This is a genomic window from Prosthecobacter sp. (assembly GCF_020439865.1).
In the GTDB taxonomy this organism is placed as follows: Bacteria; Verrucomicrobiota; Verrucomicrobiia; order Verrucomicrobiales; family Verrucomicrobiaceae; genus Prosthecobacter.
The window spans coordinates 57,672-115,342 of sequence record NZ_JAGRPF010000103.1; the positions used below are offsets into that span (position 1 = coordinate 57,672).

The window sequence follows — 57,671 nt, forward strand, 5'->3', positions numbered from 1 at the left end:
TTTACCCGCATCTTTTCCGTGACGGCGACAGCGTCCTGCAGCTCGACAAGGACAGTGACGTGCAGAAAGCGCTGGCCAGCAGTTTCGGTGTGCCGCCCACCGTCAGCATGATCGACGGCCTCTCGTTGGAAGCCATCCGCACCGTCGATGAAGCGCTCGTTGCTTTCCAACAACTCGTCCTCCGTGGGGATCTCTACAGTGCCAGCAACCGTCTCCTCGAAGCCTTCGGTGTCGGCGAATATCTCCCAAGAGTCCGCCGTCTTCCCATGAGCGAAAAGGTCAAGGTGCTCGATTTCGTGCGCGACTCCAACCAGCTCCTCTCCTTCCTCGAAATGCGCGACTTCGGCGAGGCTGAAAAAGTTGTCGTCCGGCTCCGGACCGCCGCGAAGGACTTTGATTATGCCAAGCCGCAGGCCGCCATCGAAACGGCGCGAACGATCAGTGAAATGCGACTGCAGGCCGCACGTGCCGCCGCCGTCAAAGGTGATCAGGTCGCCTACGCCTCGGAGATCAAGGCAGCTGCGGAGATCTGGCCCACCAATCCCAAGCTGCGCGAGCTTTCCAACATGGTCGGTCAGAATTCCGACGTCCAGGCACAGGCGCTCATGGACTTCGACCGCCTCGTCAGCCAGCGCAACTACCGCCAGATCTACAACGACAAAGCACGCTTTCTCGCCGCGTCGATCAACGATCCTGCGCGTCAGGTGCAGCTGAGCAAAGTGCTCAACGACATGGGCGAGGTCGAGATGGTCATCCACGGCGCCACCGAAACCGCCCGCAGCAGTCCTGCCCAGGCCTGGGAGATGGTGGAAAAGAAAGCGCTGCAGTTCCCCGACGATCCCGAGCTCACCCGTCTGCGCGCCGATCTCGGTGTGAAGGCCAGCGACTTCGTCAGCGCCATCGAGCATGGCCGCCAGCACGAGGAGAAGAGGCAGATCGGTTCCGCGCTGTCTTGGTATCTGAAAGCACGCCGCATGCATCCGCCGAGCGAATTCGCCCGCGACGGCGTGAAGCGTCTTGTCGAAGTCGTGAAAAACGGAGACCAACCGCCGGAAGCTGCTCCGGGCTCTGTTGAGACGACTTCGGCAGTGAACAACTGAGCCACTTCGTGCTTCGCACGAATTTTCTCCGAGGAGGGTGATTTGCATCGCCCTTCTCATGCGCCACATTCGGGAGTCCTCACCCTTTACCGCTCCACGCATGAGAACGTTGCTCGCACTCCTCGCCCTAGCCTCAGCGCAGGCTCAGACACCCGCCCTGCAGCTCGATCTCGGCGGAGGCGTCCAGATGGAAATGATCCTCGTTCAGCCCGGCAGCTTCACCCAAGGATCTCCCGCCGGTGAATCCGGACGCGAACCCGATGAAGGACCGCAGCGCCGCGTCACCATCACAAAGCCGTTTTACATGGCGAAGTTTCCTGTCACACGGGCCCAGTTCGCGCGCTTCGCTGAAAGCACCCGCTTCCGCACCGAGGCGGAGGTGGGACAGTCGGGCGGTTTCGGTGTTGTCGACGGCCGGCTCGTACAACAAAAGCAGTTCAACTGGCGCAATCCCGGTTTCGAGCAGGCCGACGATCATCCCGTCGTCATCGTTTCCGCCATCGATGCCGCGGCATTCTGCAAATGGCTCAGCACCAAGTCCGGCCGCCTCTGCGAACTGCCCACCGAAGCACAGTGGGAGTTCGTTTGCCGCGCCGGCACTTCCCTAGCGCGTTACGCTGAGCCGGTCGATGATGTCGCCTGGCATCGGGGCAACGGCTTGTCTCAAACACATCCCGTCGGTGAAAAGAAAGCAAACGCCTGGGGCTTCCACGACTTCTACGGTCCTGTCTGGCAGTGGTGCCGTGACTGGTATGCCCCCTACCCGTCCGGTGCCGCCACGGATCCGCTGCAGACCAATCCCAACCTCTCGGACAAACCCCGCCAGGTGCTTCGCGGCGGTTCCGTGCTCAGCGATGTCTCGCACTCCCGCTCCGCCGAACGCTATCGCAACGACGCCCGCAGCCGCAACGCCGACAACGGATTCCGCATCATCTGCTCCGTTGCGCAGCGGCCCGTGGCTTCGCCTCCGCAGGTGAAGCCACAGCCTGCGCCTCCGCCTCTGCCTACGAACTCGCACGTCGAGTTTCATCCTCCGGAGACCCATGGCGGCGGCAGTTTCTTCAGCTGGCTGTTCCGGCTCGCCATTCCGTTGTTCATTGGATTCATGATCCTGCGCAGGGTGCTGTCCTCCTTCGTCAGTTCCCAACCCAAGGCTCCGGTCTCGCACGGAATGACAGGCACGCAGGCGGCTGCGATGCTCTCATCCACCCCCCCGCCTCTGGCGCATCGTTTTGCCTTCAACATGACGAACGACGGTTTCTACATCACCGGGCCCGCCGAAGCTGTCGGTTCGATGCTTCGCTACGAATGCATGGTGGCGGGACGAACGATCGCCGATGAAATCGCGTTCACGCCCGGCCCGCAGGGCCAGTTCATCTTCACCGGCCAAAAGCCCACGAGCCTGCGTGTGCAGACCACCGGCGGCGCAGCGGGTACAGAGAGCACCGTGATCTCCCACGGATCGGATGATGACGACGACTTCCATCGTCGCAGTTTCAGCTCTTCGAGCAGTTCTTCGCGTTATCCGTCCGCCTACTGAGCATGGACGGTCCCGTATGGATCATCACTGGTGAAAAACAGCCGCCCTGGCTGCTTCAACGCACTCAACGCGTCTTTCCACAGGGTCAGGTGGCTTCGTTGAATTCGATGTGCGCCGGTTGGTGGATCACATCCGGCTCCTGGAAGCCAAGGGAAGGCGGATTCATCCCGGAGATTGACGAACCGCTCGTTCTCATCGGAGCGACGCTCGAATCAAATCGCCCACTCCAAGATTGGAGTGATGTTTTGCAGATCAACGGCGGGCTGTTCCGCGATGAAGACACACTCCCCACGATACACAGTCTGTGGCTGAACGAGCACGCCGCGCGCAATCTTGAGGCCGCATCACTCAACAACATCGTCGAAACGGCATTGCAGCGCGGATGGCGTGTGATCCGTCATTCGTGTCTGGATGTCGGATTCGACACCCGCCCGCGTCTGCTGCAGGTCATCACCAGCCTGCAACGCGGTGGCGCTGAACGGCTGGTGCTGGATCTTCACCAGGAACTCCCGCGACATCGTCTCAGTTCGCGTCTGCTGACACTCGGATCGCCGACGCGAGGACCGTTCCCCGCCCCTGCCGATGTCATTCAACTGCGACTGCCACCCGATCCATCCGTACGCGCCACAGAGATCACGCGCGTGGCACGCCATGTCGGTGCGGACGCGGTGCATGCACATCTCGTCGATGGCGAGACGCTTTCACAACTGAACCCAGCGCTGCCACTGATGGTGACGTTTCACAACCAGCAGCAAAGCTGGCCGGAAGCCATCGAACGGCTGCACGAAGCGCCAGCTGCACTGCTGATCGGCTGTTCAAAGGTGGTGACACAAGAAATCGAGCGCTGCTTTCCACAGCATTGGACACGGACGATTTGGAACGGAATCAACATTCCGAAACGCATCCGAAATCACGAACAAGAAACCGGAGCCTTGACGCTCGTCGCCATTGCGAATCCGCGTCCGCAGAAACGTCTGCCCCTGCTGATCGACGTTCTCGCTCAATTGCCCGGTGCAAAGCTCAAGATCGCCGGCGAGCCCTCAAGCATCCATCCGGATGCGCAGGAGGAAGTGCGCCTTTGTCATGAGAAAGTTGCCGCGCACGGTCTTCAAGAACGCGTGGAATGGCTCGGAGCCGTCAAAGACGTCACCGCGTTGCTTGCCCAGGCCGATGTGTTTGTTTCGACAAGCGCTCATGAAGGATTGAGCCTCGCGCAACTCGAAGCATTGGCGGCAGGCGTTCCCGTGATTGCCACGGATGTCGGAGGCGCATCTGAAATCGCTGCACGTCATCCAGGAGTGATGACTCTGGTGTCCGTGGACGCGAAACCATCCGAGTTTGCCGCCGCCATCCGCAAAATGGCCGGCAAACGCAACGACAGCACGCTGGCGACGGATTTCACCACTCGCGTGATGACCGAGCGCCACGCATGGCTGCTGCAATCGCTTCTTTGCCGTCCCACGAAGCCAAAGAGCGGCCTGCTTTTGGTGACGAACAACTTTTCCACCGGCGGCGCCCAAAGCAGCGCCCGACGCCTCCTCATCAAACTCCATGAGACGGGGGAAAAAGTGCGCGCCGTCGTTCTTCAGGAGAGCCCGCACGATCCCACTCCAGGCAGAACCGCTTTGATCGAAGCCGGTGTAACGGTCATGGCATTGGAACCCGGTGAGGCCATGCGTGCGTTGCGTTCGCTGCTCGAAAGCATCGCCCACGATCCGCCGGAAACCGTGCTGTTCTGGAATGTGATTCCTGAATACAAACTTCTGCTCGCCGATGCTCTGCATAACACACGCATCTTTGATGTGAGCCCGGGAGAAATGCTGTTCGCTTCTCTCGAACGCTATTTCACCAGTCCAAGACCTGGATTGCCGCTCATGGACGCCCGATCGTATGGACAGCGTCTCGCAGGAGTGATCGTGAAGCACGAGAGTGAGGTCGAAATCGCGGAACAGGTGTTTCAGCTCCCCGTGAGCCTGATTCCTAACGGGGTAATCCCACGTGAACCGAAGCCGGAAGCTGCCGAGGCGAAATGGGTGATCGGCACCGCTGCGCGAATTCATCCACACAAACGGTTGGAGGATTTGATCGCCGCTTTTCGACTCGTGAATGCAAAGCAACCGAAGGCACGCTTGCGCATTGCCGGAGCACCCGACGCGGATCAGGATGATTACGCAAAATCGCTGATGCAAAGCACGAACGGTCTTCCGGTCGAGTGGTGCGGTGAAACCAGTAACCTCACAGCATTTCACGACAGCCTCAGCGTGTTTGCGATGATCTCAGAACCTGCAGGGTGCCCAAACGCTTCCCTCGAAGCGATGGCATCGAGCCTTCCGGTGATCGCAACCGATGTGGGCGGAACACGGCAGCAGATCGAGGATGGCGTAGCCGGATTCCTGACAGCTCCACGTGACGTGGAAGCAATGGCAGCAGCGTTGATGAGGCTGCTGAATGACGACCATCTGCGCTCTCGCATGCGCGCGGCGTCACTTGAGAGCGTAAAGAAGCATTTCAGCCTCGATTTGATGGCGACGTCTTATCGAAGCGTGTGCCTGGGCCGCTGAAGTCAGCGATACTTCGACAGGCCTTCGAGATACTGCTGCGCGAGCTCGGTTTGAGGCTTCGTGAAGAACTGCGCGGCCGATGACGACTCCTGAACCTTGCCTGCGGCGAGAAAGACCACCCAGTCGGCGACCTTGCGGGCAAAGCTGATTTCGTGCGTGGCGAGAATGATGCTCTGGCCGGCTTCGGCGAGCTCGCGAATGACGTCGAGCACCTCGCCGGTCATGACGGGGTCAAGAGCAGAAGTGGGCTCGTCGAGCAGGAGCAAGCGAGGCTTCGGCGCGAGTGCGCGAGCGATGGCAGCACGCTGCTGCTGGCCGCCCGAAAGCTGACTGGGGCGTTTGTGCTCGTGGCTCTCCAAACCGAGGCGATGAAGAAGCTCAAGAGCGCGCTGCGCGGCCTCCGACTCGGACATTCCGTGAACTTCCTTCAGCGGTAGCGTGATGTTTTGCAGAGCGGTCAGATGAGGAAAGAGGTTGTATCCCTGAAACACAAAACCGTTTCCACGCCGCTCCGTCAGAGCACCGTCTTCATCGTGAGGCAGCGTGCGAGCATCGATGCTCACATGACCTTCATCCGGCACGAGCAGACAGCCGAGCACACGCAGCAATGTGGACTTTCCACCGCCCGAAGGTCCCAGCAGTGCGATCACCCGCGCGGAGTCTCCCGTGGCAAAGGAGGCGCCATCCAGCGCCGCATGCGCCCCGTAGCGCTTTGTCACGGCATGCGTTTCAAGTTTCATACGCGAACCTCCCTTCGAGACGACGTGCGAGATGCGAAAGCGGCAGCGTAACCACGAGATACGCCAGCGCGAGCGGCACGTAGCCCTCCAGCGCCGTGTAGCTGGCGGAGTTCATGATCTTGACCTTCTGCACGAGTTCTTCGATGCCGATGACCGAAAGCAATGACGAATCTTTGAGCAACGAAACCAACTGGCCGGTGGTTCCAGGCAATGCACGACGAAGCGCCTGAGGAATGATGACGAAGCGATAGGTCTGCTGCCTGTCGAATCCGACGGCACGCGCGGCCTCAAGCTGCGATGCTCCGATGCTTTCCACCGCACCTCGAAAAATCTCCGCGAGATACGCGGCGTGAAACGCGCCGAGCAGCAGCAGGCCAACCAGCAGCGGCATGTCGATACGAAGGGCGTTGGCGACGATGTAGTAGCCGACGAGCAACTGAACCAGCAGCGGTGAACCACGAACGATCTCGACGACCGCGCCGCTGAACATCCGCACCGGTTCCCAACGTGCGCGTCTGCCCAGCATGAGCACAAAGCCGAAGAGCACACTCATAAGCATGGCGGCGAGCGAAATGCCCAGCGTGGTGAGCCAGCCGATTCCGAACTGCTGGCGATATTTCCATACGCCGGACCAGTTCCAGCGGTAGTGCACGGACGCAAACAGCGCATACGCCGCCGCCGAAACGAGCACCAGAAGCATCAGCGCGTAAAACGCACGACGGAGCGTGGACGGAGTGCTGGCGGATGCGACTGACAAAATCTGGCGATGATTTACGCCCGAAAGCAGCTCTTTGCCCGGATGTTTTTCATTCTCACGATCCCGCCATCAACTTTGCCGGCACGGACCGTGTCTGCAGAAACAACACCACACCTCGCGCGATGCCTTCAGCAAGAAGGTCACGGTAGTCAGCCTTTTTCAAACGGGCGGCTTCGTTGAGATTGGTGAGGAAGCCACACTCAACGAGGACGGCGGGACATGAAGCCCGGGCCACGACCGCGTAATCCCGGGCCTTGGTCCCGCGATTCCCGGCATGCGCGACGGTGCAGACCGTGCGCTGAACCGCCTCCGCGAAGTCGGCACTGTCTACGAGGTTATGGTCCGAGTCGGCTCCTTCGACCACCCGTTGCCGCGCCGACAACGGTCTGGATTCGGCAAAGTAGGTCTCGATGCCCTCGGCCTCGCTTCCCTCGCCCTCGGTATTGAGATGGACACTGACAAAAGCGGACGCCTGATGCTTCCCGGCAAGGGCGGCCCGCTCATCAAGCGAGAGGAAACTGTCTCCACTCCGCGTCATGATCACCCGCAGGCCGGCAGCTTCGAGCTCCCTCTTCACACCACGGGCTATGTCGAGACTGAGGTTTTTTTCGATCACTCCGTTGGCCACCGCTCCGCCATCATGCCCGCCATGCCCTGCATCGACGACGACCAGCGGGGCCGTCTCGTCCCAGAACAGCTCGTTGGGCATCGGGAGATCCGACTGCTGCCGTTCCAGCCAGACGAGGGAATAGGCGCTGCCCCCCAAGGCCGAAAAAGCGACCAAGGTTTGCAGGCCCAGGAGGATGAAATGCTGAAATTTCAAAAATATATTCGGTTATATAAAATATTTGTTTGAATTAACAATCAAATTTTCTACAATAGCCATATGAAGACGCCATGCCCTGCCTCCCTTGTGCTGAGTTCTCTCATCTTTTATTGGGGGATCGCCATGACGCTGCCGCTCTCGGCTCAGGTTTCCTACACCTACACGGCTCCGCCACCACCCGGCTACCCGGCGTCAGGAGCTCCGAAGCAATCCTCCTCCAAAGCCACCCGCCAGTCCGCCGCCGCAGTCCAGGCTCCGGCAACTTACCCCGGCTACCCATCCACCTATCCTCCTCCTCCCGGCTACACTTACCCGCCGCCACCTCCTGGCTATGGCACCTCCACGCGAGCTCCCACCACGAAGCCGTCCACCACCGGCAAATCCAGCTCAAAGACCACTTCTTCAAAAAAGTCCACCGCCGGACCGCCTCCGCCGCCCAAAGTCTACGGCCCCACGGGCGACCTGAGCAGCCAGGTGTCCAAACTGCGTGAGAGCGACAAGGTGCAAAACCTGCGCCTGGGCGAACTCGAACGCGACGTCAGCAGCATCAAGCGCGGAGGCAAGAGCGGCGTCCGCTACGACGGCGGAACCGACATCGCAGCCCGCACCACGTATGTCGCCCGTCCTGGCGACACCCTTTGGCGCATCGCATCCACGCATCGAGTGAGCGTGGGCGAGATTCAGCAGTTGAACCGCATGACGGAGGAAGAAGTCCACGTCGGCCAGACGCTGCTGATCCCTTCCCCACATCGCCTCAGTTCTTCGACCACGCAGGTGAGCTATTCACCGTCCACGCCCGGAGGCAGCTCCGCTCCCGTGAGTTCCTCCAGCTATTACACGATCAAGAAAGGTGACAGCCTCAAGGCGATCGCCATCAAGCACAAGATGACCACCGCCGCCCTCGCCAGCGCCAACGGCATCAAGGACGCGAACAAAATCTTCGTGGGCCAAAAACTGAAAATACCCGGTCGCAGCGGCAGCAACGTTGCTTCCTCCAAGCCTCAGTCACCTCCTTCGGAGTCGTCCGACACCGTTCCCCTGCCCAATTATGGCGTGCCAGCCACCACGCCGCCACCGCCTGCCTCCGGTATGGCTCCGGCACCGGCCGCTCCTCAAGCTACCGCCCCCGTCGCACCCAAAGCCCCAAGCACGGCAGATTCTCACCGCGGAATTCTGGCCTATCGTGTGGACCTTTCTGACAACATCGAAAGCATCGCATCCCAGTTCAGCACCACACCGGACCGCATTCGCGAAATGAACCGCCTCAGTCCGGACACGCCTCTCAAGCCGGGAGACGAAATCATGGTGCCTGCGATGGGAGCCGTGTCGGTGAGCAGCCGGTAATTTCTGCCGACTTACTCCTTCACAAAATCCCGCATCTCATAGAGCTTCGGGTCACGCAGAGGTTCTTTGCGGGCGGCTTTGGCACGCTTCAGCATCTGGGAGAAGAGCGCATCTCCTGCCTCGCCTTCATCCATTCCGCCAAACTGCTCCTCCAGTTTCTCCGGATCTTCACCCGCTTCGAGGCGGCGCACCATCTCGCGCAGTTCCGGCGGTGTCTTGTCGCCCATCATGTCTGTCATCTTGCGCATGAAGTGACCAAGTTGACGCGGGTCGGGATTCTCCTCGTCCATCCCGCCCATCTCGCGCTCCATGTCCGCCATGAAGCTTTCCATCTTCGATTCATCGATGCCTGCAAAGGGATCGTCCGCTGTTTCCTCCTTGGCTTTGCCGATCACTGCGAAAGGCGACACGCGGCGTTCCATTCTCAATCCATCACCGTCAGGACAAACCGGCACCTTGTCGCGATAAGCCAGCGTGCGGGCGAGGAAAGAGTACAGCTTGTTGTTGTCGGGGCAGTAGAACTCGTAGATCGGCATGGCGGGTCGGGAAAAACTTCTTCCACATCATAAACAGGCGCCCCTTTCGCTCAAGGCGTCGAATTTGCATAAGGTGCCGAAAAACATCGCTTGGCAGAATGGCGATTCATCGGCACTCCATGCGCAGTGCCAGCCCTCTTCACGCCCCCAGACCACTTTCGCGAACTCACCCGCGCAGAAATCTTCCCAGATCCCACCCGCCCGCTCGAGATCGACCTTGGCTGCGGCGACGGCACCTTCCTCACCGGCATGGCCGCCCATTTTCCGGAACGCGACTTCCTGGGCGTGGAGCGCATGCTGGGCCGGGTCAGCAAAACCGCGCGCAAGATCGAACGCCAGCAGCTTCCAAACGCCCGCATCATGCGGCTCGAAAGCGCCTACACCGTCGGCTGGCTGCTGCCGTCTGCCAGTGTGTCACGCCTGCATCTGCTCTGCCCCGACCCATGGCCCAAGAAGGGCCACGCCACCCGACGCCTCGTGAATCAAAACGAGTTCCTCGACGGTCTCGTCCGTATTCTCATTCCAGGCGGCGAGTTCCTGCTCAAAACCGACGACCGGCCCTATTTCGAAGACGCCCTCGCCAGTTTCGCCACGCGCGAACATCAGTTCAAACGGGTCGACTGGCCTGACGACGCCTTCTTCTATCCCTCCACCGATTTCGAGCAGGACTGGCTGCGCATGGGGCGCTCGATTCATCGTGCGAGATGGCAGCTCGTCGAACGTTAGATCACCGCCATGCGCCTTTGTTTTCTCCTGCTCTTCTCTGTCCTCAGTCTTGGCTTCGCTGACGAAACACGCACACGCATCGCCCTCGCCGGAGATTCCACGGTCACCGACAAGGCCGGCTGGGGCGCGGCGTTTGCGAAGCTGCTCGGGCCCAACGCCGAATGCCTCAACTTCGCAGGTGGCGGTCAGAGCTCGAAGAGTTTTCGCGATACCGGCAACTGGAAGAAGGTCATCGACTCCAAGCCCGCCTTCGTCCTCATCCAGTTCGGTCACAACGACATGCCCGGCAAAGGCCCAAAACGCGAAACCGATCCGGCCACGACCTATCCTGAAAACTTGGGCCGCTTCATCGACGAAGCGCGGGCCGTCGGTGCGCAGCCCATCCTCGTCACTTCGCTCACACGACGCACTTTTATTGACGGCAAGATTCGCGGCGAACTGAAACCGTGGGCGGATGCCGCCACCAAGGTGGCTGCGGAGAAGAAAGTTCCGCTCATCGATCTGTTCACCCGAAGCGTCGATCTGCACAACAAAATGGGCCCCACCGAGTCTGACAAATTCAATCCGCCCGGCAAGGATGCCAAAACCACCGATCATACGCATCTCAACGCGCACGGTGCGGAGATCATCGCCGGCATCATCGCCGAAGAACTGCGCAAGGTGGCGCCAGACTGCGCGAAGCTGCTGAAGTGATCACTTCTGGATCAGCTTCGCCTTGTTCTCCTTCCACGCGGGATTCGGCGTCGCCTCCCACACGCGGAAGTTTCGCACGCGGCTCTGCACGCCGGCCACGAACATGATGCTGCACTTCGACGACGTGATGAGCGGATGGCTGCCGGTGAGCGTCCTGCCATCGACCGTCACGCACATTTCATTACCGAGGATCTCGAAGAGCACGGTGTGCCATTCGTCGAGCTTGAGCGGTGTCTTCACTTCGACCAACGGAACGGCCTTGTCGGGGCCGCCGTGATCGTTGTCGTCTTTTTGAATACGAAAGCCGCCCTGGTTCAACATCACGCTGCACACGTAGTCCTTCGTGTCGGTGGTGCGCACGCTCACGGAGCGGTATTTTCGACCTTCGAGCGGCACGTCGTCCATGCGCACCTCGCACTGGATCACCACGTTCGTGAAATCGAATCCGTAGCTCGCCGTGGCGGGATGATTCACCGCAGGATTCTCGCGACCGATGAAGCTGCCGTCCTTCACCTCCCAGCGTCCGCCGCGTTCGACTGCATTGTGACGCCAGCCTTTGAAGCCGCTGGCAAAGCCGTTGCTCTTGCCGTCGAACTTTGGCAGCGCTTCGGCGAACTGCTGATCCACGAGCAGCTTGCCACGCGTCGTCATGAGCGTGGGCATTTCCTCCGCGTGTGCGAACGTGGCGGCAAGCAGCAGGGCGATGAGAGTTTTCATGGAATCAATGAGCGAGGGCCTTGGTGAGAGTTTCGGCGACGGCGTTCACGATGAAAACCATGCCTTCCTTCTTCCAATGAAACATGTCACCCGCGGCGAGCGGCAGGTGCTGCATCATGAGGCCGCCGAGATCGTTGATGGCCACGCCTTCCTCCTTCATCACCTTCAGGGCCATCGCGTTGTGCGCGTCGATCGTCGGCTGGATCTCGGGATTGAGCTTCTCCGGCTCGCCTTTGACCGTGACAGGGGTGATCGTAGCCCAGATCAGCTTCGCTTTGGGGGCTCCCTTCTTGATGCCCTGCACAAACGCATGCGTCAGCGGCTCGAACTGTCCCTCGGGAATGCGTCCCTTCTGCCAGCCATGCAGGCCGAGATTGAAATGCACGACGGCGTAGTCGTGCTGTTTGAGGATGTCCTCGACGATGGCCGGCAGTCGTTTGTCTCCTTGGCTGATGGGCGTGATCCACGCATCGATGTTCGCCTTGCCTTCGAGCGCCTTGCGCACGGGTTCTAGGTAGCCGCTCGCGATCGAATCACCGATCAGCAACACTCGTGGAAGCGACGCATCCTTCACCACCGCCTCCCGCAGGCTCCAGCTTCCAACCTTGGGCGGCAGGCGCTTGTCCGTCTCGATCTGCTCCGGGATTTTGACCTGCGCATGCAGGCTGATGGCGAATAGGAATGTGGCGAGGGCTGGAAAGCGTTTCATGGGCAAAGGCAAACGGGGTGGACTGGCATGGTGTTGCAGCTTGGCGCTGGCCGCAAAGGAGTCTATGATCGAGGGTGAAGTTTATGCCGGGAATCGCAGGCCAGTTGCTGGAATTGAGGCGTCTCGTGGGGACGCTGGCGCTGGCATTGGTGTTGCAGGCCCAGGCGCAGACCACTGATAAGCCATGGGCGGAACGCGAGACGAAGCTCGCGAACGAATACCTCTCCCTTCTCGTGCAGCAGCCGGAATACGGCCGCGTGCTGGATCTGCTCTGGGATCTGTATGACAAACACGACGCGACGAAGCTGCTGGTCGAAAACGTGTCGCAGCAGGCGGAGAAATCGAAGTTCGAAGCGGTCAAGATCGTGGAGGCGCACCTGATCCGGAAGAGCGGAGATTTGAAGCGGGCGGCGCAGTTGTATGACGAACTGCTCAAGACCGATTCGAAGAATCTCACACTGCTGCAGTCCCGCGCTGCAGTGGCGCGCGAACTGTCCGATCCGGCCACCGCATTCACACTGATCAAAAAAGCCGCAGAACTCGTTCCGGCAGACGATCCACAGGGACCGCAGATGTGGATCGAACTTGGTGGCATGGCGCTGGCAGGCGGGAAGAATGCCGAAGCGGCGGATGCCTACGAACGTGCGGCGAAGCTGAAACCGCAGGACATCGAACTCGCACGACAGGTGGCACAGCTGCTCCTGCAAGCGGGTTTCCCCGATCGCGCCGCAGGTTTCTTTGCCAAACTCGCGGATCAAACAGATCCGCAGCGCAAACTCGACGCGCTCTACGATCTGGCCCGCATCTACGAGCACGCCGACCAGTTCGCCAAAGCCGACAAGGCGCTGACCGACGGGCTGGCGCTGCTCCATTTCCGCGACGGACGTTACCTCGACTTCTTCCGCCGCCGCGTGCGGCTGCATGAGCGTTTTGGGACGCTGGATGATCTGGAAAAGGCGCTGGTCACGGCGGCAAAGAACACGCCGCCTTCCGAGCAGGCGCTGCTGGATGCCGCGCGGTATTTCGAGCTCACGGTGGAGCCGGACGAGCAGTTGAAGTGGCTGCGCGCACTGGTGCAGGCCGTGCCACAGGTAGAAGATTATCGCTGGGAGCTGGTCCGCACGCTGCTCGATCACGAAGGGGCGGCCGAGGCGGCGAAGCTGCTCGATGAACGGCTCAAAAACGACGGCAGCGATCTGCCGGCCATCGTGATGCTGCGCTGCGAGGCCGACCTGCGCAACGGTGATGCGAAGAGCGCCACGGCACGGCTGCTGAAAATGCTCGAGGTACAGGACTCGACCGACGTGGAAAAACAGACACTGGTCTTTGCCCAGACGCGGACGCTCGATGCCGTGGTCGAAAAGATCCTGCGCGCCCGCGTGCAGCGGGATCCGCAAAAGGCGGAAGCCGTGTTTGATCTGGCCGCATTCTTCCGCGGACGACGCGATGTGGCCTCTGAGGACAAGCTGCTGCGTGAATTCACCAGCGGTGCCGCCAACGAAGAAGAGCGGCAGAAGCGGCTGAGCGATGCATCGAGCTTCCTCGCGGCAAGCAACAACCTCGACAGCGCGATCATTATGGCGCGCGAGGCCGTGTCCAAACCGGGCGCCGGTCGCGAGCAATGGCTGCAACTGGCGGAACTGCTCGCCGAACAGGGTGAGAACGAAGAAGCGGCTGAATGGGTGGAAAAAGCCTGGCATGCGAGCACGACGGACGAGGATCGCGTGGATGTGGACGAACGCCTTCTTTCCATTTTGATGGGTGACACGAAGGTGGTGCTCAAATCACCACCCGGTGGCGGTGATTTCGTGCTGCCTGATGCGTTCACCGGCACAGGTTTCGCCAGCGATGACACCGACGGCGTCAAACGCGAGAAACTGCCGGACCGTGTGCTTGAGTTTGCCCAGAAGACCATCTCCGAAGCGAAGCTGGCAGATGCCAGATCAAAAGACGCCGAAGCCGCCCGCTTTCGCGGGTTTTGGTGGGCGGTGCGCACCAGCCGGTTTGAGGATGCCTACGATCTGCTGAACCGGCTGGAGTTTGATCCCGTGACACATCTGGATGTTCCGGTGTCTCTGGTGGTGGAGCAGTTGAAGCTGGATCTCGCGCAGGAGGACGAAAACGTCGCCCTGATGGAGCGGCAGCTCAGGCGTCTCTCAGGTCTGGACGCCTCAGGCCGCATCCGCTACACGCTGCGGCTGGCGGAACTGCTGATGGAGTCGGAGCGGCGGGCGGATTCGGAGACGAGCAGCCCCGGATGGAAGAGCGACACACCGTTTCCTCCGCCAGGCGTCGAGGCCTCGAAGCTGCTGGAAAATGCGTATCGCGAGTTTCCCGAGTCTGGCCAGCTTCTCTCGGCACTGTCCCAGATCTACTTCCTGCAGCGGCGCACCGAGGATGCGCTGGCGCTGTGGAAGCAGGCGGTGAAACGTGTCGAGGGACCGACGGCGATCCCGCTGATGGAAAGCTACGCGGACATTCTGCTGCGTCAGCATCGCATCGCGGATCATGTGGAGGTGCAGGCGCAGATTCTGGAGCGGGAGACGGATGTGAAACGCCGGCGCGAGGTGCTGCGGCGCTGCATCGACCGCCTGACATTCTCCGACTCGAGCGGCGGTGAGCTGGCTCCTTCCGTGATGAGAGACCGGCTGAAACTGCTCGAGCGTGCGCTGCTGGAACGGGTTCAGCGGCATCCGTTTGACGGATTCTATCATGAAGCCCTGGCGCAGGTGTTTGAACGCGGAGGAGATCACGTGAAGGCCTTCGCGAGCATGAAGCAGGCTTATTACACTTCGCCGGACACACCCTTCTCGCTCGATCAACTGCGTGATGCCGCCCTGAAGGTAGCGGATTTGAAGTCGGCGATTTATTTCCAAAAGCAGATCGCTGCCGCGGCCCCGCCCAAGGAGATCGCGGCCGAGTCGCGTCGTCTGGTGGAGTTGCTGGAACAGACGTTTCAAATCACCGAGGCGGATCGCGTACGGCGGCGTCTGGAAAGCCGGTTTTCGCAGGACGCCACGGCTCTGGATGAACTCGCGAAGTACTATCAGGGCTCGGGCCAGGATGAAGCCGAACTGCGTGTCTATGAGCAGATGACGCAGGTGCGCCCGTGGGATGGCCGTGCGCGGCTGCGGCTGGCCTTGAAGTGCCTGCGGTTTGCGGACGAGACGGAGGCCGAAAAGCAGCTTCAGGCAGTGCTCGCGGCGCCGGTGAAGACACGGAGCTATCCGGTCGTCGGTGTGCGCGCACCGCTGCCGCTGACCGACACCCGCCATGCCGGAGGCGGTGTCACCACGGGAGATCTTGTGTCACTGCTGGACTTCGCTCCGGGGCTGGACCGCAAGGAACTGGACACGCTGCGTGCGTTCCTCGGTCAGCCGCGTGCGGAGTTTGCGGAACTGCCCGAAGATGCATCCATGGTGCGGCTGCGTGCGATCGAAGAACTGGCCCGGCTGCGGCGTGCCAACGGAGGCGACGAATGGAACGCGTGGATCAAGCAATGGAATGAGGACGCCAAGGCAAACGAGGTCGAAAAGCTGTGGGCGTTTTATTATGCGGGAGCGGGAACCGAGTTCCGTACGGTGCTTGCGAAGATTCTGCCGGACCTCCGCAAGCTGGAGGAACAGTTTGCCATGCTCTGGCTGACGCTGCGCAGCAATGGCATGGACGCGGCGGTGCGCTGGGCGGGTGAGAAAGGCTGGTCGCCGGATGTCGTGAAAGCGCGTGCGGAACTGCTGCAGGCCTGCGTCTCGATGCTGGTGGATGTGGACAGCTTCCGCTTCCGTCCGGGTGAACTCGCGCAACTGGGCGCCTGGCGTGTGCTGCGCAACGCCGCCATCGTGGAACTGACGCGCAAGCTGCAGGACAAACAGCGCTACGATGAGGCGCTGGCGCTGGGCTCCAGCCTGCCGCTCAACGCTCCGGAGATGGAAATGGACTACTCGCTTTTCCTCGCACGCATCGCGGAAAGCGCGGAGCGCTGGGATCTGGCACGAAAATACCTGGATGCCGCGGTACGCGGACCGGTGGCGGCGGAAAACTACCGCACGAGCTACGATCCGTTTTTGCTCAGCCTCACGTCACTGAGCCGCGTGGCGAACTCCGAACAGCAGCGCGAGGAGACCCTGCGCTCCGCATGGCGCAGACTGCAGCGCACGCAGCCTTCCGCGATGACTTCGATCCGCAAGGCGGCGGTCGCCGGCCTCGCGGGCGCGGACCAGAAAGGCGCGGAAACGCTGGGACGATTCCTCTCAGGCCCGTTCCTCGCGCAGCGCGACATGACGGACACGAAGGGCAGCCTGCTCTCGCAGGGGGCCTCGCGCTACGAAGAACCGCCGCATCTGCGCAGCCTGTGGGAGGAGACGCGGGAGATTCAGGCCCTGATGGTGCAGCAGGGGCTCGGCGGCGTGGTGGACGGCGCGAACACCACCATCGACCGGCGTTACGGCACCACGATGCTGGGACCACGCTCGGACTCAGAATTCGGCGAATGGCGGATCAATGACCTGATCGGCAGGCTGCGCACGGCGGATTATCCCACGCGGCGGCGCCTGATCCGCGAGCATCTCGCGGCGGTGGATCTGCGCACCGAGCACTCGGTGGACACGCTCGGAAATCTCGGCAGCCGCTTGGAGAGCGCCGGCATGGTGCGTGAGGCGATCGATGTTTACGCCATGCTGCCCGACCGGGCGCCGTCGAACCCCGACTACGCGCTGTGGATGCTGCGCGTGTCTGAGAACGCGATGGAGATCGAGCCCGGCCGCGGCTTCGCGCTCAAGCTGCTGCTGGCCGAGCCGCCGCTCAAGCCCCCGCAACCCGGCGATGACACCCTCCGCGAAAAGCATGCGCTGTTTCTCGCCCGTGACTTCAATGTGGATGAACTGCGGCGTCAGGGCTTCCGCGACAAGTTTACCCAGGTGCTCGAACGCCGCCGTCCGCACGAGGTTTCCTACCTGCGCGAGCTCGGCCTGCTGCACGAGCGCATGCAGAACGACCATGCGGCGCTCTCCGCCTGGGACCGCCTGCATGCCTGCTATGTGGCGAACGACCAGGCCGGCACTGATCTCGATGTCGAGGCCAGCCTGCACCGCGCGCAGATTCTCCAGCGTCTCGGACAACCTCAGGCCGCCCTGAAAGTGCTGCGTGACGTACCGCTGGCGGAGCCGCTGGAACCCGTCGCCCAGGAAGTGCTGAAGCTGCGCTGTCAGATCGCCACGGCGGCGGGTGATTGGAATGATGTGCGCGAACTGATGACGCTGTGCGTCGAACGCAAGTCCCTGCCCTGCGTGGTCGCACTGGCCGCCGGACTGCGCACCCACGACCGGCCCACCGAGGCCTTGAATCTCCTCACTCAGGCCGACCGCACGATCAAAGGCGACCACGAACGCTTCACGCTGCGGCTGGAGCAGCTCAAGGTGCTTGCAGCCGATCCGGGCTGGGCGCCCGAACGCGGACGCGCGCAGATCGCCGCGTTGTTCCGCACCACGACACGAGATCGCGACACGCTCAAAGACATGCATGCCTGGCTCAAAGAGCTCGCCAAAGGCAAACAGGCGGCAGGCTGGATCGCCATGCTGCGCACCGAGTCACGGGCGGGCACGGATCGTCCGCTCGCCGCACTGGCGCTGAGCGCCTTCACCTCGCGGCTGCCTCAGGAGGCGCATGCGGATTTCGTCAGCGCCTGGCAGCAGGTGGCGGAGAAGGACCGGCTGTGCATCGAACTCGCCGCCGAAGAAATGCTGCAATCCGGACACGCCGCCTGGGCCTGGGACGCCTGCGAGATCGTGGCAGGCATTCCCACCTTCCGCGAGCAGGGCCGCAAGCTGCCGCTCGCCGTTCGCGTCGCCCATGCCCTGCATGATGAGGCCTCGGTGCGCGAGCTCTTCAGCGAAACACTGCGTCTCGCCTTCCCCGGCGGCGCCCAGACCATCGAGTGGGCCCGTGCGTTTGAAGACACCGGGCACGCGAACCTCGCCCGCGAGTTGTTTGAAGCGGCGCTGCAGCGCCTCGAAGGCACCGCCTCGCTGCAGCCGGAGCTGTTCGCCGCCTACGCACGCTTCCTCATGCGTCAGCAGGAGTTCGAAGCGGCGGAGTCGTACCTCATGCGCATGAACTGGACGCTGCCCGCCGAGGCGGCAAAACTCATCTTTGAACTCTACCAAAGCTGGGGCAGACTCCCCGGCATCGAGGCGGAGCTGCCCAAGTTCCACCTGCCCGGCGGCGTGACGAAGGAAATCCTTTTCCTCACCCGTCAGCCGGCCGCCAAACCCACGCCCCAGCCATGAATTCAACCACACGCCTTCTCCTCTGCCTCGGCGCAGGCGTCGTGCTGTGCCAGTGCTCGGGCCCGGACAAGAAGAGCAAAAAGCCGAACACGACGGACATGCCTCTCGCCCAGCGCGCCATGCTCAAGCCGAACGAAAACCAGCGCAGCTCGTATGAGAAGTACCTGACCGATCCGAAGTCGTCGAAAGGCCAGGCGGGCGCTTATTATCAGAAGCAGATGCATCACTCCAAAAGCTTCAACGGTGCCGATTCCTATGCCGGACAGAAGCAGTTCAAGACGGACCAAAGCTGGTTCGGCAAGTCCCGCAACAAGAGCGCTGACATGACCTACAGCCTCGGAGACAAGCAGGCCGGCGCCATGAACGACCGCTTCAAGACCGACTCATCTCGTTTCGGCAGCCAGCAGGCCCGCGAGAGCGACTCCACCTTCGGCGCCAACACCTACAAAACCGGCTCCGCGCTCTCCCGCTCCAAGGTCAACGGCAAGTGGCCGGACATCATCGAGAACTACAATGACAAGGGCGGCAAAAAAAGCGCCTACTCCGAGGACGAGGTGAAGAAGCTCCTGAACCGGAACTGAGAAGACGCGGCATGCTGTTCTTGCTGCTGCCAATGATTGCGCTTCGACGCATTCCCGCCTAGGTCACGGCTGAATGCGCATCCTCCACACCGCTGACTGGCATCTCGGCGCCCGGCTCGTCGAGCGTGACCGCCTGCCGGAGCATGCCGCGTTTCTCGACTGGCTCATCGACACGCTGCGCTCCGAGAAAATCGACGCGCTGCTCGTCAGCGGCGATGTCTTCGACGCTGCAAACCCGCCGCAGGAGGCCGTCGCGCTCTACTTCGACTTTTTGAAGCGCCTCGCCGATCTGAAAACGGTCAAGGCCGTCATCACCGGCGGCAACCACGACTCCGCCTCGCACCTCAACGCCCCGCGTGAGCTGCTGCGTCGCTTCGACGTGCATGTCTTCGGCCACGCCGGGGACAACATCGTCGATCTCGGCGGCGCGGTTGTCGCCGCCGTGCCCTTCCTGCGCGAGCGCGACCTCCGCGAGGCCGCCGCCGGTGAAACGATGGCCGCCGTGCACGAGCAGGTCCGCAGCGCCATCCGCGACCACTATGCCGCTCAGCTCGCCGCCTGCCGCGACGTCGCGAAGCAGCGCCCTGTCATCGCCATGGGCCACCTCACCGTCCTCGGCGCCACCACCAGCGACAGCGAGCGCGACATCCACATCGGCAACCTCGGCGCCGTCGGCGCGGACATCTTCACCGGCTTCGACTACACCGCCCTCGGCCACCTGCATCGTCCGCAAAAAGTCGGCGGCCAGGAAATCGTGCGCTACAGCGGCTCGCCCATCGCGCTCAGCTTTTCCGAGGCCGCGGACAAAAAATCCGTCGTTATCCTCGACACGCAGGGCATGAAAATCGAAACGCCCGCCGTGCCAGTCACTCGCTCGCTCGTCCGCGTGAAAGCAGATCGCGCCACGCTCGCCGCCGATCTCGAACAAGTGGCCGCCGGAGCCTGGGCCGAAGTCACCGTGAAGCTCGCCGCCCCCGAGCCCGATCTCGACCGTCAGGTGCGCGAAGCCGCCGCCGGCCGTTTCGAAGTCCTCAAAGTCCTAGCCGACCTTCCCGCAACCGCCGCCACGCCCTGGCAACCCACCGGCCCCGCCCTGCACGACCTCCAGCCCCGCGAGGTGTTTCGCGAACTGTTGAAGGAAAAGCAGATTGAGGGAGAGGAACTCGGTGCCGTGTTTGATGAGCTGCTAGCGACTAGAGAAAAGAAAGTGCTCCTGTGAAATCTGAGAGCTTCTCAGTTTGTTGATCTAGCCGTCAGGTGGTCTAAAACATGCGCTTCGATTCCCCACTTCTCATTCGCTGTCGCCATGACACCAATTTGTTTGACCAAGCCTGGCGCGATGTCTTCAACGACGGAGACGTCCTCGTAGTGAACGACTCGCTTTTGAGCATCTGCATAGGTTTTCTTGAAGCTTGCTGCTTTTTCAGACTGAACTGCGACAAACTGCTTTAGCTTCATCTCAGCATCAGCGATCATTTTTTTGCCCAAAAGAACTTGTTCGTTCATTGTTTTGAGGCGCTCCTCAACCTTTGCCTTCGATTCGATAATGGACCTATTTAGCTTGGGTAGATAGCGTGTTGTTACGCTTTGTCTCGTGTATGGGTTTTGGCTGTTTACTGACTGCAAAAAAAACTCTGCATCCAACTCGAGGCCGGTTATGCCGAGTTGGTAGGAGGAGCCGGGGATCGCATCGCTAGCGACTTTGATCTGAGCTAAGAGTTGGTCGCTCATCCTAGAACCATCGTTCTGAAGAAGCCTCAGTAACGTCGTGAGTTTTGCGCTTGAGTCGCTCAGATCGTTGACGGCAGCCTGCTGCTTGGCGCAATAATCTTTGATGACAGCAATGGGTTTATCGTATGCGACTGGGTATTCGCTGTCGTCAGGAAGCTCAAAGTAAATTAATCGAAGGAGCATCGCACGGACAGTGCTCTTCAAAGAGTTCTTTGCCGAGATGACAACATAGCCTTCCTTGATTCCAAGCACATCAACGTCAATCCCATTTGATCCATGTTTGAATTTTGAGCTTTCTTGAGTGGCGATGATCGTGGAGAGGTCACGCATTTGAGCGCCTTCGAGGTGTCTTTGAATATCTTGTGATCGGACGGCGAAGTTCAAGTTCTGACCATCTTCAAAATAGAACGTCGCCATGCCGACTAGCTGGCCAAACTCGTTGACCACAGGTCCGCCGCTGCTGCCTGGGGAAATTGGTGTCGTCATTTGATAAAACGACAAACCCTTCTCATCTCGGATGCCGCTTAGGATTCCATTCGACAATGTTTGCTTTAAACCCTTCGGGTTGCCGATCGCAAAAAGTTGGTTCCCAACTTTTGGAGGGTTTTGCGTCCAGGGAATTGCTTTTTGTTGATGAGTCACTTCGACAATGGCGATGTCCTGGTCAGATGAAGAAATGGCCCCCTTCTGAGGGGATTCGGATGTTCCATCTGCGAACACAATCTCAATCTTGGAAGCGCCTTCAATTACATGCCGATTCGTGACAATGTGTTTACCGTCCGAGATGGCGAAGCCGCTGCCAAATGCTAGAGGTCGATTGTCGGCACCAATGCTTTTTATCAATACAACGCTCGGGGCAACAGTCGAGTAAACCTCATCGGCTTGCATAGCCTTTGGTTCTTTTGGGGTGCTGCTGGAGATTGCCTCGCTTTCAGGTCGAACCTGTGAATCGGTCAACACACTAGTGGGAGCCTCTGCATGTTCAGGAACTACAGAGTGCGAGGTATCATGCTTCTGAGGGGCCAAAACCATCCACATCAAGCCAGCTCCAAGCGACATGCAGCCGATGGCTGCGCAGACTCCGACTGCGAGCCTTTTGTGATCAGGATTGGTTGAATTGGACCGGTGTTTTGGTTTCGAGCCAATGAAGTCAACAAGTTGACGCCATTCGCTCATTCCTTCCTGCCAGTAGTGATCGGTGATTTTGTAAGCACCCTGGTTCAAACGGAACACAATCTCGTCATGGTCATGTTCTCCAAGGATTGATCCGTCTCGGGAGACTTGGATTTTTTGCGCGGCATTCATAAACAAAAGATCGTCTCAGCAAAATTCTGCATAGTCGTAGACATGGCGCAATGTCCATTCTCAATTTTTTATCTGCCATCAGGAGCTCGGATTTGTGTTTTTATTCGGCTTTGCTTGTTTTCACGTTTGTTTCGCTAACCAAATTCCATGCGTCTCCTCGCCGTCCGACTCCAAAACCTCAACTCGCTCAGCGGGGCGCATGAGGTGCGGTTTGATGTGGCGCCGCTGGCGGCGGCGGGCGTGTTCCTGATCACGGGTCCTACGGGCGCGGGGAAATCGACGCTGCTGGATGCGATGACGCTGGCGCTGTATGGCCGCGCGGCGCGTTACGGCAATGACAAGGCGGATGAGATGATGAGCCGGCACACGATGGAGTGTTTTGCCGAGGTGGACTTCGAAACGGGCGGGCGCAAGCTCCGCGCGACGTGGCGGCTGGGGAAGACGAAGTCGGGCAATCTGCGGCCCGTGCAGCGCACGCTGGCCGATGCGACGACGCTCGAAATCCTCGCCGACAAAGGCCGCGAGATGGACCCGATGATCGAATCGCTCACCGGTCTCGACGTCGATCGCTTCCTGCGCTCCGTGCTGCTCGCGCAGGGGCAGTTTGCGGCGTTTTTGAAGGCGAAGCCGAACGAACGCGCCGAACTGCTCGAAAAGATCACCGGCACCGAGATCTACCGCGATCTCTCCATCCTCGCGCATGAAACGCATCGCGAGAAGGACGAGCAGGTGCAGCGCCTCAAGGCCAGCCTCGGTGCGGTGACGGTGCTTGATGACGAGGCACGCGCGAAGCTCGAAACCACCCTCACCGAGGCCCGCACGACGGCTGAACGCCTCACCCTCGAAAATCAGGCTGCGGCGAAGCAATGGCACGATCAACGCGAGCACGCGTCCATTGTCGCCGAACTCACGAAGCTCACTGAAAATGACCGCGTGCTGCAAACCTCGCAGGTGGAAGCCGTCGCGGATCTTTCGAAGGCCAAAGCCGCAGCCGACGACGCCAAGCAGCAGCGCACGAAGCGCGAGCCTGTGTGGGAACAGGCCGCCGGCATGGCCGCGCAGAGCGACCAGCTCGAAAAGCAGCTCGTTGAGAGTCGCGCCACTTATCAAACGTGGGCGAAGGAGCAAAAGGAGGCTGCCTCCCGCCGCGAAACCGCTGAGAAAGCTCTGACCAACCACAATGAAGCCGCGCAGGCGCTTGAAACATGGTTGAAGCAGAACGCGGCCGATGCGGAACTCGCCGACACCCTGCCGAAACTGCGCGTTGCCGTCCGCGAATGGCGCGCGGCTTTTGAAAAGCTCGCCGAAGGCCGGAAACGTCATGCCGAGGCGCAAACGCTGAACCAGAAGATCACCGACGCGGAAGCGCAGGCCGCCGCGTTGACGAAACGGGCCGCCGAAAGCGCCGTGAAGACCAAAACGGATCGCGCGGAACTGGAACGACTGACGAAGACCCTCGAAGCGCAACGCGAAGTGACACGGCAGGCGGAGCTGGTGGCCGGCTTTGACGAGCATCGTCACGATTTGAAGAACGGCGAGCCTTGTCCGCTCTGCGGTGCGACGGAGCATCCCTTCGCCACGAGCGGCACGAGCTTTGAATCGCAGCTTCAAATCGCACGCAAGCTGCTGACCACGCTGGAGAAGCAGTGCGAGAAGGTGAACCGCGATCTCGTCACGCTGGACCGTGATCTGGCGAAGGTGGAGACAGAGGCGGGCGGGGAGAAGAAACGCGCCGCGGAGATGAGGAAGGTGCTGGCTGAGATCGTTGTGCCGGATGTCGGTGCGTTGGAGGCTGACGAGCTCGCGAAGCGCGAAGCGCTGCATGGAGTGGCGACGATTCGTCACCTTTCCAAAGGGGATCTTGGCGACGAATCGTCGCCACTCCATGTGGAGCAGGAACTCGATGCGCTGGACAAACGCGCCACCACGTTCGCAAAGAAAAAGCAGGAAGCTGCGCAAAAGCTCAGCGAGCGCCAGAAGCTCGAAGGCGAGATCCAGCTCGCGCAGCAGGGAGAAGCTGCGAAGTCGCAACGACTCGACGAGCTGAAGGCCGAAGGCGTGGCATTGCGCAGCAAGTCGGACGAGTTGAAGGCCAGGCTGAACGAACTGCTCGGCGGCAAAACGCTCGCCGAGGATCGTCAGCAGCATGAAGTCCGTGTTTCAACAGCCGAGAACACCTGGCGCGAAGCGGAGGCGAAACTGAACGCGCTGCAAACGCAGCTCGCGGCCACGTTGGCGAAGCTGGAGCAGCTCGAAGTTCGTCGTTCACCGTTTGCAGGGCAACCGGTGCTCAGCGCGGAGGCATTGAGCGAGCTGGAGGCGGCAGCGAAGCGCTTGAACGATGACTTTGCGACGAAGCGCACAGAAGTCGGCTCGCTGGAGCAACAGGTGAAGAATGATGACGACGCGAGGAAACGCCGCGAGGCTGGCGGAGCCGAATTGCAGGCCGCTGAGGCCGAATCCTTGCGATGGGGCAGGCTGAAGGAGCTGATCGGCTCGGCGGATGGCGCGAAGTTCTCGCGCTTCGCGCAGTCGCTCACGCTGCGGCAGCTCATCGGGCTGGCGAACGAGCATCTCAAGGTGCTGGCGGAGCGTTATCGCCTGATGGCGGCACCGGGCGATGAACTCGACCTGCGCATCGTTGATCTGTATCAGGCCAACGTGGACCGCCCGATGGAAAGCCTCTCCGGCGGCGAGAGTTTCCTCGCGAGTCTCGCGCTGGCGCTCGGTTTGAGCGAACTCGCAAGCAGGCACCATCCGATCGACTCGCTCTTCATCGACGAAGGCTTCGGAACGCTCGATTCAGAGACGCTGGAAGTGGCGCTCAGCGCCCTGGAGAACCTGCGATCTCGCGGTAAGACGATTGGATTGATCTCGCACGTCGATCTGCTCAAGGAACGACTCGCCACGCAGGTGCGCGTTCTGCGCGGCGCGGGTGGCACGAGCACGATTGAGGTGGTGGCGTGAATCACACCCAGAGCGCTTCGAGTCGCTTCACGCTGACAGGCTGCGCGGTGCCGAGTTCTTGGGCAAAGACCTGCACGCGGTATTCTTCCATCATCCAGCGGAAGGTTTCGTGCTGGGATTTGGGGACGTGGGACTGCCAGCCGTCGAAGTCGGAGATGAGCAGGGCCTTGTCGGCGTCTTTGGCGGGGTTGGCGAGGTAGCGTTCGTTGCGGACCTGGATGGCTTTCAAGTAGCGCGGAAGGTGCTGAAGCTGCTCGTGCGGCGTGGTGGCGAGGAGGTCGGCGGGAATGAGGCGGGCTAGGTCGTGTTCGAGGCCGGGGTAACGTTTCGTCGAAGCGAGGAGCTTGGCGCGCTGATCGTGGATCTGCGTGAAGAGCGTCTTCACGCGATGCGTGACGGCGGGGAGCTCGCGGCGGACGGTTTCGCAGAGGGCGAAGAAGCGTTTCTCGGTGAGCGGGAACACAGGCTGCAGACGCAGCATGTGGGCAAGGATGTGCTCGTGGGCCTGCTGCGCGAGATTTGATGCAGGCAAGGCGGCAGCGGCGGGTGCGGCGAGCTGGGAGAGCGCGGCCTGAAAGCTGGCGGGCTGCTGCGGCTTCGCGTTCGACGCGCCGATGCTGCGGAGCTCCTTCGGCAGCCACGCGAGGTCTTTGCTCAAGGTGTTCTCGGCGAGCCTGCGAATGGCGGTCGGGGTGCCGCGTGCGGCTTCGGCTTGCGTGCGGAAGAGGCGCACATCGATCTCGCCGTCGCGCAACACGAGGCCGAGGTAGCCGTGGATGGGCGTGCCGTTGAGTTCTTCGACGACGATGCTTTCGGGCAGGTCGCCGAAGGACCAGGACTTCAATGCGAAGCGTTCGACGCGGGGCAGGAGCTTCTCCCAGGCGTCGGAGCGCACGTCCTGCTTTTGCACGCTGCTGCGGATGGTGTCGAGATCGCGGCTGGCGGCGATGACGGTGTTCTTCTTTGGATCGAGCACTTCGACGCGCGGCTGCAAATGCGCGGGCAGGCTTTGCGGTGGCCAGTCCTCGGCGCGGACGTTGATGCGATAGCGGCGCGTGATGAAATCGGCGAGTGCGGCGAGGAAGTCATCGCGACCGGGATCAAAAGCGGCGGCGATTTCGCGCGCCTTCGGATCGATGGGCATCAACTGGCGGCGGATGACCTTTGGCAGCGCACGCAGCATGACGTTGGCAAGTTCCTCGCGAATGCCGGGCACCATCCACTGAATCTGACCGCTTGAGAGATGACCGGCGAGCTGCGCGGGGACCTGCACGGTCACACCGTCGTTCTCCTCGCCGGGTTTGTAGTTGTAAGTAACGGGAAGAGCGGTGTTGGCGAGTGAGACTTTGTCGGGGAAGAGCTGCAGGTCGCACTCGAAGTCCTCGCCGGCGGTGAGTTCCTCCTCGGTGGCGCAGAGGAAGTTCGGCTGCTCGTCGAGGTGCTCTTTGACGAAGCGGTTGAGGTCGTGAATGGACGAGACGTTCTTGATGCGCTCGTCGTAGAAGCGGAAGAGGCGCTCCTCGATGGCATAGACGCGGTTGCTGCGCACGCGCGTGAGCATGGTCTCGATCTTCTGGCGGAGCTGGTTGTTGTGCGCGTAGAAGCGCAGCGTGATGGGAACGTCCTGGCTGTCGATCAGCGCGGCGCGGATGAACATCTGCGTGGCGGCGACGGGATCGACCTTGAGGAAGTCGATGTGCTGGCGCTTCACCTCGAGTCCGTGAATGAGCGTGCGCTGTGTGACGAGCACGCGGCCGGATTTGAGGTTCCAATGCGGCTCGCTGTATTTGTGCGTGCAAAGATGCGCGCCGAGTTCGGCGACCCAGTTCGGATCAATCTTCGCGATGGTGCGGACGAAGAGCTGCGAGGTGTGGACGATCTCACCGGCGACGATCCACGGCGGCTGGCGGCCTTTGTCCTGGCCGGACTTGCCCTTGCTGTTCTTCTCGCGGCGCTCGTAGAGATTCGAACCGGGGAAGACGGTGACTTCGCGATTGCCGGCCGCCTTGTACAGGTTCCGCTCCTCCTTCATCGCGATGTGGCCGAGCTGCGCGGCGAGGATGCAGCGATGGATGGTGTCGTCGTTTGCAGGCGGTGTGGGCGTGCGCAGATCGTTGCTGAAGGAATCGCAGAGCTGGTTCCAAACGTCGCGCCACTCCTGCATGCGGGTGAAGGAGAGGAAGTTCTGTTTGCAGAACTTCCGCAGCGCGTTGCGCGATTTGCCGGCGGGCTCCGGACTGGCGTTCCAGATCTTGAGCAATGTGATGAAGTCGGACTCGGGTGCGGCGAAGGCCTTGTGCGCGGCGTTGGCGAGTTCGCGTTTTTCCTCGGGGCGTTCGCGTGGATCCGGAATGCTGAGGCCGGCGGCGATGATGAGCATCTCGGGCAATGCTTTTTCAATGCGAGCCTGCAGCAGCATGCGACCGAGCGTGGGATCGAGCGGCAGGCGGGCGAGTTCGCGGCCGAGCGGCGTGAGCTCGTGCGTTTCGTTGAGCGAGCCGAGTTCGTGCAGCAGGTCGTAACCGGCGCGGATGGCCGCGCTGACGGGCGGATTGATGAAGGGGAAGTCTTCGATCTCGCCGAGCTTGAAGGCCTTCATGCGCAGGATGACCTCGGCGAGGTTCGCGCGCTGAATCTCCGGCATGGTGAAGCGGTCGCGCTTTTCAAAATCCTCCTGCGAGTAGAGGCGAATGCAGATGCCGTCCTGCACGCGGCCTGCGCGGCCGGCGCGTTGGTTCGCGCTGCTTTGTGACACGGCCTCGACCGGCAGGCGCTTCGTGCGCGTGCGCGGATTGTAGCGGCTGATGCGCGCGAGGCCGGTATCGACGACGTAGCGAATGCGCGGGATGGTGATGGACGTTTCGGCGACGTTCGTGGCGATGACGACGCGGCGTTTGCGGCCCGGCGCAAAGATGCGCTGCTGCTCGGTGGAAGCCATGCGTCCATAGAGCGCGAGCACTTCGAATTCGCTGCCGAGTCGGCCGTCGAGCAGATCTCGCGTGTCGCGGATGTCGCGCTCGGTGGGCATGAAGACGAGGACGTCGCCATCATCGGTTTCGATGAGCGCATTCTCGACCGCGGCGACCGCGCCGTCGATGAAACCGTAGTCGTCTTCGCCATTATCGAGCGGAAGATAGCGAATGTCGACGGGATAGAGGCGGCCTGAGACTTCAATGATCGGCGCACCACCGAATGCAGCGGAGAAGGCTTCCGTGTCGATCGTCGCGGAGGTGACGAGGAGCTTCAGATCGGGCCGTTTTTTCAGCAAGCCGACGAGGTAGCCAAGCAGGAAGTCGATGTTCAGCGAGCGCTCGTGGGCTTCGTCGAGAATGAGCACGGAATACGCGCGCAGCATCGGATCGCTCTGGATTTCGGCAAGCAGGATGCCGTCCGTCATGAACTTGATGCGCGTGTCACGGCTGGTGTCGTCACTAAAGCGCATCTTGCAGCCGACCTCGCGACCCCAGGGCACGTTTATCTCCTCGGCGACACGTTTGGAAACGCTCATCGCCGCGACACGTCGCGGCTGCGTGCAGCCGATCATGCCGCGCACATCATGCAACGCTTCGAGGCACATCTTCGGCAACTGCGTCGTTTTGCCCGAACCGGTTTCGCCCGCGAGGATGACGACCTGATTCTGCCGGATGGCCGCGATGATCTCTCCACGACGCGGCGTGATCGGAAGATCGGCGGGGTAACGAATCTCAGGCATGGGCGAAACGGGCGCGGAGGGTAGTCGAAAAATGACGGATGACGAATTCCGAATGATGATTGTGCCGGCGGTGTATTGTCTGGCATGGAATCCTCACGAACGAAGGCGTCGCCTCAGGGCGTGTGCGCTGTCACCGGCAAGTCTCATCCCCTGTCCAAGCTGATTCTGCTGCGTGAACTGCGGCCGAGCATCGTGGAAACCCTGCGCAAGCATCATCCGGACCTGGCGGAAGATTCCCTCCTGAGCGCCAGCGCCGTCAATGCGGCGCGGCTCGAATACGTGCGCAATCTGTTGGAGGATCAGGTGGGTGATCTGACGCGACTGGACGAGGAGGTCGTGGACAGCCTGCACAAGCACGAGGTGCTGAGCGAGCGCCCGCTCTCGGAGACGGAGGAGGAGCAGCAGCTCACCTTTGGCCAGCGGCTGGCGGACAAGATCGCGGACTTCGGCGGCAGCTGGACGTTTATCATTTTGTTCTGCTCGTTCTTGGTGGCGTGGATGGCGATCAACGCGGGCGTGCTGCTTGCGCGGCCGTTTGATCCGTATCCGTTCATCCTGCTGAACCTGATGCTTTCGTTCCTGGCATCGCTGCAGGCGCCGGTGATCATGATGAGCCAGAACCGGCAGGAGGCGCGCGACCGCCAGCAAGCGGAGGGCGACTACAAGGTGAACCTCAAGGCGGAGCTCGAAATCCGGCACCTGCATGAAAAGATGGACTACCTGCTGCATCAGCACACGACCAGACTGATGGAGGTGCAGCAGATTCAGATCGACCTCCTGCGCGAACTGGCGCACAAGCGAGGACACACGGGCACCTGAATCAGATCGAGCGCGGCAACGGGCCGCGGGGTTCCATCTTGATGTTATGCGCCGGCACCTTCGCGCCGTCTTTGATCCATTGTTTCAAGATGTGGACATCGTGTGTTGGGATGGCGTGACCGCTCGGCGGCATCGCGCCGGGGATTTCATCGGGGAAAGTGACAACCTGATAGAAGCGGCTCGCCTCCGGTTTGCCAGGCACGATCCACTGTGAGCCGATGAGTTTCGACAACGCGTGCGTGTCGTTGATCGGCGGCATGGTGGAGAGGCGGTTGTCGCCGTGGCAGTGGACGCAGTTCGTTTCGAGAACAGTGCGCACCGGAGCGAAGGCGGCGATTTCCTCATTCGACACCTGAGGCTGGGCGCAGGCGGCGAGGAGCAGGCATATCCCAAGGAGCGTGGTCGGTTTCATCATGCCGAAGCATGCCCGCATTTCCCGTCTGCGAAATCAGAATGGTTGTGCGCCAATTGGCTCACTCCTCGCCTTTGAAGTAATCGGCCTCGGTCATCTCGAAGCACTTGCGCTGCGGCTTGGTCATCCATTTTCCGGAGTCAGGGTAGTGAATCACATCCGCTTGCGGCTGGTCGGCGACGACGAGGAAGGTGAGGTCCTCGGAGCCGTTGTTGATGAGTTGATGGGCCTCACCGGGTGGAAAAACGAGGTAGTCGCCCGCCTTGATCGCCTCCTTGCCCTTCGGCGTGCGGACTTGGCCGCGGCCGCTCAGGATATAATAGGCCTCCCATTGGGCGGAGTGCTCGTGGAGCGGGAAATTGATCTTCCCCGGCGGGATGAGGTGGATTTCGAGGTCAAAGGGGTGCCCGCCGCCCCAGGTGCCGATGTCCTTCGGGCTGCCCGCTGCGATGGAAAGCGACCTCCGGTCGAGGGCGTACTTGCCCTTGGGCGAGGTTTGGGTGGTCCAGGAGAGATCGTCGGCGTGGGCGCGAGTCATGATGCGGGAGGAGTAGCATGCCGGGAGCGTTTTGCGTGGGCGGGAGGAAAGAAAATTGGGGGAAACGGGCATCCGCCCTTGCCAAAGGGCCGTACCTAATGCAGTTAGAATCATTCTAATTCTAAATTCGCATGCCCCCTCCCACCCCACGCAATCCCGCCAAACCCTCCGGTCTGGACTGTCGTCTGGCCGTGCTGGGCTCGGACGTCCGCCTGACCCCGCACCGCCGCGAGGTTTTTGACGTGCTGGCAGGTTCTACGGACCACCCGACCGCCTACGAGATCCTCGACCGGGTGAAAAGCCGTTCCCCGCACATCTCCCTGGCCACCGTTTACAACTGCCTCGACCACCTGACCTCCGCCGGACTGATCAAGCTGGTGCATCTCGAGCGCGGCCAGTCCCGCTACTGCGCCAACCTGCATGAGCACGTCCATTTCCACTGTGAGAAGTGCGGCAAGGTGATCGACGCGCATCCCGCCGCCGACTTCGATCCCGGCAAGTTCTGGAACCTCCCCGCCGGCACCAAGATCGCCCGCACCGACCTCGCCATCCACGGCACCTGCAGTGCCTGCGCCGCCAAGTAACCCCTCCTATTCCCTCCCCATTTCATGTCCCTCGAAATCAAAAACCTCCACGCCCAGATCCCCGGCCGCGAAATCCTCAAAGGCCTGAACCTCACCATCAACCCTGGTGAAGTCCATGCCATCATGGGCCCGAACGGCAGCGGCAAGAGCACGCTGAGCAAGGTCCTCTGCGGCCACGAAGACTACGAAGTCACGAGCGGCGAGGTCCTCCTCGATGGCGAAAACATCCTCGACATGGCCGTCGATGCCCGCAGCCGCGCCGGACTCTTCCTCGCTTTCCAGTATCCGCACGAGATCCCCGGCGTCAGCAACGCCAACTTCCTCCGCGCCGCGCTGAAGGCCCGCCTGCCGAAGGGCGAGGACATCGACGCCGTGAAGTTCTACAAGCAGCTCTACGCCCGCATGGATCAGCTCGAGATGGACCGCAGCTTCACCAGCCGCAGCGTCAATGAAGGCTTCTCCGGCGGTGAAAAGAAGCGCAACGAGATCCTCCAGCTCATGATGCTGGAGCCCAAATACGCCATCCTCGACGAAACCGACTCCGGTCTCGACATCGACGCCCTCAAAATCGTCTCCCGCGGCGTGAACGCCATGCGCAGCGAGAACCGCGGCTTCCTCGTCATCACCCACTACCAGCGTCTGCTCAATTACATCCAGCCCGACATCGTCCACGTCCTCAAAGACGGTCGCATCGTCAAAACCGGCGGCAAAGAGCTCTCCCTCGAACTCGAAGAACGCGGCTACGACTGGGTCCACGAGGAGACTTTGGCCGCTGCTGCATAAATAGTTCACTTCAAATCATGTGGTTCCATAAAACAATCGAGATTCCCTTAGAGCGCGATGCTGACGGTAGATTTGCCCAACTGAATCACCAGCAATTCATATCTGTCCTCGACGCAAACTCATCAGAAGGTTGGGAACTGGTTTCAACTTTCTCAATTGTTCGAGATCATCGTATTGGAACAGCCGCCATCGTCGCCGTGTTGAGACGCCCTTCAGATCCAGCACACTAGACATTATCACAAATTCTCAATCCAAACTCCCATCCCATGGTCACCGCCCCAGAACCCGTCGGCAACGACATCTCCGACATCAAGGCCGACAACACCGGCAATTTCACCTTTCCTGAGCGGAACAAGTTCGACTCCGGCTTCGGCATCACGGAAAAGACCGTCGATTTCATCGCCGATGTGAAAGGCGATCCCGACTGGATTCGCGAGTTCCGGCACAAGGCGCTCAAGGTCTTCCAGGACAAACCGATGCCCACGCATTGGGCCACGAAGGATCTCGAGAACATCAAGTTCGATGAGTTCCGCTACTACCTCAGCGACGGCCAGAAGCCGAAGCGTTCCTGGGACGATGTTCCCGAGGACGTGAAAAAGACTTTCGACCGCCTCGGCATTCCCGAGCAGGAGCGCAAGTTCCTCGCGGGTGTCGAAGCGCAGTACGACTCCGAGGCCGCCTACTCGAACATCAAGGCAGCCGTTGAGGAGCAGGGCGTCATCTTCGTGAACAGCACCGAAGGTCTGCACAAATACCCCGAAATCTTCAAGAAATGGTTCGGCAAGGTCATTCCCACGGGCGACAACAAATTCTCCGCGCTCAACAGCGCTGTGTTCTCCGGTGGCTCGTTCATTTACGTCCCACCGGGCGTCAAAGTAAGCCATCCGCTCCAGGCCTACTTCCGCATCAACAGCGAGCAGTTTGGCCAGTTTGAGCGCACGCTCATCATCGCCGATGAAGGCTCTGAAGTGATGTACATGGAAGGCTGCACCGCACCGAAGTTTGAGACTGCCACGCTGCACAGCGCTGTCGTCGAGCTCGTCGCCATGAAGGGAGCGAAGATCCAGTATGTCACCGTGCAGAACTGGAGCAGCAACGTTTTCAACCTCGTTACCAAGCGCGGCATCGCACATGAGGACGCCGTGGTGAAATGGATCGACTGCAACATCGGCAGCCGTCTCACCATGAAGTACCCGGGCGTCATCATGAAGGGCAAGCGTGCCCGCGGTGAAGTCATCAGCATTGCTCTAGCGAACAGTGGCCAGCATCAGGACACCGGTGCGAAGATGGTCCACGCCGCCGATGAAACGACCAGCAACGTCATCAGCAAGTCCATCTCGATCGGTGAAGGACGCTCGACGTATCGCGGCCTTGTTCACATCCCGAAACATCTCAAGGGCTGCAAGAACAACACCGAGTGCGATGCGCTGCTCATCAACAGCAACAGCCGCACCGACACCTATCCTGCGATCTCCGTGCGCGGCAACCAACACGCCACGCAGCACGAGGCGAGCGTCAGCCAGGTCAGCGCCGACCAGATCTTCTACCTCATGCAGCGCGGCCTCAGCGAAGCCGAGGCGATGAGCCTGTCCGTCAACGGCTTCATCAACGATCTCGCCAAGGAATTCCCGATGGAATACAGCGTCGAACTGAAGCGCCTCATCGACCTCGAAATGGAAGGCAGCGTCGGCTGATCGCTCTAACTGGCGCGTGGACCACCACCTGCCACCTGTCATGAATCTAATCCGCACATTTTTGCATTGGAGACTGACCGATCGTGGGCAGCGGGTCACTCATTCGTGTGCTACTGGAGCCGTCATCTCATTCTTCGCCTTTGGCGTGGCATTTAGCCTGCCCCACGGATGGATTTTTCTCGTTCCGGTTGTGTTCGCGTCGGCGCTTGGAGTGTTCTGTTATCCTGTGATCTGGAAGTGCTTGAGTCTGGTTGTGTTTTGTTGGAGCACGCTGGCCTTATACCACATGACCACGCGCCTACAGTCGAGAACTCAAAGCTCTGAGCAGCAGTACAAACGGACCCTTCCAACCGCCGGCTTATAATTCCTTCGGCACCTTCATTCACATGCCCACAAGCTCTCTTCCAGTCTCCAAAACCTCCGCAATGCCTCCTGAAGCCTCTCCTGCCCCTTCCGGTCTCGAAATCATCGCTCCAGCACGTGAGGAATCTTCCGCTCCCGGCTGGTTCCACGCGCGTTCTGAAGCCGCATGGGCCGAATTCCAGAAGCTTCCTCTTCCAACCATCAAGGATGAAAACTGGCGTTACTCCAACGCCAAGAAGATCGAACTCGCCGACCACTCACCAGCGAAGTCGCCTTCGGCCGAGAACATTCAGGCCGCTCTTGCCGCGACGGAAGGACTCAAGGAGCGCGCCGCGCGTTTCGTGTTCGTGAACGACACGCTCGTCGAGTCCGACACGGCAGGGCTGCCTGTCGGAGTGGTGTGCGTCAGCTTTGCCGAAGCGCTCAAAACACACGCGGACGTGCTCCAGCATCACTTCATGAAGGGTGATCTGCCTCTCGGCTCCGCCAAGTTTGCCGCGCTGCACCTCGCGCATGTCAAAGCGGGCACCGTCATCATCGTGGCGAAGAATGTCGTCATCGAAAAGCCCGTTGAGATTTTCCACTGGGTCGTTGGCGACCACGCCGCCATCTTCCCGCACACGCTTGTCGTGGCGGAAGACAACGCGCAGGTCAGTGTCGTTGATCATTACCGCAGTCTCGAAGGCGAAGGCGGTCTCAGCATCGCCATCGCCGATCTCGTCGGTGGCAGCGGCAGCAAGATCACCTACGCCGCGTGCCAGGAACTCGCTGATGATGCGCAGGCGCTGCATCTCTCCAGCATCACCGCCGGACGCGATGCCAGCGTGAAGAGCTTTCAGGTGCAGCTCGGCGCCTCCTTCAGCCGCAGCGAAAGCGTCAGCGACCTCGTCGGCGAAGGCTCCCGCAGCGACATGCTCAGCGTCTCGCTGCCCATCGGCGATCAGATCGTCGATCAGCGCACACTTCAGCGCCACAAGGCGCCGCACGCCACAAGTGACCTGCTCTACAAAAACGCGCTCTACGGCAAGTCACGCAGCGTGTTCAGCGGTCTCATCATCGTCGATGAAGGCGCGCACTACACGGATGCCTACCAGACCTGCCGCAACCTGCTCAACAGCGACGAAGCCGAGGCCAACAGCCTCCCCGGCCTCGAAATCAACGCCGACCAGGTCAAGTGCAGCCACGGCGCGACGAGCGGCCCGATTCCTGACGAAGAGCTTTTCTATCTCAAGTCCCGCGGCATCAACGACGCCGAAAGCCGGAGGCTCATCATTGAAGGCTTCCTCGCCGGAGTCATCGAACGCTTTGGCAACGGCGAACTGCTCGACTCCCTGGTCGCGCGCATCGACGAGAAGCTGGAGCGCGCGGTGTAACACTTCGCGTTCCTGACGTTGCGGATCTAAGCGCCTTCCAGCGCCGGGATCACCCCGACTGAGAGCTCAACCGGGCAGTTGCTGAAGCTTGGCGTCAACCGCTCCCACATGTACTGCACCGCCTGCGCGAGCAATTGAACGTCTCCGCGTGCATCGTGACGTCGCACGCCTTTGCTGGACACGCCCACACGACCCAGCACCGCATCCAGTCCGTGTCCACCGCGACCACCCCAGATTTTGCGGGAGAAAGCACGCGAATCCAGCGCGCTGGTCTCCCGTACGGGAATGCCATGGCGTTTGCAATTCTCCGCAATGAACCGCATGTCAAAGCGCAGTCCGTTGTGGGCGATCAACGTGGCATCCTGCCCCACAAACTGAGAGAACCGAGTCAACACCTCCACCGGAGACGGCGCATCCGCCACCTGCGCCTGTGAGATTCCGGTGAGCTTCGTGATGAACGACGGGATCCGGTTCTCCGGCCTGACATAGCTGTCAAAATACTCTCCTTCATCCCATCTGCCGTCCTTCACCTTCACCGCCGCGATCTGGATGATCTCATGCTGGGAAGGAAGAAGTCCGGTGGTTTCAAGATCGAAGATGATGAGATTCATGAATGCAGGCGGAACACGCCTTCGCATCCCATCTCTTTGTTGCGGCCATAGCACGCCCAATGCAAGCCCTTAAACGTACACACGCGGCACACGCGCGTTGATGTTCGTCAGCACTTCGTACGGAATCGTGTCCGCCCAGTCCGCCACATCCTGCATGGAGATCGTTTCATCGCCGTCGCATCCGATGATGGTCACGGCATCGCCGTTGTAGGCCGTGCCCCATTCGAGATTCACCATGAACTGGTCCATGCACACACGACCGACAATCGGATGGCGTTGGCCGCGAATGAGTACTGATCCGCGATTCGACAACGCGCGGAAGTAACCGTCTCCATAACCCACGGGTACCGTGACAACGCGCACAGGATGATCGCTCTGCCAGGTGGAGCCGTAGCTCACAGGATTGCCCGGCTGCACGACTTTGAAATACACCACCTGCGATTTCCAGCTCATCGCCGCCTTAACCGCCACGGGCTGCTTCGTTTCACGCGAGGGATACACGCCGTAAAGCATGATGCCGGGCCTCACGAGATCGAGATGGCTCTCGGGAAGTTGCAAAATACCGCCGGAGTTCGCGATGTGGCGCAGTGGCGGCTTCAGTCCGCGCTTGGGATAGAACTCAAGCGCTTCAAGGAAACGTGCGAGCTGCTCATTCGCACTGGAAAGATCCTCCGCGTCTGAACACGCGAAGTGAGAGTAGATCCCCGCCACCTCAACATTCGAAAATCCTAAACTGGCCTCCAACAGCTTCTCCGCACTGTACCAATGCACGCCGATGCGCTCCATGCCGGTGTCGATTTTCAAATGCACGCGCGCTTTCTTCTTTGCTGCCGCAGCTGCTTCGTCGATCTGGCGCATCTTGTCGATGGACGAGGCCGCCATCATCAGGTCATGCTCGATGAACTGCGGAATCTGCCGTGTGGCCACGCCACCGAAGACGAGAATGGGCTGCGTGATGCCTGCCTGCCGCAAAACGACCGCTTCTTCGAGCAAGGCCACGCCAAAGCAAGTCGCGCCATGCGCTGCGAGGTGCCAGGACACCTCGACGATTCCATGACCATAGGCATTGGCCTTCACCACCGGCATCACCTCGGCTGTGCCGACATGAGCGCGGATCGCATCAAAATTCTGCGCGATATGGCCGAGATTCACCTCGACGTGGGTTGGGCGGATGGCGTCGCTGTCGTTCAAGTAGCCAATACTCGACTAGTCCAGGATCGCTTTCAACTTGGCAGACACGTCAGCAAACGCCTCGTCGCTCAATGCGGGAGTCGCTGCGGCCGCCATGGGCAGGCCTTCGTCCGGCAGCGTGATCCAGGAGCGGCAGCCGCCGTAACTCTTCGAATACGGGAAGTGCCAGCGCTGAGGAAGTTTGTAGGCACGCACGAGGGCGACGTGCAGGCAGGTCTCGTCGTCATAGACGAAGCGCTCCTTCACCACGTCCTCGTTCCAGATGTGCAGCGGAGCCAGCGCGGCGACCTTGTCCCAGTCCGTAACCTTCCACACCTGCTCCAGCGTGGCGCAGCCGTCGATGTCCACGGTCTGCCGCTCCTCCTCCGGCGGGAAGGCACGCTGAGTGTTCTCTGGCGTCCAGTTCAGGTCTTTGGCTTGATTATGAAACCATGTCGGGAAGAGAAAGAACTCGCGGTGCTTCCACTGAAAGCCGCTCCGCCCTTCATGGATGCCGCCCTTGCGCAGGATGAGGCTCAGCTTGCCCTGCGTCAGGGCATCGCAGACGAAGGACCATTCTTTGAATCCGGTGAGGGCGGTGAGGTTGGGCATACGTTTTGATTACGCGGACGAATCGCGAGGGCAAGCAGTCTAAATGACCACGCGGGGTTCCAGTGTGCGGATCTTGCGCTTCGCGGCCTCCAAATCCTCCGCCTCACCCGTTTCGACAAGCCAGTGCGCGGCGATCAGAGCGGAGCGCTGCAGGCCGAGCTGGCAATGGAGGAAGACGCGGCGGTTTTGAGCACGCTCGGTTCGAATCAATGCCAGCGCGGCCTCGATGTGTTCCGGCTTCAATGGAACAAGATCGAGCAACGGCAGGTTGTGGTAATGCGCATGCTCGCGGAAGGCGGTGGGCGCATTGGATTCGGCGGTAAGATCGATCACAGCGAGGTTGCCGCCTCGCACGAGTTCAGCTGCCTCTTTCTTCGTCACCTTGCGGCTGAAAAAGACCCCAGCAGTCACTTCATGCCAGCCGGGCGTTCGTTGCAGCCACTTGCGCTGCACTTGAGCCGTAGCGATGAGCACGGGAAGCAGGCACCACTCGGCCGATGGCGAGAGCGTGCCGTTCTCCTTGCCCAGCAACCGCGACAGACCGGTGGCGTAGGCCAACGCCATGATACCGCAGGCAACAGCGGGCCAGACGAAGAAGATTGAGACGAAACTCAACACGGCACATGACACAGCACCGATTCCGTAGCGCTTGGCAAGCTGCGGCGACGGATTGCTTGTGCCGAGTTGTCTTGGATCCGGAATCAGCGCGGCGATCACCCAGCCCATGACAAAGCCGCTCGCCACATCGACGAGGTGATGCTGCCAGACGAGCAGTGTGGAGGCACCAATGAGGATGAACCACACCTTCACCGCCGTGCGCAGCCAGCCTGTGAGATGGGCGCCGTAAAACACCCACACCAGCGAACGCAGGCTGATGTGAAGCGACGGCGCGAGGTTGTAAGGCAAGTCGTTGAAGTAGAGCGCGTGAAAAAACGGCGCCGTCCAGCCTTCCGGCACCGGACGCGGCAGTCCGAGCTTGAGCGGAAAGAGCAGGAAGAACAGACCGCTGACGACAGTGACGGCGATGAGCCGCTTGGTCAGCAGATTCAGCGCCACCTTGCTGCCGCAGAGGAAGAACGCGCCGCAAAAGAAGAAATCGAGCGACCAATACGGCACCACCAGTTCTTTCACGAACGGGATGTGACGTTCCCACTCAAACATCAACGTCGGCACGTTGCCACGCCAAGCGGTGAAGTGATTGCACCCGCTGTAAACGATCACGAAGGTGGCGCCCGCGAGCGCAAGACGCCAGATGGCGGCCCAGAACAGGCCGGGCTCGCGGGGAGTGCGGTTCATGCTGGCTTGCGGGCGATGCTGACGGTGAAGATGCCGAAATCGTCGATCCACTGCTTCTCCTTTTTGAAGCCGGCGGCCTCAACGAGCGCATCCATCTCTCCCTGTGGCCGACGGCGCATGACCCAATACTGACCATCACGGTTCGTCAGGGTGCGTGCGATCATTTCGACCTGCGGATGCCAGGGCTGGCAGGTATAGATGAGCCAGCCGCCGGGAAGCACCGCGCTAAACAGACCGCGCAGCGAGCGCTGCAACCGTTCATTCTCGGGAAATAGTTCGTAGAGACCGGATACGACGGCGACGGAGGGCTTGGGATCGACCGATGCGAGCGATTGTTCATCAAACGCGTCACCACGCAGATGCGTGATGCGATCGGCAAGTCCCATCTGCAGAGCGGTGGCACGGCCGGTGGCGAGCGCAGACTCACTCCAGTCACGGCAGAGCACCTTCACATCCGTGCCGCATTCAGCATCGGCCATCACATCGAGCAGATAGCGCCCGGCACCGCCAGCGATATCCATGAGTTGCAGCGGCATGTTTGCCTCGCGCACCTGCTTCAGCGCAAAGCGCAGCGCCTGATTCATGCACGCACGACGCTGACGGATGCCACGCCAGCCGATGGCGTTGAGGTAGAAGTAGTCGATGATCTGTCCGATCAGCACATTTCCACGCGGCTTGTTTTCATAGACGTAGTCGAGTGACTCGCCGGAATCGAAACCCGTCGCATGACCGATGCGGATGCCTTGACTGAGTTTTCCGAGCGTGCCGAGGCTCGCGCGTTGAACGATGAAGGAGAGTCCTTTGATCGAAGGCGAAGGAAGCGGCTTCTTTAAATCCGCAAACTCCGCGTTCGTCGCCGGATGGCTCAGATCCGCCTCCAAACGCGGTGGCGTGAAGTTCGCGATGCAACGCTCGGCGAAACGTTTGATCGCGCCGCAGACCTCGTCCCGGCACAAATCGTGGAAGATCGCATGGCGCGCGCCTTTGAGCGTGAGATGCGTCTTCTGCTCGCAGCCGTAGTTGGTGTAGAGGTCATCGATGGCCTGCTTTTTGACGACCTTGTCCGCTCCGGCGGAGAACAGCAGCAGCGGGCGGTCCATGACTTCGGCGTCGCTGATGACGCGCTGCGCGGAGTCGAAAAGTTCGACGAGGATCTTCGCGGAGATGTCCTTCGAGATCGTCTTGTCTGCATCGTAAGCCGCCGCAGCACTGAGATCGCGCGTAAGCCAGCTTCCGCGCACGTAGCTCTTGATGGTGGCGTCGGTTTTGAGCTTCTGCATGGCACGGATGCTTGTGAGAGCACCAGGAACGATGAGATTCACCTCCAGCGCCGGCGTGGCGAGCACAAGGCCGCCGATGCGCGGCGCGAAATCATGCACCCACGTCGCGGCGATCACCGCGCCAACGCTGTGGGCCACCACCACCGTGCGCTCGGGCACGAGGCCGTGTGTTTTCTGCAGGTGACGAAAAAATGTGTCGAGGTCACGCACATACTCCATGAAGCCCGCCGCATGACCGCGGCGCCCGGGTGACTGTCCGTGGCCGCGTGCCTCCCACGCATAGATGGCGGTGTCGGCCATGGCGAGCGAAGGCACGACAGTGTCCCAGCGGTCCGCATGCTCGTGGCCGCGATGCAGCAACACGAGCGCCTTTGATGTGCCCTGCACGTTCCAGGTCTTGTAGTGGAGCGAAAGACCGTCGTCGGTGGTGAATTGGAGGCGTTCTGAGTTCATGACTGTTTTTGGTGAAGCACACTCGCCAGATGCCTGGTGCGCCGCCAGACAGTAATAACAATGCCTGCATTGAGGATAGCGATGGTCCAGACCAGCAATGGCGTCCATCCGGTCATCGCCATGCCCAGACAGCCGAGAGTGACGATGAACATGCGATGCGGTTTGGCCATCGGGCCGCAAAAGTCGTGTTTGCCGGTGAGACTCGCGCCCAAGGCACGAACGTAGGCCGTCAGGACCGCACCGCCCATGGCGGCCCAACCCAGAGCAATCGTCCACGGCGTTCCGCCCGCGTAACCCAGCGGCACGAGGATGAGCGCATCATCGATGCGGTCGGGGATTTCATTGTAGAGGTCTCCCGTGGGCGATCTGAGACCACCTTCGACCGCCAGCAAGCCGTCCATCATATTGCAGAACAGACGGAGTTGCACACCTGCGGCAGCGATGAGCCAGAACAGCCACGCATGCTCGGATCGAGTCGTCAGCAGCATCGCTCCACCACCCACGGCAGCGCAAAGAATGCCGAGCAGCGAGACGGTGTTCGGCTTCAATCCCATCCGCAGCATGACCCGCGTGAAATAGCCCGCCCAGGCGGTCGTGCGTGACTTCAATGGACGTCGTGCGGCTGAATCACCGTTCATGAGCAAGGATGCAAGCACCGCAGGAACACCTGTCAATCGCATGACTGGATTACCATCAACAAACAAAGACATCGCGTCAGGCGTCCTCCATTTCGTTTTCATACGAAACTTTTCCAACTTCGCCGGTGCATGTGTTTCCAACGAGCCGATCAGTTGAGGTAAAGACATTCAGGAGATCATCGCATGAACATCACAGACTGGGACCAGGCCTATCAGGAAAACTTCACGCCTTGGGACAAGGGGCTGCCTTCGCCGCCGCTGGTGGATTGGTTCGCCAAGAATAAGTTCAGCGGACGGGTGCTCGTTCCGGGTTGCGGCATAGGACACGACGTGGCCCATCTGGTTTCTCTCGGCATCGACGCGCAGGGTCTCGACATTTCTCCGACAGCGATCGCTCGCGCCAAGGAGCGCCACCCTGCGCTGGCCGATCGTTTTGTGTGCGGAGACTTGTTTGAAGTTCGCGACCAGTTCGATGCCGTCGTCGAGCACACCTGCCTCTGTGCACTGCCGCCTGACTGGCGCACACGCTACCGCGATACCGTGGCCTCTCTGTTAAAGCCCGGCGGTTTGCTCATCGGGGTGTTTTTCATCAATCCGGAGATGGATCCCGGCGAGAGCGGACCGCCTTTCGGCATCTCAACAGACGAACTGACGGCTCTTTTCGCAGAACGTTTTGAAGTCGTCGAGACACAGGTGCCGACGGCCGCCTATCCGGGCCGTGAAGGCAGAGAATGTGTTCGCGTGTTGCGGCTCACTTCCTGACTTCACCGGACAAAGGCGGCGGAAGCTTCTGCACGCGGCGGGTGGCAAACTCCTGCGGCACCAGTTTCTTCACGGTGGCTGCGATGATGTTCTCCACTCCGGTGGCGAAGCGGTTCGGCCTGCCATAGTAGATCATCGCGCCGCCGCCCTCGTAACCGCCCTCGTCCAAGACACGCTGCGAGGGGATGTAGCAGGGCACGTCGTTCGTGTAGCCGTTCACCCACGTGCGTGCCGGATCGAATTCGCGTTTGAAACGGAGGCTGTAATCCACCACCACCTCGCCGGGCAGGTTGATGGTGACGAGGTCGTCGCTGTAATTCCAGATCTGGATGCTGTAAGGCAGCGCAGAGGGGATTTTTTCCCCACGCTCTAGCATGGCCAGGTGCTTCTTCGCGTGATAGGCCGTGTGCTTGTTCGGGTCGGCGGCCTTCGCCCGCCACTCGTCGGCGGTTGGCAGCTTGTCATAGGGCAGCATCACCTCGTTGCTGACGCAGTTCAGCGGACCGTTCACCGCCTGCATCGGCCGGTTGATGAGACGCACGATTTCCTTCGCAATGGAAACCCCGTGATCAACGGCGAAACGCATTTCCCGACGTGGGTAGGGATTCTGGTCGCCTCCGCAGCCGATGGCGATGAGGCATACGGAACCCGGAAAGCGCAGTTCCATTTCCTCATGCGCCATTCCTGCCCAATCGCCATGGATTTCATTGATGCCCAGCGTCGTGCAATGACATGCGTAGCTGGCATGGATGGCGATGAGCTTTTTACCATCGGCGGATTTCACCCGAAGCACAGGCAGAGAGCGGTCCGACGGGCCGCTGAAATTCTGCGCGTTCTGAAATCCCGTTTTGGTTTTCAACCGCCGGTTGAAAGCAAAATAGACTTTCCCCACGCTCCAATCGAGCCGGGCGGGTTCCACTGTTCCCAGCGCTTTGACCACGATGCTGACGATCCTGGCCGTGAGATCCTCCGTGTAGCGCTCCACGCGCTCCGCCTGATCAGGAGGTAGATCTTCACCAAAGAGAAACGGCAGCACGCCTTTGAGCATCGGCGCGCAATGGGTATGCGAAGAATGCAGGCTGAAACGCTCGTCTGCGACGGCATGGCCGCCGGCAGCCAGACGTTTCAGCACCTCCGCGCGCACGGTCGCGGGCACGCCACAGTTGTCCACGGTCACGATGACCGCCGGAGCGTCGTTCTGCCACTGCAAGGCGAGCGCATTGGCGTGAATACGCTGGGCGACTTTCTCATGCTCCGATGTGCGGCTGCCATAACCGCTGAGCCGCACGGGATAATCGGGCGTGATGTCCACATGCACCGCTCCAGCCTTCCAAGCCGGCCCGGTTTCCGCCAGCAACGGCGAGCAAGTGAGCAGGACTATCGGGAGGATAATTCGTCGCATTTGACCGAGTATGGCCAAATACGACGAGAATGGGCAAGACTAATGTGGCGCCATTCGCTACGCGTTGGCATTCACCCAGTCGATCGCCGCGCGGCAGATCTCCCAGAAGCTGCCGGGCTCCATGCTGGCACCACCCACGAGCGCTCCGTCCACATCCTTCTGGCTGATCAGTTCGGCCATATTGCCGGGTTTCACACTGCCGCCGTACTGAATGCGGATTTTCGCGGCGACATCGTCACCAAAGAGTTCGCCAAGCACCTGGCGGGTAAAGGCGTGCGCTTCCTGTGCTTGTTCAGGACTGGCCGTGCGCCCGGTGCCGATGGCCCAGACGGGTTCATAAGCGATCACGCACTCGGTGATGCGACGCGGACCGACTTCTGCGAGGGACTCGCGAAGCTGACTGCCCAAGACGTCCTCAATCTGACCGTTGTCGCGTTCTTCGAGCGTTTCACCGATGCAAAGAATGGGATGAAGGCGCGCTTCGAGGGCGGCGAGCACCTTGGCGTTCACGATGGCGTTCGTTTCGCCGTAAATGCTGCGGCGCTCGCTGTGGCCGAGGATGACATACTTGCAGCCGCATTCCTTGATCATGCGGGCGCTGATCTCGCCGGTGAAGGCACCGGCGGTGTGCTGGCTCATGTTCTGTGCAGAGAGCTCGACGCTCTGCTCACGCGCGGCGATCAGGGCATTGTTCGCGCGTTCAAGACTGACGGCCGGCGGAGCGACGACGATCTGCACCGGGCACTTGTCTGGCACGAGGCGGGCGAAGGAGCGGATGAAGTCATCGGACTCCTGAGGAGTCATGTGCATTTTCCAGTTGGCAGCGATGATGGGTTTGCGAGGGGCTGGGGGGGGCATGGTTTTTTAGAAGAGGTGAGTTTTGAAATGATGAACTTACTTGTCTTTCAAGCAGGTGACGCCCGGAAGATCCTTGCCTTCGAGGAGTTCGAGGGAGGCGCCGCCGCCGGTGGAGATGAAGGTCATCTTGTCGCCGAGCTTGGCCTTCTTGACTGCCTTCACACTGTCGCCACCGCCAATGATGGTCTTGGCGCTGCTGTTGGCCGCGACGGCTTCGGCGACGTCGAAGGTGCCCTTGGAGCTCTCCTTGATCTCAAACACGCCCATCGGGCCGTTCCAGATGACGGTCTTCGCCTTGGCGATTTCCTCGGAGAAGAGCTTCACGGACTCAGGTCCGATGTCGACACCTTCCCAACCGTCCGGGATGCTTTCGCCTGCGGCGGTGAACTTGATTTCGCCGAGCTTCTTGGCATCGAAGTCGAACGCGTCGGTAATCATCGCATCCACCGGGATGAGGATCTTCACGCCTCGCTCCTTGGCCTTGTCGAGCGCGGCCTGTGCGATCGGCTCCCACTCGGGCTTGTAGAGGCTTTTGCCGATGGAGATGCCCTGCACGATCTTGCGGAAGGTGTAGGCCATGCCGCCGCCGATGATGATGGTGTCGGCCTTTTCGAGCAGGCGGTTGATGACACCGATCTTGTCGTTCACCTTCGCACCGCCGAGGATCACCACGAACGGACGTTCAGGGTTTTCGAGTTCATCGTGCAGCCAGGTCAGCTCCTTCTCCATGAGCAAACCGGAAACGGCGGGAAGGTAGTCGGCGATGCCAGCCGTCGAGCTGTGCGCACGATGGGCGGAACCGAAGGCGTCATTGACGAAGATCTCGGCGAGATCGGCCATGCCTTTGGCGAGTTCGGCGTCGTTCTTCTCTTCACCAGCGTGGAAACGGGTGTTCTCGAGCAGGAGCACATCGCCGTCGCCAAGCGCGAGGGCCTTGGCCTTCGCGTCTGCACCAACGCAATCGTCAGCAAAGGCGACCGGCTTGCCGATCAGCGCACAGAGAGCCGGGGCAACCGGGGCGAGGGACTGCTTCGGATCACGCTGGCCTTTCGGGCGGCCGAGGTGGCTGGCGAGGATGACGCGCGCGCCTTTTTCGATGAGATAGTTGATCGTGGGCAGGGTGCCCTGAATGCGGGTGGCATCGGTGATGACCATCTGGCCGTCTTTTTCGTCGAGCGGCACATTGAAATCGACGCGCACAAAGACGCGTTTTCCGGCGAGGTCGATGTCACGAATGGTCTGCTTGGGCATGGTGTTTTTTTGGGGTGAAAGGGGGCGCTATCCATCGCGGATTTCACGAGATTGGCAAGAGCGCAATGTTCGTGCCTGAAAGCAGCCATTGCAGGGCCCTGAGCCAAGTTCCGTCCCCCACCTTTCACCGGGGGACAAAATGCCAGTCTGGCCGAACAAGGCCTGATTATGGGCTGCTAAACACAATCTCACCGACACTTTTCTCCACCCCGCCCTTCTTCTCGACACTTAGGCTGAACTTCTCCGCGCCACCAACCTCCCGGGCAGGCTTGAACGGAACTGAGGCAAAGCCCTTTTCGTCGACCTGCACCACACCTGCGCTCACCGGATCCTTTTTCCCCGGTTCGACGACCCAGAGCTGATAATCCATGCCGGCTTCAACCTTCGGCATCTTCTCGAGCCTCAGAATGCCTTGATGCTTCTCCTTGTCCCAGACCACGGCAGCCACGCTCTTCCGATATTCCCAGACCGAGCTCTGCAACGTGACAATTTCCATCTGAGCAATCGCTTCTTTCTGCTTCAAAGCGTCGGCCTCAGCGGTCAGTTGCTCAATACGTGCCCTGGCCGCGCTCTCACGCTGACGCAGCGACTCGACCTCGGCACTCAGCTCCGCTTTCTTGCCCTCAAAATCTCCCCGCAAGCTCTTCAGTTCTTCCGCCAGGGTGCGAACCTTGCCATCGTCAACGGCGGGAGCCATCGGAGCAATGACGCTCGAGGCGGCAGCAAGCTGTTGGGTCATTTTCGAACGCTCTTTCCACAACCAGACAGAGGCCAGCCCAAACGCAGCGGCCAGCACCCAGCCAAGGCCGCCAACAAGGACTCCGCGGGAAATCCCAACGCCTTTGACACCAGTCGCGCGCATTTTCGCACGAATGCGCTTCTTCATGTTTGCCGGCGGTTCCGCCGGAGCGATGAGATAGCCAAGCTCCGCGGTCACCTCGTCGAATTCGTGGCTCAGGTAGCGCAGGTCTTTGTCACGCGCTATGCCACCGTCCAGAGAACGCTTTTCATCGTTCTCCAGCATGCCAAGGGCGTTCAGGGCGGCCAGTTCTTCATGCCTCTCGTCCATCATGCGCCTCCTTTCAGCACGTCGCGCAGGCGCAGGAGCCCTTTGCGGATGTTCGTTCTCACCGTCTCAAGCGGAATGCCCATCGATTCGGCAATCACGTGATGCGTAAGCCCCTTCAAAAAGGCCAGTTCGATCAACCGTCGCTGTTCCTTGGGCACCTTGCCGAACGCTTCGCCCACGACGAGACCACGCTCGCTGGCGGCCTCGTCCTCCGAACTCCCGTGGACTGACTCCGGCAGCGCGACCTGCTCGAGAGCTTCACTATCCATCAGGCGGTTGCGGCGGCCCAGCATGCGCATGCGGTCGATCGCCTTGTTGCGAAAGAGCGACACCACCCAAGGGAAGGCCTTGCCGCGATCCGGATCAAAGGTGGACGCCTTCTCCCAAAGCAGCACAAATCCATCCTGCAAAAGGTCTTCGGCCTCGCGCCCGTCATGCATCATCTGGCGCAGCAGCCCGAAAATGCGGGGGGCCATCCGGTCATAAACCTGGTCAAACGCACGCGAATCCCCACGTCCAGTGCGCTGGAGCAGTTCTTCTTCGGTGAGTTCAGGGGGGGTCATGGGGGAGGTTCGGCCACGCCGAGATGGCAATGATGCGCGGATTCCATGCCAGTGCTAGAGCGGTCACACAAGTTTTTGCATCACCAAAGGCGCGGTGAATTCACAAAAAGATCAATTTACATCCACGAGACGAGAATTCCGCGTGAACAGCAGCGCGCATTTGATGCGTTCCGTCGGGAGACCCGTCAGCCGTGCCAGCGCCTTTTGGTAAAGGACGATCTGAGGCCGGTAGCCCGCCACTTTTTCCGCCAGCGAGTTTTCGTCGGCCACATCGTCAGTTTTAAAATCGATCAGCCGGACCGAATCGCGCAGCACTACGACGCGATCGAACACACCGCTGATCCAGCTCCCATCGTGAATCAAATCAAATGGCCGTTCACGCCACGCCTCCGCCTCCGCAGAAGGCCGGGTGAAGGCAAAATCGGCGGCCTCTGAAGCCAGAACCCCGCGCACCATAGACACCGCCGTTTTTTCAATCTCGTCACCACGCAGCAGTCCCGACGCACGCCAGAGTGATTCGAGATCCTCCATGCTCGAGTCGGCGTCCCACCACTCCACCCGGGCCAGCAGCTCATGAACCAGACTTCCCAGCCTGCGCCCCGGCTCACGGCCCGCACTGAAGAGGACGCTGCCCTTGACCTGAAAATCTTCCTCCCCCGAAGGCGTCACACGCTTTGCCATGGGCTGAAACTCGCGCAGCAGCTCGCCCAGCGGCCGGCCCGCCGTTTTCACGTCTGCATATTCGGGCTTTTCACCCTTCAAGTCGGCAAACCACTGCGCATCGCCCGTCTCCCATTCGTTCAGGTATCCGTGATGCTCCTGCCCGTCGCCCGCCACACCGAGCATCCGGCGCAAAAACTGCGATTCCTTCATGGCCGCGTCCTCCTTCTTCGGCGGCGGCTCCGCGATCAGATAAAGGCCGCATTTGGCACGTGTCATCGCCACATAAAGGCGGCAGAGCGACTCAAAGCCCGAGCGCTGCTTCGAAGTCTCCATCTCTTCATTCAACGCCTCATGCAGCGGTGCAAAGATACGTGGCGGCTCCTGCAAAACCCATGAGATGCCCCGCCCGTCACGATTTACGATCAGCGAGCGGCGGCGCACCTGGTTCATTGCCTCTCCGTCCAGATCGGGCAGCAGGACGACATCAAACTCCAGCCCCTTGGCCTTGTGAATCGTCATCACCTGCACCGCACTCGCCGCACCGCGCACCTGCATCGGCATATCACGCGCGTGTTGCAGAAACTGATCGATGTCGCGTGAACCACCCGCGTCGAATTCGGCGGCGATTTCGCCGAATTGCCGAAGTCGCAGTTCGTGAAACGCATCCATCTCCGGCAGCAACTCCCGCAGAAGGCGGGTCCAGACTTCGGTAAAACCGACAAACCCGCGTTCGAACACGGATTCGCGCACCTGATGACAGGTGAGCGGCCAGCCCTGGCCTGCAGAATCGATCTGCGTCCACAACGGCGTCATTTTAAGATGTTCCAGCGCCAGCGTGTCGGCCGGATGGGCTGAAAGCTGAAGCAGCGAAAGCAGGGCCAGCGTCACGGCATTGTCCGTGGCCGGATACTGCTGTGACTCGCAGACGACCTCCATGCCTGTTTCCGTGCGGAGTTCCTCGGCGATCTCGTTGGCCTTTTTGTTTCCGCGCACCAGCACGGCGCAGCTCAAACCGCGCTCCAGCGGACGGATCTCATTGAGCAGCGACACCAAGGCGGGCGTGGTGGACGGATTGCGCACGCCTTCTTCCTTCGGCACGCTGAGCAGCGCCGCATAACCGGCGAGTCTTTGATTCCGTTCCGCTGCTTCGTGTTTTTTGAATGCGAACCCGGAGGTGCAGCCCGGCAGGAGCGATTCAATGCCCTCCTTGTTTTCAAACACCGCATTCACGGCGCTCAACACCGGCGGAGCACTGCGAAAAGACTGGCTGAGTGTCTGCGGCTCCAGGCCGTCTTCGCCTCGATGCGGCCATTCACGCACCACATCGTCAAACAATCCGGGCTCCGCCTGCCGCCAAAGATAGATCGACTGCTTCGGATCGCCGACGGCGTAGAAACTGCGGCGTCCGCTGTCATCCTGCATCACTTCGTCCACCAGCCCCCGCACCACATTCCACTGCACGCGGCTGGTGTCTTGAAACTCGTCGAACAGCCAGTGATCGTAACGACCATCGAGCCGGAACCACAGGTCACCGCGCTCGTGATCCATCCACCCGGCGCCGCCTTGGGTTGCCTCCGCCAGCAGTCGCTGCACGTCGGCAAAAGAGAGCCGGCCACGCGAACGCACGCGACGCGCATACTCGGCTTCATAGAGCTCCATCAGTGCAGCCATGCCCCGCGTGCGTTGCGCTCGGCACTTGATCTCGTTTTTCAGAAGCGCCTCGGCCACGCGCACCCACGCTCGGGCGGCTTCACCGAAGACCGGGTTCTTGCCGCCCCCCCATGTGACGACGGCATTTCCGGCACGAAGTTCCCGCCATGAAGCGGCCGACTTCTTCAGGAAGTCTTCCACACGGTCTTCCGGCTTGTGTCCGGGCTCCAGTTCGGCAGCCAGGGACAGCAACTGTTCCATGAACTCCCCGCTCTTGGGTCTGGCTGGAACAAAATGATTTCTTAATTCGTCCAGCGCCGCGGCAAGATCGTCGTCCTCGCTGATGTCGAGAGCAGGAAGCGCCCCCCACTGCGAAATACCTTCACTGTCGAGCCAGGTGGCGTGGTGATCGTTGATCCAGGATTCCAGGCTGTCCACAGCGCTGCGCTCCTCGACTCCAAACGTCGCTTGTTTGAAACCTTCGAGCAACGCACGGCCCGCCGCATCGTCGCGCGAGGAATGGATGCGCTCCAGCAGCGCATCCAGCGCCTCATGGCGGGCCTGGGCCGCTTCGTTTTCAGCCATCACACTCGCCCCCAGCGGCAGCCCAAGCTCGAGTGGAAAACAAGCTGTGATGTTGGCGAAGAAACTGTCCATCGTCCCGAGCCGCAGCCGGTGCAGCCGCTGGGTGACCTGGCGCAACAGCACGGCAAACTCTGGCCATAAGACCGGCTGTGGAACCATGCCCGCCAGATATTCCTCCGGCTTTTCCTGATGCTGCGAGAGTGCGGAGAGACGCTGCAGAATGCGTTGGAAGAACTCGCCCGCCGCTTTACGGGTGAAAGTCATCGCCGCGACAGCCTCCGGCGGCTGCCCAAGAGCTAGCAGATGCAGATACCGCCGCACAAGCTGGTACGTTTTGCCAGAACCTGCAGAGGCGGAGACGAGGATGTGGCGGAGGCGGTTCACGCGTGACGACGATGCAAGCCCACGCGACACATCATGTCCAGCACTCTCACTTTTCCACCCAGCGCCGGATCCACGGCAGGGCGAGCACGACTGAAACAATGATTCCCGCGCCGAAGTAAAAGCCCACGCTCATGAATTCGGCTTTTCCAAACACCAAGGCGGCGAGAATGATGCCGTAAACGGGTTCCATGTTGTAGACAACGTTCACGGTGAAAACACTGACCCGCCTCAGCGCGTCCATGAAGCCCGCATACGCCGCCACGGTGCAGACCAGGGCAAGCACCACAACCCACAGCGCGGAAGAAGAGTTCGGCAACGAAGGGGTGATTCCATTCTCAAGCAAAGGGCGCGAAAGCAACGCCGCCAGACAGGCGCCAGTCATTTGGTAGAGGCCGATGACGCTCCAATGCGTGTCTTTGGCGACCTGCTGCTTGCTCAGGGTGGCAAAGAATGCCGCAAGCACCGCGGCCCCAAGGGCGACGGAAAATCCGAGCCAGTAGCGAACCTCGACTTCGTAGATCAGCCACACCGCTCCGACCATGACCGCTCCGACGAGAAGTTCGGACAACCGCCAGCGCCTTGAGCCATCGATGAGCGGTTCGATCAACGAGCACCACAGCATGGCGGTGGGCATCACCGCGAGGCAGACGGAGGCCGTGGCAAGCCGGGCCGACCAAAAGAACAAAATCCAGTGCAGACCTAGCACAACACCGACACCGAGCATCGCCAATACTCTCCCCCTGGCAGGCCGGAGAGAATGCCCCATCAACCCTGCAAGCACTGCAAAACCGACAGCAGCAAGCAAGGTGCGCCACACGACGACATCAACAGGAGGCAGCAGGATGAGCTTGCCTAAAATCGCCGTGAGCCCCCAGGCCAGCACCACAAGGTGCAGCTGAAGATAGGTGCGCGCGTTTGAGCGAGGCATGGGTCGGGCGGTCATACTGTCCGGCAACCCGCAACGTGGAAAGACAATGTTGGAGTTGTAAGCGAAACAAACCGACCGCCGGCCCTGTATCAGTAATGCGAATTCTGGGTGCCCTGGCCCCCGAACTTACACCTTGACGTTGAGCGGCACGGAAGCAGTAATGCACGCTTGTCGTACGCCCGTTCAAGCGCACCACCTCCGCCCAGTCCCCTTCCCGTCTGCCCACTCCGCCCCTGCCTATGAATTACGGATCCCTCTCCCTGACTCGATTGACGCTATTCTCCGCGGCGGTCATCGCACTTTTGATCACCTCACCTCAACGAGTTCAGGCACAGTCGGTCATCCCTGTGGCGCCCACGGCCAAGAAAATCGTGAAGGATGTTCAGATCATCTTCAAAGGTGCGATCAAGCTGGATGAGAACCGCATCCGCAGCCAGATGTCCACCCGCGTGGGACAGCCCTTCACAAATGAGGCGGTCGAACGCGACATCCGTGCCCTCTACAGCACAGGCACGGTGGAGAATCTGGACATTCGCGCCGTGGACGTCGCGGGCGGCGTGCGAGTGATCGTGGAGATCATCGGCCGCGGGGGCATCGGCGAGATCAGCTTCCTGGGCAACACTGCTTTCGACAACGAAAAGCTTCGCAAAGAGATCGAGGTCAAAGTGGGCGACCCGGTGGATGACGGCAAGCTTTCAGCGGCCCAGCAGAAGATTGTGACGCTGTATGAGAAGAAGGGGTTTTCCGACGTGACCGCGAGCTATGATGTCGTGCCTTCAACCCGTGAAGGTTTCTCCAGCGTGATTTTCAAGATCGACGAGGGTGCCCGCGGCATCATTCATGACATCCGCTTCGAGGGCAACACCGCCATCAAATCCCGGGTGCTGAGAGGCAAGATCAAATCGAAAGAGCACCACGTCTGGAATCTCTGGGGAAAAAAGGGAAAGCTGAACAATCAGGATCTGCAGGAAGACATCAAGAATCTTGAACAGGCGTTCCAAGATCAAGGTTATGTGTACGCCAAGGTGACGGAAATCCGACGCGAACCCGTTTCCGCCAAGCAGATGGATCTCGTGTACGTGATCAACGAGGGGGCCAAATATGACGTCTCGGGTGTCAACCTTTCCGGCAACACGATCTTCACCCAGGATGCCCTGATGGCAGGGATCAAGACCGAGCCTGGATTCCCCTACGTGGGCAGCTTCGTGAAGGCTGATGAAAAGATGATCCAGGACTACTATGGTTCACGCGGTTATGCGGATGCGAGAGTGGAAACCAGCATTCTGGAGGCAGGGCCCGGCCAGGTCACGGTGGCCTATCACATCACCGAAGGAACCAAGTCCTACATCAGCAAGGTGAACATCTCCGGCAACTCCGTCACGAAGGACGAAGTCATCCGTCGCGAACTCCCCTTTGCCCCCGGTGAGGAACTCAACACGGTCAAGATTGCCGCCGGCAAAAGCCGTCTGGAAAACCTAAACTACTTCAGCATGGTGGACATCCGTAACACCCCCTCGATTGCCGAAGGGTACAAGGATGTGGACATCAATGTGGCGGAGCAGTCGACCGGCACGGTCAACTTCGGCGCAGGCTTCAGTTCCATCGACAGCATCACCGGCTTCATTCAGGTGACTCAGACCAACTTCGACATCAGCGACTGGAAAGACTTCCGGGGCGGCGGCCAGCGATTCAACGCCAACCTACGCGCGGGCGCCCTCCGCCGGGACGTCAGCTTGAGCTGGACAGAACCATGGTTCATGGGCCGTGAACTGGCCCTCACCGTTGAGGCGTTCTATCATAACCTCTACTACCTCTCGAACCGTTTCAACCAAACCAACGTCGGAGCTTCTACGGGCCTGCGCAAACGGCTGGGTGAGCACTCATACGTTGAGGGCACCTACACTCTTCAGCAGGTCACCATCGACGGCATCGCGAACGGCTCCACCCCGTTCATCACCGGTGAGGCGGGCAACTACCTCCAGAGCAAAATCGATGTGAACTGGGTGCATGACACCCGCGATAGTGTGTTCATCACACGCAGTGGTCACAAGCTGGAGGCCGGCGCCCTGATCTCGGGCCTGGGAGGAGATGTTCAGGTCTATGGAATGAACGTGGGCGGCCAACAGTATTTCAATCTGCCGGGAGACACCATTTTGAGTTTCGAAGGCATGTTCCGGACTGTAGAAAAGTGGGGCGGCAGCCGCGTTCCCATCTTCGAACGCCAGTTCCTCGGCGGCGCCAACAACCTGCGTGGTTTCAACTACCGCCATGCCGGCCCCAAAGACGCCACTGGAGAACCCCTCGGGGGCACGACCTCGGTCTATGCCACCAGTGAGTTTTCCATCCCAGTGCACATCACAAGCAATTCCGACAAATCGCCTCGTGTGGTCGTATTCGGCGACATCGGCACCGTCAGCGGCGCCATAGGAGCCACCACAGGCGATGGCGACATTTACTCTGACGTTGGCCTGGGTGTGCGTCTCTTCCTGCCCGTCGGCCCGATCCGCATTGACTATGCGGTGCCGATGTCCAAAGACCAATATACCGGTTCTGGGCGCTTCCAGTTCAACATGGGCTACAAGTTCTAGCGCCATGTTTCAGACATTTTGTTTGTCTGCCCCTTCAATCCCGTTCAAACTACCCCTCTTATGATTCGTAGCGCGTTCATCGCTTTCATCCTTGCCACCTTCACCCTTCAGGCCGCCGATCTCAAAATCGGTGTCGTGGACATGTCCAAAGTCTTTCAAGAATTCCACAAGACGAAGTCCGCGGCAGAGAAGTACAAGGGCAACTACGAAAAGGCCGCCCAGGAAATGCAGGAGCGGCAGACGGTTTACAAGAACCTCGCTGCTGAGGCCCAGAAGCTGCAGAAGATGGCGCAGGATCCGATCATCACCCCCGATCAGCGCAACAAATATGCCGCCGAACTCGGTGAAAAAGTGAAGGAGATTCGCTCCATGGAAATGGAGATGCAGGAGTTCGCCGAACGCCGTCAGACTCAGCTCAAGCAGGAGGACATGCAGATCCGCAAGGGGCTCTACGAAGAAATTCTCGTCGTCGTCCGTGATCGCTCCAAGGCCGACGGGTATGACATCGTCTTCGACAAGACCGGGGTCAGCCTTTCGACCGTCCCCATCATTCTCCACGTCAAGGAAGGTGCAGCGACCGACCTCACTGATCAGTTGATCGTCGAGCTCAACAAAGACGCTCCGCCTCCTGGCGCAGACCCAAAGAAACAAGATGCCGAGGCTCCCAAGGCCGAAGAACCGAAAAAATAATCGGCGTCAGTCAAAATTCCAAGGGCACGCCGCAAGAAATTGCGACGTGCCCTTTTGATTTTCACCGCAATCATACATCATCGTCCAATGAGCAATTCCATCACTCTGCAGAAACTGGCTGAATTGGTCGGCGGAGAACTCTGGCGAGGAGAGCCGGATGATGTGATCACCGGCTTGAATTCGATCACGGAAGCAGCCCAAGGGGAGGTCACCTTTCTCGGCAACCCCCGCTATCTGCCCGCGCTCAAGACCACGCGAGCATCGGCTGCACTCGTGAAGGAGGATCTGGCGGCGCAGGATGCACGGGAAGGGCTGGCGCTCATTCGCGTCAAAAACCCCACGGTCGCGTTCTCGTCGGTGATCCGTTGGTTCGGACCGCCCGCTCCTGCGTTCGTGCCAGGCGTCCATCCCACTGCCATTGTCGCACCTGATGCCAAGTTTGATCCGGAAAAGGTCAGTATTGGCGCCCATGCGATCATCGAAGAAGGTGTTACCATAGGCGACGGCACCGTCATTCATCCTGGCACTTTTGTGGGCCGCAGTGTTCGCATCGGGGCAAATTGCACGCTGCATGCCAACAGCATCATCAATGAGCGTTGCGTCCTCGGCAATCGCGTTATCCTGCACAGCGGCGCCGTCATCGGCAGTGACGGCTTCGGCTACGAACTCGTCAAAGGCCGCCATCAAAAGATCGAACAGGTCGGTATCGTCCAGATCGACGACGACGTCGAGGTCGGCTCCTGTACCACCATCGACCGTGCGCGTTTTGGCCGCACGTGGATCGGGGAGGGCTGTAAAATTGACAACTTGGTGCAGGTCGCTCATAACGTCGTCCTCGGGAAACACTGCATCTTGTGCGCACAGACCGGCATCTCCGGCAGCAGCCGCCTCGGCAATTACGTCACGACGGCCGGGCAGGCGGGAGTGACGGGCCACCTGGAGATTGCGGATCAGATCATGGTCCTCGCCAAGGCTGGCGTCACTAAAAGCCTCACGGAGGCTGGCGCTTACGTTGGCTTCCCTGCAAGGCCGATCGCAGAAGGGCGCAAAATCATGGCCGGGGCAGCCCGCATCCCGGAGTTAATCGAACGCGTGCGCGAACTGGAGAAAAAGCTCGCCGAACTCGAAGGTAAAGTCGCCAAGGAGTGATCCTGCGGCAGCGCGGAGCCAGATTGCAGCGTGACGTTGCCAAGAATGGCATTCGTTCTATCTTCCCCTCCCCCCATGAACGCCGCCTCCATTCTTCCGCTACCAGTGATGCCCGACGCCCACGGCCACTTCGGCCAGTACGGCGGCATGTTCGTGCCTGAAACGCTCATGGCGGCGCTTTCCGAACTGTCCGACCACTATGAGAAGGCCAAGGCCGACCCTGCCTTCCAGAAAGAGCTCGACCGCCTGCTCCACGAATACGTCGGCCGCCCCACGCCGCTGTATTTCGCCGAACGCTGGACCGAGAAACTCGGCGGCGCCAAAATTTATCTCAAACGCGAGGACCTGCTGCACACCGGCGCGCACAAGATCAATAACGCCCTCGGCCAGATCCTGCTCGCGCAGCGCCTCGGCAAGAAGCGCATCATCGCAGAAACCGGCGCCGGCCAGCACGGGGTCGCCACCGCCACGGTTTGCGCACGCTTTGGCTTCGAGTGCGTCATTTACATGGGCAAGGTCGATATGGAGCGCCAGGCGCTCAATGTCGCCCGCATGCGCTTCCTCGGCGCGGAAGTGCGTGCCGTCACTGCAGGGCAGGCCACGCTCAAGGAAGCGGTGAACGAGGCCATGCGCGACTGGGTCACCAACGTGCGCACCACGCATTACATCCTCGGTTCCGCTCTCGGTTCGCATCCGTTCCCGATGATGGTGCGCGATTTCCATCGCGTCATCGGAGTCGAGGCACGTCGGCAGATCTTGGAACGCGAAGAACGTCTGCCCGACCTCCTCGTCGCCTGCGTTGGCGGCGGCAGCAACAGCATCGGCCTCTTCCATCCCTTCCTGAACGACAAGGACGTGCGCATGACCGGCGTCGAAGCCGGTGGAGACGGCATCATTCCTGAACGCCATGCCGCACGCTTCCAAGGCGGTCGTCTCGGTGTCCTTCAGGGCACCAAGACCTGGCTGCTCGCCAATGCCGACGGACAGATCGAGCTCACGCACAGCGTCAGCGCCGGCCTCGACTACGCCGCCATCGGCCCCGAGCACGCCTGGCTGCACGACCAGGGCCGTGTCACCTACAATTTCGCCACCGATGACGAAGCGCTCGCCGCCTTTCAGGAACTCAGCCAGGTCGAGGGCATCATTCCAGCTCTCGAAAGCTCCCATGCCATCGCCGAGGTCAAAAAAGTGGCCCCCACGATGCGCAAAGACCAGATCATCCTCGTCAATCTCAGCGGACGCGGAGACAAAGACGTCGCCCAGGCCGCGCGCATGATCTTCGGCGAGGAATTGAAGTTCTGATCGGCATGAAAGCGTGGATCATGGTCTTTTGCGTGGGTGCGTTCGCATGCGACGGCGCATTCGCAGAAGCCAGGCGCATCCACGTGTTCGTCGCACTCGCGGACAACGAGCATCAAGGCATCGCCAAGGTGCCGGTGAAAATCGGGAATGGTGATGACGCGGAGGAAAACCTGTATTGGGGGAATTCAGAGGGCTTCAAGGCGGTTTTCAGTCACAGCAAGATGTGGAAGCTCGAAAAGGCCGAGGCCAATCCCACCCCTGAAATCCTCGACCGCCGTTCGTATCGACATGTGTCTAAGGACTGCATGCTCGTTGCCGAGGCTTGGCGTGGAAAGAACATCCACCAATGCCTTGAGGCTTTCTTCGCCAGTT

44 protein-coding genes (2 of these 44 cut by a window edge) are annotated in these 57,671 nt (G+C 60.5%); 21 read left to right on the forward strand and 23 right to left on the reverse strand.

Annotation, left to right across the window (positions count from 1 at the left end; translation table 11 throughout):
• The 3 genes from KDL09_RS11270 to KDL09_RS11280 all read left to right on the forward strand — a co-directional run.
• Positions 1–1,100 carry the 3' portion of a hypothetical protein gene (locus tag KDL09_RS11270; protein WP_294384818.1) on the forward strand. 829 nt of this gene lie to the left of the window's left edge, so 1,100 of the gene's 1,929 nt are visible here — the last part of the coding sequence; the start codon falls outside the window, past its left edge; it ends in the stop codon at positions 1,098–1,100.
• A 100-nt stretch (positions 1,101–1,200) separates the two neighbouring features.
• The gene (locus KDL09_RS11275; protein WP_294384819.1) at positions 1,201–2,640 is read left to right on the forward strand and encodes an SUMF1/EgtB/PvdO family nonheme iron enzyme; all 1,440 of its coding nucleotides are present in this window, start codon (positions 1,201–1,203) and stop codon (positions 2,638–2,640) included.
• 2 nt (positions 2,641–2,642) lie between these two features.
• On the forward strand, positions 2,643–5,201 hold the full coding sequence (locus KDL09_RS11280) for a glycosyltransferase family 4 protein (protein WP_294384821.1): 2,559 nt from the start codon (positions 2,643–2,645) through the stop codon (positions 5,199–5,201).
• Positions 5,202–5,203: 2 nt separating this feature from the next.
• On the opposite strand, the gene KDL09_RS11285 is transcribed toward KDL09_RS11280, so the two are convergent.
• From KDL09_RS11285 to KDL09_RS11295, 3 genes are read right to left on the reverse strand one after another with little or no spacing between them, the layout of a single operon-like run.
• A complete protein-coding gene (locus KDL09_RS11285) occupies positions 5,204–5,941 on the reverse strand; it encodes an amino acid ABC transporter ATP-binding protein (RefSeq protein ID WP_294384823.1) in 738 nt (245 codons plus the stop codon).
• Positions 5,931–6,698, reverse strand: a complete 768-nt coding sequence (locus tag KDL09_RS11290) for an amino acid ABC transporter permease (protein WP_294384824.1) — start codon at positions 6,696–6,698, stop codon at positions 5,931–5,933. The genes KDL09_RS11285 and KDL09_RS11290 overlap by 11 nt, the downstream gene beginning before the upstream one ends.
• Before the next feature lie 55 nt (positions 6,699–6,753).
• On the reverse strand, positions 6,754–7,521 hold the full coding sequence (locus KDL09_RS11295; protein ID WP_294384825.1) for an N-acetylmuramoyl-L-alanine amidase: 768 nt from the start codon (positions 7,519–7,521) through the stop codon (positions 6,754–6,756).
• Between the two features lie 126 nt (positions 7,522–7,647).
• On the opposite strand from KDL09_RS11295, the gene KDL09_RS11300 reads away from it, so the two are divergent.
• Entirely contained in the window at positions 7,648–8,868 is a 1,221-nt protein-coding gene (locus KDL09_RS11300) for a LysM peptidoglycan-binding domain-containing protein (protein ID WP_294384826.1), read from the forward strand.
• A gap of 11 nt (positions 8,869–8,879) precedes the next feature.
• Here the strand turns inward: KDL09_RS11300 and KDL09_RS11305 are convergent, their stop codons facing one another.
• Complete coding sequence (locus KDL09_RS11305; RefSeq protein WP_294384827.1) at positions 8,880–9,404, reverse strand: cytochrome C; 525 nt, start codon at positions 9,402–9,404, stop codon at positions 8,880–8,882.
• 126 nt (positions 9,405–9,530) lie between these two features.
• Here KDL09_RS11305 and trmB point away from each other — a divergent pair, with 126 nt between their 5' ends.
• On the forward strand, positions 9,531–10,130 hold the full coding sequence (gene trmB, locus KDL09_RS11310; protein WP_294384828.1) for a tRNA (guanosine(46)-N7)-methyltransferase TrmB: 600 nt from the start codon (positions 9,531–9,533) through the stop codon (positions 10,128–10,130).
• 9 nt (positions 10,131–10,139) lie between these two features.
• Positions 10,140–10,823 carry a rhamnogalacturonan acetylesterase gene (locus tag KDL09_RS11315; protein ID WP_294384830.1) on the forward strand — a complete coding sequence of 228 codons (684 nt, stop codon included), beginning with the start codon at positions 10,140–10,142 and terminating at the stop codon, positions 10,821–10,823.
• On the opposite strand, the gene KDL09_RS11320 is transcribed toward KDL09_RS11315, so the two are convergent.
• Positions 10,824–11,540, reverse strand: a complete 717-nt coding sequence (locus tag KDL09_RS11320) for a hypothetical protein (RefSeq protein ID WP_294384832.1) — start codon at positions 11,538–11,540, stop codon at positions 10,824–10,826.
• 4 nt (positions 11,541–11,544) lie between these two features.
• Positions 11,545–12,249 (reverse strand): SGNH/GDSL hydrolase family protein, encoded by a 705-nt coding sequence (locus tag KDL09_RS11325; RefSeq protein ID WP_294384833.1) that lies wholly within the window; start codon positions 12,247–12,249, stop codon positions 11,545–11,547.
• Between the two features lie 83 nt (positions 12,250–12,332).
• On the opposite strand from KDL09_RS11325, the gene KDL09_RS11330 reads away from it, so the two are divergent.
• The 3 genes from KDL09_RS11330 to KDL09_RS11340 all read left to right on the forward strand — a co-directional run bounded on the left by KDL09_RS11330 (position 12,333) and on the right by KDL09_RS11340 (position 20,333).
• Positions 12,333–18,533, forward strand: a complete 6,201-nt coding sequence (locus KDL09_RS11330) for a tetratricopeptide repeat protein (protein WP_294384836.1) — start codon at positions 12,333–12,335, stop codon at positions 18,531–18,533.
• The gene (locus KDL09_RS11335) at positions 18,530–19,114 is read left to right on the forward strand and encodes a hypothetical protein (protein WP_294384839.1); all 585 of its coding nucleotides are present in this window, start codon (positions 18,530–18,532) and stop codon (positions 19,112–19,114) included. Before KDL09_RS11330 ends, KDL09_RS11335 begins: the two co-directional genes overlap by 4 nt.
• A 73-nt stretch (positions 19,115–19,187) precedes the next feature.
• The gene (locus KDL09_RS11340; RefSeq protein WP_294384840.1) at positions 19,188–20,333 is read left to right on the forward strand and encodes an exonuclease SbcCD subunit D C-terminal domain-containing protein; all 1,146 of its coding nucleotides are present in this window, start codon (positions 19,188–19,190) and stop codon (positions 20,331–20,333) included.
• Positions 20,334–20,347: 14 nt separating this feature from the next.
• Here KDL09_RS11340 and KDL09_RS11345 read toward each other — a convergent pair whose 3' ends face one another.
• Positions 20,348–22,150 carry a serine protease gene (locus KDL09_RS11345; protein ID WP_294384842.1) on the reverse strand — a complete coding sequence of 601 codons (1,803 nt, stop codon included), beginning with the start codon at positions 22,148–22,150 and terminating at the stop codon, positions 20,348–20,350.
• Between the two features lie 147 nt (positions 22,151–22,297).
• On the opposite strand from KDL09_RS11345, the gene KDL09_RS11350 reads away from it, so the two are divergent.
• Positions 22,298–25,117, forward strand: a complete 2,820-nt coding sequence (locus KDL09_RS11350; RefSeq protein ID WP_294384844.1) for an AAA family ATPase — start codon at positions 22,298–22,300, stop codon at positions 25,115–25,117.
• 1 nt (position 25,118) lies between these two features.
• Here the strand turns inward: KDL09_RS11350 and hrpA are convergent, their stop codons facing one another.
• On the reverse strand, positions 25,119–28,829 hold the full coding sequence (gene hrpA, locus KDL09_RS11355) for an ATP-dependent RNA helicase HrpA (RefSeq protein ID WP_294384845.1): 3,711 nt from the start codon (positions 28,827–28,829) through the stop codon (positions 25,119–25,121).
• A gap of 84 nt (positions 28,830–28,913) precedes the next feature.
• On the opposite strand from hrpA, the gene KDL09_RS11360 reads away from it, so the two are divergent.
• Positions 28,914–29,648, forward strand: coding sequence for a DUF1003 domain-containing protein (locus KDL09_RS11360; RefSeq protein ID WP_294384846.1), 735 nt, complete (start codon positions 28,914–28,916; stop codon positions 29,646–29,648).
• Between the two features lies 1 nt (position 29,649).
• On the opposite strand, the gene KDL09_RS11365 is transcribed toward KDL09_RS11360, so the two are convergent.
• Both KDL09_RS11365 and KDL09_RS11370 read right to left on the reverse strand, forming a co-directional pair.
• Positions 29,650–30,063, reverse strand: coding sequence for a hypothetical protein (locus tag KDL09_RS11365; protein WP_294384847.1), 414 nt, complete (start codon positions 30,061–30,063; stop codon positions 29,650–29,652).
• Positions 30,064–30,121: 58 nt separating this feature from the next.
• Positions 30,122–30,598, reverse strand: a complete 477-nt coding sequence (locus KDL09_RS11370) for a cupin domain-containing protein (RefSeq protein WP_294384849.1) — start codon at positions 30,596–30,598, stop codon at positions 30,122–30,124.
• 131 nt (positions 30,599–30,729) lie between these two features.
• Between KDL09_RS11370 and KDL09_RS11375 the strand changes: the two genes are divergently transcribed.
• From KDL09_RS11375 to sufD, 4 genes are all read left to right on the forward strand, one after another.
• Positions 30,730–31,182: a Fur family transcriptional regulator gene (locus KDL09_RS11375; protein WP_294384850.1), complete on the forward strand. Its 453-nt coding sequence runs from the start codon at positions 30,730–30,732 to the stop codon at positions 31,180–31,182.
• Between the two features lie 24 nt (positions 31,183–31,206).
• The gene (sufC, locus tag KDL09_RS11380) at positions 31,207–31,965 is read left to right on the forward strand and encodes a Fe-S cluster assembly ATPase SufC (RefSeq protein ID WP_294384852.1); all 759 of its coding nucleotides are present in this window, start codon (positions 31,207–31,209) and stop codon (positions 31,963–31,965) included.
• Between the two features lie 266 nt (positions 31,966–32,231).
• Positions 32,232–33,659, forward strand: coding sequence for a Fe-S cluster assembly protein SufB (gene sufB, locus KDL09_RS11385; RefSeq protein ID WP_294384853.1), 1,428 nt, complete (start codon positions 32,232–32,234; stop codon positions 33,657–33,659).
• A 425-nt stretch (positions 33,660–34,084) separates the two neighbouring features.
• Positions 34,085–35,395 carry a Fe-S cluster assembly protein SufD gene (gene sufD / locus KDL09_RS11390; protein WP_294384854.1) on the forward strand — a complete coding sequence of 437 codons (1,311 nt, stop codon included), beginning with the start codon at positions 34,085–34,087 and terminating at the stop codon, positions 35,393–35,395.
• 26 nt (positions 35,396–35,421) lie between these two features.
• On the opposite strand, the gene KDL09_RS11395 is transcribed toward sufD, so the two are convergent.
• The 6 genes from KDL09_RS11395 to KDL09_RS11420 all read right to left on the reverse strand — a co-directional run bounded on the left by KDL09_RS11395 (position 35,422) and on the right by KDL09_RS11420 (position 41,497).
• Positions 35,422–36,006 carry a 3'-5' exonuclease gene (locus KDL09_RS11395; protein WP_294384855.1) on the reverse strand — a complete coding sequence of 195 codons (585 nt, stop codon included), beginning with the start codon at positions 36,004–36,006 and terminating at the stop codon, positions 35,422–35,424.
• 69 nt (positions 36,007–36,075) lie between these two features.
• Entirely contained in the window at positions 36,076–37,197 is a 1,122-nt protein-coding gene (alr, locus tag KDL09_RS11400) for an alanine racemase (protein ID WP_294384856.1), read from the reverse strand.
• A gap of 15 nt (positions 37,198–37,212) precedes the next feature.
• Positions 37,213–37,788 carry a DUF1802 family protein gene (locus KDL09_RS11405; protein ID WP_294384857.1) on the reverse strand — a complete coding sequence of 192 codons (576 nt, stop codon included), beginning with the start codon at positions 37,786–37,788 and terminating at the stop codon, positions 37,213–37,215.
• A gap of 39 nt (positions 37,789–37,827) precedes the next feature.
• Positions 37,828–39,084: a hypothetical protein gene (locus tag KDL09_RS11410; RefSeq protein WP_294384858.1), complete on the reverse strand. Its 1,257-nt coding sequence runs from the start codon at positions 39,082–39,084 to the stop codon at positions 37,828–37,830.
• Positions 39,081–40,817, reverse strand: coding sequence for a bifunctional alpha/beta hydrolase/class I SAM-dependent methyltransferase (locus KDL09_RS11415; RefSeq protein ID WP_294384859.1), 1,737 nt, complete (start codon positions 40,815–40,817; stop codon positions 39,081–39,083). The genes KDL09_RS11410 and KDL09_RS11415 overlap by 4 nt, the downstream gene beginning before the upstream one ends.
• Positions 40,814–41,497 carry a CDP-alcohol phosphatidyltransferase family protein gene (locus tag KDL09_RS11420; RefSeq protein WP_294384860.1) on the reverse strand — a complete coding sequence of 228 codons (684 nt, stop codon included), beginning with the start codon at positions 41,495–41,497 and terminating at the stop codon, positions 40,814–40,816. Before KDL09_RS11420 ends, KDL09_RS11415 begins: the two co-directional genes overlap by 4 nt.
• 141 nt (positions 41,498–41,638) lie before the next feature.
• Between KDL09_RS11420 and KDL09_RS11425 the strand changes: the two genes are divergently transcribed.
• Complete coding sequence (locus KDL09_RS11425) at positions 41,639–42,217, forward strand: methyltransferase (RefSeq protein ID WP_294384862.1); 579 nt, start codon at positions 41,639–41,641, stop codon at positions 42,215–42,217.
• Here the strand turns inward: KDL09_RS11425 and KDL09_RS11430 are convergent.
• From KDL09_RS11430 to KDL09_RS11460, 7 genes are all read right to left on the reverse strand, one after another.
• Positions 42,207–43,619, reverse strand: a complete 1,413-nt coding sequence (locus KDL09_RS11430; RefSeq protein WP_294384863.1) for a neutral/alkaline non-lysosomal ceramidase N-terminal domain-containing protein — start codon at positions 43,617–43,619, stop codon at positions 42,207–42,209. The two genes, KDL09_RS11425 and KDL09_RS11430, sit on opposite strands and share 11 nt — an antisense overlap.
• A 57-nt stretch (positions 43,620–43,676) precedes the next feature.
• Entirely contained in the window at positions 43,677–44,477 is an 801-nt protein-coding gene (tpiA, locus tag KDL09_RS11435; protein ID WP_294384864.1) for a triose-phosphate isomerase, read from the reverse strand.
• A 36-nt stretch (positions 44,478–44,513) separates the two neighbouring features.
• A complete protein-coding gene (locus KDL09_RS11440; protein ID WP_294384865.1) occupies positions 44,514–45,728 on the reverse strand; it encodes a phosphoglycerate kinase in 1,215 nt (404 codons plus the stop codon).
• 166 nt (positions 45,729–45,894) lie between these two features.
• Positions 45,895–46,800, reverse strand: coding sequence for an anti-sigma factor (locus KDL09_RS11445; protein ID WP_294384866.1), 906 nt, complete (start codon positions 46,798–46,800; stop codon positions 45,895–45,897).
• Positions 46,797–47,360 carry a sigma-70 family RNA polymerase sigma factor gene (locus KDL09_RS11450; protein WP_294384868.1) on the reverse strand — a complete coding sequence of 188 codons (564 nt, stop codon included), beginning with the start codon at positions 47,358–47,360 and terminating at the stop codon, positions 46,797–46,799. The genes KDL09_RS11445 and KDL09_RS11450 overlap by 4 nt, the downstream gene beginning before the upstream one ends.
• A 111-nt stretch (positions 47,361–47,471) precedes the next feature.
• Positions 47,472–50,642, reverse strand: coding sequence for a UvrD-helicase domain-containing protein (locus KDL09_RS11455; protein WP_294384870.1), 3,171 nt, complete (start codon positions 50,640–50,642; stop codon positions 47,472–47,474).
• A gap of 46 nt (positions 50,643–50,688) precedes the next feature.
• The gene (locus KDL09_RS11460) at positions 50,689–51,570 is read right to left on the reverse strand and encodes a DMT family transporter (protein WP_294384871.1); all 882 of its coding nucleotides are present in this window, start codon (positions 51,568–51,570) and stop codon (positions 50,689–50,691) included.
• Positions 51,571–51,809: 239 nt separating this feature from the next.
• Between KDL09_RS11460 and bamA the strand changes: the two genes are divergently transcribed.
• From bamA to KDL09_RS11485, 5 genes are all read left to right on the forward strand, one after another.
• Positions 51,810–54,158, forward strand: a complete 2,349-nt coding sequence (bamA, locus tag KDL09_RS11465) for an outer membrane protein assembly factor BamA (protein WP_294384873.1) — start codon at positions 51,810–51,812, stop codon at positions 54,156–54,158.
• Positions 54,159–54,218: 60 nt separating this feature from the next.
• On the forward strand, positions 54,219–54,848 hold the full coding sequence (locus KDL09_RS11470) for an OmpH family outer membrane protein (RefSeq protein ID WP_294384876.1): 630 nt from the start codon (positions 54,219–54,221) through the stop codon (positions 54,846–54,848).
• Positions 54,849–54,935: 87 nt separating this feature from the next.
• Complete coding sequence (lpxD, locus tag KDL09_RS11475; RefSeq protein ID WP_294384877.1) at positions 54,936–55,997, forward strand: UDP-3-O-(3-hydroxymyristoyl)glucosamine N-acyltransferase; 1,062 nt, start codon at positions 54,936–54,938, stop codon at positions 55,995–55,997.
• 75 nt (positions 55,998–56,072) lie between these two features.
• Positions 56,073–57,299, forward strand: a complete 1,227-nt coding sequence (trpB, locus tag KDL09_RS11480; protein ID WP_294384879.1) for a tryptophan synthase subunit beta — start codon at positions 56,073–56,075, stop codon at positions 57,297–57,299.
• 5 nt (positions 57,300–57,304) lie between these two features.
• Positions 57,305–57,671 carry the 5' portion of a hypothetical protein gene (locus KDL09_RS11485; protein ID WP_294384881.1) on the forward strand. Its footprint extends 350 nt past the window's final position, so 367 of the gene's 717 nt are visible here — the first part of the coding sequence; the start codon lies at positions 57,305–57,307; its stop codon lies beyond the right edge, outside the window.

Coding starts and splice junctions, on each gene's coding strand:
- KDL09_RS11360 (WP_294384846.1), top strand. CDS start 28,914: ATGGAATCCTCACGAACGAAGGCGTCGCCTCAGGGCGTGTGCGCTGTC.
- KDL09_RS11320 (WP_294384832.1), bottom strand. CDS start 11,540: ATGAAAACTCTCATCGCCCTGCTGCTTGCCGCCACGTTCGCACACGCG.
- sufC (WP_294384852.1), top strand. CDS start 31,207: ATGTCCCTCGAAATCAAAAACCTCCACGCCCAGATCCCCGGCCGCGAA.
- KDL09_RS11395 (WP_294384855.1), bottom strand. CDS start 36,006: ATGAATCTCATCATCTTCGATCTTGAAACCACCGGACTTCTTCCTTCC.
- KDL09_RS11280 (WP_294384821.1), top strand. CDS start 2,643: ATGGACGGTCCCGTATGGATCATCACTGGTGAAAAACAGCCGCCCTGG.
- trpB (WP_294384879.1), top strand. CDS start 56,073: ATGAACGCCGCCTCCATTCTTCCGCTACCAGTGATGCCCGACGCCCAC.
- KDL09_RS11285 (WP_294384823.1), bottom strand. CDS start 5,941: ATGAAACTTGAAACGCATGCCGTGACAAAGCGCTACGGGGCGCATGCG.
- KDL09_RS11275 (WP_294384819.1), top strand. CDS start 1,201: ATGAGAACGTTGCTCGCACTCCTCGCCCTAGCCTCAGCGCAGGCTCAG.
- tpiA (WP_294384864.1), bottom strand. CDS start 44,477: ATGCCCCCCCCAGCCCCTCGCAAACCCATCATCGCTGCCAACTGGAAA.
- KDL09_RS11440 (WP_294384865.1), bottom strand. CDS start 45,728: ATGCCCAAGCAGACCATTCGTGACATCGACCTCGCCGGAAAACGCGTC.
- KDL09_RS11335 (WP_294384839.1), top strand. CDS start 18,530: ATGAATTCAACCACACGCCTTCTCCTCTGCCTCGGCGCAGGCGTCGTG.
- KDL09_RS11375 (WP_294384850.1), top strand. CDS start 30,730: ATGCCCCCTCCCACCCCACGCAATCCCGCCAAACCCTCCGGTCTGGAC.
- KDL09_RS11340 (WP_294384840.1), top strand. CDS start 19,188: ATGCGCATCCTCCACACCGCTGACTGGCATCTCGGCGCCCGGCTCGTC.
- KDL09_RS11350 (WP_294384844.1), top strand. CDS start 22,298: ATGCGTCTCCTCGCCGTCCGACTCCAAAACCTCAACTCGCTCAGCGGG.
- KDL09_RS11430 (WP_294384863.1), bottom strand. CDS start 43,619: ATGCGACGAATTATCCTCCCGATAGTCCTGCTCACTTGCTCGCCGTTG.
- KDL09_RS11445 (WP_294384866.1), bottom strand. CDS start 46,800: ATGATGGACGAGAGGCATGAAGAACTGGCCGCCCTGAACGCCCTTGGC.
- KDL09_RS11330 (WP_294384836.1), top strand. CDS start 12,333: ATGCCGGGAATCGCAGGCCAGTTGCTGGAATTGAGGCGTCTCGTGGGG.
- KDL09_RS11415 (WP_294384859.1), bottom strand. CDS start 40,817: ATGAACTCAGAACGCCTCCAATTCACCACCGACGACGGTCTTTCGCTC.
- KDL09_RS11365 (WP_294384847.1), bottom strand. CDS start 30,063: ATGATGAAACCGACCACGCTCCTTGGGATATGCCTGCTCCTCGCCGCC.
- KDL09_RS11470 (WP_294384876.1), top strand. CDS start 54,219: ATGATTCGTAGCGCGTTCATCGCTTTCATCCTTGCCACCTTCACCCTT.
- KDL09_RS11315 (WP_294384830.1), top strand. CDS start 10,140: ATGCGCCTTTGTTTTCTCCTGCTCTTCTCTGTCCTCAGTCTTGGCTTC.
- sufB (WP_294384853.1), top strand. CDS start 32,232: ATGGTCACCGCCCCAGAACCCGTCGGCAACGACATCTCCGACATCAAG.
- lpxD (WP_294384877.1), top strand. CDS start 54,936: ATGAGCAATTCCATCACTCTGCAGAAACTGGCTGAATTGGTCGGCGGA.
- KDL09_RS11420 (WP_294384860.1), bottom strand. CDS start 41,497: ATGCGATTGACAGGTGTTCCTGCGGTGCTTGCATCCTTGCTCATGAAC.
- hrpA (WP_294384845.1), bottom strand. CDS start 28,829: ATGCCTGAGATTCGTTACCCCGCCGATCTTCCGATCACGCCGCGTCGT.
- sufD (WP_294384854.1), top strand. CDS start 34,085: ATGCCTCCTGAAGCCTCTCCTGCCCCTTCCGGTCTCGAAATCATCGCT.
- KDL09_RS11300 (WP_294384826.1), top strand. CDS start 7,648: ATGACGCTGCCGCTCTCGGCTCAGGTTTCCTACACCTACACGGCTCCG.
- KDL09_RS11325 (WP_294384833.1), bottom strand. CDS start 12,249: ATGAAACGCTTTCCAGCCCTCGCCACATTCCTATTCGCCATCAGCCTG.
- KDL09_RS11345 (WP_294384842.1), bottom strand. CDS start 22,150: ATGAATGCCGCGCAAAAAATCCAAGTCTCCCGAGACGGATCAATCCTT.
- bamA (WP_294384873.1), top strand. CDS start 51,810: ATGAATTACGGATCCCTCTCCCTGACTCGATTGACGCTATTCTCCGCG.
- KDL09_RS11450 (WP_294384868.1), bottom strand. CDS start 47,360: ATGACCCCCCCTGAACTCACCGAAGAAGAACTGCTCCAGCGCACTGGA.
- KDL09_RS11405 (WP_294384857.1), bottom strand. CDS start 37,788: ATGCCCAACCTCACCGCCCTCACCGGATTCAAAGAATGGTCCTTCGTC.
- KDL09_RS11425 (WP_294384862.1), top strand. CDS start 41,639: ATGAACATCACAGACTGGGACCAGGCCTATCAGGAAAACTTCACGCCT.
- KDL09_RS11460 (WP_294384871.1), bottom strand. CDS start 51,570: ATGCCTCGCTCAAACGCGCGCACCTATCTTCAGCTGCACCTTGTGGTG.
- KDL09_RS11305 (WP_294384827.1), bottom strand. CDS start 9,404: ATGCCGATCTACGAGTTCTACTGCCCCGACAACAACAAGCTGTACTCT.
- KDL09_RS11410 (WP_294384858.1), bottom strand. CDS start 39,084: ATGAACCGCACTCCCCGCGAGCCCGGCCTGTTCTGGGCCGCCATCTGG.
- KDL09_RS11370 (WP_294384849.1), bottom strand. CDS start 30,598: ATGACTCGCGCCCACGCCGACGATCTCTCCTGGACCACCCAAACCTCG.